This is a genomic window from Vibrio sp. 10N.222.54.A3, from assembly GCF_041474095.1.
In the GTDB taxonomy this organism is placed as follows: Bacteria; Pseudomonadota; Gammaproteobacteria; order Enterobacterales; family Vibrionaceae; genus Vibrio; species Vibrio crassostreae_C.
In genome coordinates this window covers 1-51,216 of record NZ_JBFRTN010000023.1, presented here as the reverse complement: position 1 = coordinate 51,216, position 51,216 = coordinate 1, and the positions used below count along the sequence as shown (strand labels likewise).

Genomic DNA, 51,216 nt, shown 5'->3' with positions numbered 1-51,216 from the left:
TGCTCGGCGCACCAAAAAAAAGGATTGGTATCTCTACCAATCCTCTTTAGGGGGTGTTTCAGTTTTTCTACCTTATGATAGGTAGGTAGCGCCTATTACTCGTAATCAGTCGCGTACGTATCTTCGTATGAGTGAGAGTAGAACTCGAATAGGTTGCCAAACGGGTCTTCTAGATAAACCATTTGTGCTTGTTTTAATTCGTCTTCTGGGTGGTAACGGTGAATGTCCATACGTACCTTACCGCCAAACTCTTCAACGCGCTTAATAGCTGAATGAAACTGCTCTTTTGGAAGCTGTAGACAGAAGTGGAAAATGCCTAAGCGAGAGAAATCAACATTATGACGCTCTTCACGGTCAACCATTTCGAACAGCTCAACACCGATACCATCAGATGTTACTAGGTGTGCAATGTTGAAGCCTTTGAAGCCTTCGCCAAATACTGCGATACACATACGGCCGATTGCTGATTCGCGCTCTTCCATTACTTTGGTGTTGTTCATTACGATTCTTAGACCCAGAGCCTTAGTGTAAAACTCGACTGCTTTGTCCATGTCGCCAACCATGATGCCTACGTGATTCATTTTCATAACTTGCTCCAAATTCGTTTTTAATTCTGTGCGTTTCGAAGACTGGCTTCGATGTTTCGTTTCGATGGAGAGAGTATATGGAGATGTGACGATTAACTGAAATTATCATAAATTATATTAATGATAATTTTTTGTTATTTAAAGATTGGTATAACAACTCAACTCAACTCGCGTAAAGAAACCGTACTTCCCCTTACCTACATAGATACTGAACCAAATACTGCTTACCTAAATAGAGAGCAACCTAAAAAGCATAGCTACTCAAATTGGGGTTGCTGATGTTTGATGGCTTTTGTTAATCGTTTTTGTTGATAGCTTTTACCGATAGTCCTTTCCTTTCGAAGATAGGATTCGCCTATTGAATCTATAGAAATGTCCGATTTCACTAATTTTCGGTGCGAATGCAATATAGCTCCATCGACGCGGGATAGCGTTAAACACTACAAATTAGAAAGAGAGTCGAATCATGATCAACACAGAAATCAAACCATTCAACGCAACAGCATTCAAAAACGGCGAATTCGTAGAAATCACTGAGCAAGACGTTAAAGGCAAGTGGGCTGTATTCTTCTTCTACCCAGCAGACTTCACCTATGTATGTCCAACTGAGCTAGTTGACCTACAAGACAAATACGCAGAGCTTCAATCTCGCGGCGTAGAAGTTTACTCAGTATCAACTGACACTCACTTCTCTCACAAAGCATGGCACGATACTTCTGACAAAATCGGCACTATCGAATACTTCATGGTAGGCGACCAAACAGGCAACATCACCAACAACTTCAACGTTATGCGTGAAGGTCAGGGCCTTGCAGACCGTGCAACTTTCCTAATCGACCCTGAAGGTGTTATCCAAGCAATGGAAATCACAGCTGAAGGCATCGGCCGTGACGCAGAAGATCTACTACGCAAGGTTAAAGCAGCGCAATACGTAGCCGCTCACCCAGGTGAAGTTTGCCCAGCTAAATGGAAAGAAGGCGAAGAGACTCTAGCGCCATCTCTAGACCTAGTAGGCAAGATTTAATCTAAGCCTAGTTCAAACAAGAACAGCTAAGAAAGAACAAGTAAAACAGAACAGTTAAACGGTTCTACAGGCGCGCTTCGGCCTCCCTCCTAAAGGGCAGTTGCGCGCCACCCTTTCAAAACATCAACACCACAATATTTGCCGACTTGCGCCCCCTTTTTATTTTCCTTTTTCAGCAAGAAGGTATTGGTCAATACCAAGACACAGAATTTAAGAGCAGGCACGATTATGTTAGATCAAGCAATGAAGCAGCAGCTAAAAGCATACCTAGAAAACCTAAAAACCAATGTTCAGTTAGTGCTGAGCCTTGATAGCAGCGATACCGCGAACAAACTTCAAGATCTGGCGAATGACATCGCGTCTTTGACTGACAAAATTGAAGTGAGCCGCGATGACAGCGCAAGCACTCGCAGTCCTATCATGCAGGTCGTGAACCAAGAGAAAGGCACCGCGATCGGTTTTGCCGGTTTGCCAATGGGCCACGAGTTCACATCATTGGTACTTGCACTGCTTCATAGTGGTGGTCACCCTATCAAGCTTGAAGCGGACGTAATCGAGCAAATTAAAGAACTCGATCAAGAGCTTAATGTAGAGATTTTTATCTCACTATCGTGCCAAAACTGTCCAGAAGTGGTTCAGGCGTTCAACATGATGTCGGCGATTAATCCTCTAGTTAAGACAACCATGATCGACGGCGCAGCATTCCAAGACGAAGTGAAGTCTCGCGACATCATGGCAGTTCCAAGCGTGTTTATTAACGGTGAGCTATTTGGTCAAGGACGTATGTCACTGGCTGAAATCCTTAACAAGGTTGATTCAGGCGCAGCGGAAAAGAAAGCAGCAAACCTAAACCAACAAGCACCGTTTGATGTATTGGTTGTCGGCGGCGGCCCTGCAGGTTCTTCAGCGGCAATTTATGCTGCACGTAAAGGCATTCGTACTGGTGTGGTTGCTGACCGATTCGGCGGCCAAGTGATGGACACCATGGCGATTGAGAACTTTATCTCAGTAAAAGCGACAACTGGCCCTAAATTAGTGGCAAGCCTTGAAGAGCACGTAAAAGAGTACGGTGTTGAAGTGATGACTGAGCAGCGCGCTGCAAACATCATTGCAGCAGAAGACACTGAAGACGGCTACATCCACGTTGAGCTAGAGAGCGGCGCAACACTACGAGCTCGCACGGTTATCACAAGTACCGGTGCTCGCTGGCGTGAAATGAACGTTCCGGGTGAGCAAGAGTACCGCAATAAAGGCGTCGCTTACTGCCCACACTGTGACGGTCCTTTATTCAAAGGCAAAAAAACAGCGGTTATCGGTGGCGGTAACTCAGGTATTGAAGCGGCTATCGACCTAGCAGGTATCGTGGAACACGTAACTGTGCTTGAGTTTGCGAACACACTGCGCGCTGACCAAGTACTTATCGACAAAGCGAACGCAACGCCAAACATCGAAATCATCAAGATGGCACAAACAACGCAAGTGATTGGTGATGGCAACCGTGTAACCGGTCTGGAATACAAAGACCGCAACACCGATGAACTTAAACAGATTGAACTCGCAGGTATCTTTGTTCAAATCGGCCTGATGCCAAACAGCGAATGGTTGAAGGGTTCGAAAGTTGAGCTCTCACCACGCGGTGAAATTGAAATTAACGCTCATGGCGCAACATCAATGAAAGGTGTATTTGCAGCAGGCGATGTGACAACCGTACCTTACAAACAGATCATCATTGCGATGGGTGAAGGTGCAAAAGCAAGCTTAGGTGCATTTGACCACCTAATCCGTAACTCAGCTCCAGTTAAAGAAGCTGAAACCGCTTAACCTTTACACTGAAAAGCTTAAAGCTTTTAACTCAAGTTCCTTAAATATTTGTTAACTTAATTATTTACTGTTAACGATTTAGACGCCACTCCTATGGATTTAGGAGTGGTTTTTTTCTTTGTGATTTATGCAGGTTGATAAAGCATGAAGGCAACCACCATCGCTAAGCTTCCACCCAAGCAACGGTTCACAAACATCATCTGTTTTGGTGATTGCAGCAACTTTTTAAGCATCGTACCGCAATACGCCCACACCAACATGCACGGCACACCAGTAATCACCGTGCCCGCGATAATGGTCACGACTTGAATCAAGTAATCGGCATTCGGAGTAATGAACTGTGAAAACACGGTTAATGACGCTATCCAACCTTTAGGGTTTAACACCTGCACCAGTACACCAGACATGAAACCTGAACGATTATCGGTAGTGCTTTCTTCGATTTGCATATTCGCAATCGACCATGCCATGAACAGCAAATAAGCCGCACCCGCGTATTTCAAAATGTTGTATAGCTCTGGGTAAAGGGTAAATAGGCTAACCAAACCGACACTAGAACCCGCCAGTACGATGATGATGCCAACAGCGTTCCCAGAGATAAAAGGTAAAGTCGCAGCAAATCCATAACGACTTGAAATCCCAAGTAATGCGATATTGCCTGCCCCAGGGGTAATTGCTATTGATGTTGAAAATAGCAAGAACGCCAGCATTAATTGAGAGCTCATTTCCTCTCACTCCTAATAAGTAAAGTATTTATAGGGAGAGAGTTTACAGATTCGACTAGGAATTAAATTGCTATATAGGCTAATATTAATCCAAATTTGAGCAAGAATTTTCCAAAATAGCCATGAAACAGAAAGAATCCACCAAAGAAGTATTGGATGACACAGATATCGCCATCTTAGAGCATATCCAGCAAGACGGACGCATGAGCAACAGCAAGCTCGCAGAGAAGGTCAACCTCAGCGAAACCCCATGCTGGCGTCGTTGGAAACGCATGGAGGAAACTGGCTATATCGATGGTTACGCCGCTAAGCTGAATCGTAAGAAATTAGGCTTTCATGTGGCTGGTTTTACTCTTGTGACCTTGGGTAACCATGAAGTTGAAAACACAGAACCATTCGAAGAATTTGTCGCGGTAACCGATTGGATTCCTATGTGTCACTGCATTGCAGGCGGCGCCGATTACATGGTGCAAGTGTTGGCCAAAGATTTGGAAGAGTACTTTGAGCGTATTAGCTCGATCAGAAGAGTCAAAGGCGTGAGTGCGATTCAGTCGAACATCTCAGTAAAAGAGTTGAAAAACAGCTATCGATTACCGCTTTCAGATTAGCTCCCTAAAACACATAAAACAAAAAGCCCAGCCGCGATAGATTTCTAAAGTCTAAGGCTCTGGGCTTAACGTTATTATTTACTGGGTTAACTGGCTTAGCTATTCACAAGGATGAGCTAGATGGATCAAGGCTAAACCACCGAGTGATGTTTCACGATATTTCTTGTTCATGTCTTTACCGGTTTGGTACATGGTTGCGATGACCTTATCGAGTGAGATCAAAGACTTGCTGTTTCGCTTCAATGCCATGCGAGATGCATTAATTGCCTTCATCGCACCCATCGCATTTCGCTCGATACACGGCACTTGAACCAAGCCGCCAATTGGGTCACAAGTCATACCCAATGAGTGTTCCATCGCGATTTCCGCCGCAATACAGATCTGCTCATTGCTGCCACCGCGTAGTGCCGTTAATCCCGCAGCCGCCATAGAGGATGATACGCCTACCTCACCTTGGCATCCTACTTCCGCACCAGAGATCGAAGCGTTAGTTTTGTACAGAATACCAATCGCGCCCGATACCGCTAAGAAATCTTTTAACTGCTTAGTATCCAACTCTTTAATGAAGCGATGGTAGTACATCAACACAGCAGGAATAACGCCCGCCGCACCATTGGTTGGTGATGTTACCACTTGGCCACCAGCCGCATTTTCTTCGCTAACCGCAAACGCAAACAAGTTAATCCAATCCATGATTTCCATTGGGTCGTTTTCAACCGCCGCATTCGCTTCTAACTTTTTCAGTAGGTTAGGCGCACGACGAGTTACGTTCAAACCACCATCAAGAATGCCTTCGGTTTCAAAGCCACGCTCCATACAACGACTCATCACTCGCCAGATTTGATCCGCTTTCTCTGAAATAATGTCAGCGCCTTCGAACTCCGCTTCATTTTTTAGAATCATACCACCGAGGCTCATCCCACTATTGTCAGCTTGTTGAAGCATTTCATCGGCGTTTTTGAACGGGAAAGGAACTTCTACCGCTTGGGTTTGAGTACCATTTTGCAGTTCATCAGCAGTTGCGATAAAACCGCCGCCAATCGAATAATAAGTTTCATCGACAATCACGTTGTCACTCTGGTCAAACGCAGTAATCATCATGCCATTTTCATGCAGAGGCAGATTGTCTTTGTGGAACAACATGTCGGTTTCGTAGTTGAAGGCAATGTGCTTGGTGCCCGCTAAATCCATCTCACCACTGTCTACGGCATGACGCATTGCTTGGTTTGCGCTGGTGATTTTGATGGTGTCTGGTTTATTGCCGAGTAGCCCCAATATTGTAGCTCTGTCGGTGTGGTGACCTATGCCAGTCAATGACAAAGAACCGTATAAATCCACCTGAATACGCGTCACTTCTGCGATTTTATCAGCGATTAATTGTGTGAAATGGAAACCCGCAATCATTGGGCCGTTGGTGTGAGAGCTCGATGGCCCAACACCAATTTTGTAGATATCAAAGATCGATAACATAGATATACCAGTAAAAAATCGGTCAATTAAGAAAGAGCGGCATAAAGCCAATCAGGGATAACAGTACAAGCAGCAATCGTCACAACAGCGAACACCAACAAGCCATAATGACTCGCGGTAGGCTTTGCAAACAAATGCTTTTGCTTTTCTATAAATTCATTTTGTTGCTCGGTTACCTCTCCCCAGAAGCGGCTCACAACAACACCTAACACTAAGAAAACCACAGTGCCAATCAAGGCAAACCAAGGCCAAGCTATTCCGCTGTATTTGGCGATGAATACGACGGCCACACTGCCAATACTGCCCGCAATTACGCCTTTCTCGTTTGCTTGTTTGAAGAACAAACCCAAGATAAAAGAGCCAAGGCGAATACCAACAAAAATAGAGGTTAAGCTCGCAATCGTTTTAAGCACTGATTCATTAGAAACAGCCAGTAACGCAGGCACAACAACCGACGCTGCAGCAACCAGGCTCATTTTTCTAGCCACTGATTCATAGTGCGCGTCAGAGGCTTGCTTACGGAAGAAGCGCTTATAGAAATCGAACGTTGCGACCGTCGCCATTGAGTTATAGGTGGAATCCAATGTCGACATTGCCGCAGCCGAAAGTGCTGAGATCACCAAACCAACAATGATTGGGTTGGTATGGTTAAACACAAAATCGAGAATCACTTCGTTGCTGTTTTCAAAACTGCTGTCTTGATAAAAGACACTTAACAGCACCCCCATCACAGCAAAGAACAGATAAACAAAAAATGCGCCGTAGCCACAAAGCAACATCGATTTTTGCGCTGTTTTAACACACTTAGTCGCCAATGTTCTTTGAATAATCAGTTGGTTAGTGCCATACACACTCAGGTGCAAGAAGCTCACAGCCACTACGCCGGCCCACAATGTGGTATCAACGCCTAAGTCAAAATCGAGATTGATGATATTCAAATGTTCAGGAGACAACATCTCGCCCGCATCGATTTTCATCAGCAATAAAACAAAGATCGCAATGCTGCCGATAATCAACACTGCTGACTGAAGCATGTCAGTCCAGATTACAGTCGAGATACCACCCGCATAGGTATACAACGCAGTAAATACGCTGATGTAGATGATCGCCTCAGAGATACTCACTGGCAGCACTTGCACTAAGATCAGGGCTACCGCATACAGAATAACCCCTGCCGAAATACACTGAACCACAATGAACACGATGGAATTGATCGTGCGAGCAACAACGCCAAAGCGGTGCTCTAGGTATTCGTAAATCGAGGTTAGGCCGAGCTTGTAAAACACCGGAACAAAGAAAAGCACAGTGAAAAAGATCACTATTGGATAGTTCAAATGTACGCTCATCGCTTCCATGCCTGAGCTATAAACCCAGCCCGGCATGCCAACGAACGTCATTGCGCTGATGTAGGTTGCAAGAATCGACACACCTGCCGTAAACCAACCAAACTGTTTTCCACCAGTCGAAAAGTCGCCACCGACGCTATAGCGCCTATTAACTAAGTAGCTGATAAACAAAGTAGTTAGCACATAAAGAGCAATAACCACAAAACTTGAGTACGTAACCATTTTTAGATTCCGTTTATTGTATGTCGCAATTAATTCGCTGCCAATAGTACTCAAAAATGGATGTTTTCCCTCAAAAACCCACAATAAGTGTGACTATTATCACTAAGATAGACGATTAAACACTCAAATCGCCCCACAAAGCACAAAAACCCAGTTAAATGAGATCAAGATCACTAAAATGCACAAAATGGGTACGCACTCATTTTAAAATTGACTTTGATCACGGATCTAATAACCACAAAAATTCTATTATCTCTCCCGAAATGAAGACGGTGTGATGAAGCTAAATAATCAACACACAATAATTAAAACCAAAACCACCCTATATAAAATAAAGGTTTATCGGTCATGACCATTAAAAAACACATGAGCGAAGTTCCTATGATTCAAAGGGTAGCCGCATATCTAGCAATTCTAGTAGGTTACTTTTTTTATTGTTATAACTTTGTAATTATTGACTACGTACGCCCATACATTGTGGAAGAATATGCTGGTATTAGCCTTTCTGATACCGCTCAGTTCTACACTTGGCAGTCTGTTGGTGCTCTGATTGGTGCACTGAGCTGTGCATGGTTCGCAACCAAGTTCGGCAAAAAGTCCACGCTAGTAGCAATTACGGCATTAAACGGTGGTGCAACCATCATCAACATGATGTTTACCGACTACGCCACTTGGGCCGCAATGCGTTTCATCATTGGACTGTCTTTAGGCGGTTACTTCACTGTAGCTGTATCTTTGATGATTGGCCTATTTACACCAACGGTTCGCGGTAAGTTGACTGCTTTTGCTTCTTCAATGTTCTCTGTTGCTTTAGTGGCAATGGGCGCTTACGCAGCCTTCATTACAAGTGTTGATGCACCTTGGCAGAGCCTAATGTGGGTAGGTGGTATTCCACCGCTTGTAGCAGCAGCGTTAATGATCTTTGTATTACCAAGCGACAAAACAGTGATCGCCTACGGTGAAGAAGATCAACAAACCACAACCAATGCAGCTGGTGAAGTAACCGAAGCTAAAAAAGGTTCTTGGGGTGAGATGTTAAGCAAGCCTTACCGCAAAATTACGATTACTTGTTTACTTCTTTCTGGTCTTAACTTCTACGGATTCCAATTCTTCGGTGGCTTTGTAACTACCTACCTGAAAGATGTTCGTATGTTTGATGGTGCAACCATCGGTTTGATCTTCTCTATCTCAGCATTTGGTTCACTCTTCGGTGCTTGGTTCTGGGGATGGGCAGCAGATAAGTACGGTCGTAAGATCAACGCGTTCGGCTTCATCCTCGCAGGTATTATGGTTTCTATCTTCTTTGTCGCACCTGGTGACATGATGATTGGCGGCCTAAACATGCTGGCTCTTCTAGGTCTTATCTACAACTTCGGCCTGTCTGCTTCTGCAGTATGGGGCGGTTACTTCTCTGAATTGTTCCCAGCACGCTTGCGTAGCTATGGTGCAGCTTTATTCCATGGCGGTCGTATTATCGGCATGTGGGCACCAATGGTTCTTATCTTCATCCAAGAGCGTACCGACCTACAAACAGCAATGTGGGGCTCACCAATCGTATGGATTATCGCCGGCCTACTATGGCTAACACTGCCTGAAACTCTAAAAGGTGGCGTCTTCGATAAGAGCAAAAAAGCTGAAGCAGCAAAAGCTTAATTCGACACTCATACGCTGAAGTTCAAATACGAAAAGTTTAAAGCCGGCTGATAAATCAGCCGGTAACAAAATCCAAATCGAGTCCTGTTCCGAATGTTGACTCGACAACACAAAGAGAAATTATTATGTCTAAATATCAAGAAGCGAAACGCATTGTTCGTGAATACTTCGATGCAATGGAAAACGCAACTCACGAGAACGTTGCTGAAGTTTTAAAAGCACACACTTCTGAAGATTACTTGTGGCGCGGTGTTTACCCATTCCGTGAGCAAGAAGGCGCACAAGCAGCAGCTGACGTATTCTGGGCACCAATGATGAAGTCAATGACTCGCATGCAGCGTCGTCAAGACATCTTCATCGGTGGTAACAACGAAGTTAACCCAGATGAGATTTGGGTAATGAGCATGGGTCACTTCATGGGTCTATTCGACGCTGAATACCTAGGTATGCGCCCAACTGGCAAGATCATGAACGTTCGCTACGCAGAATTTAACTGTGTTGTTGATGGCAAAATCACTAAGACAGGCCTGTTTCTAGACCTACTAGGCATGATGGATCAAGCGGGTTGCTACCCACTTCCACCATCAACTGGTAAGCACTTCGTATACCCTGGCCCACGTAACCACGACGGTCTGCTATTCGAAGACGCGGCTCCAGAAGAAGGTGTTGCGACACTGGCTCTAGTAAACAAAATGGTTGATGACCTGTCTGCTCTTAACGACAGCGGCGCAATGGGTTGCCCACCAGAAGTACTCGCGAAGAGCTGGTCAAAAGACATGATTTGGTACGGCCCATGTGGTATCGGCGCGTCTTACACTATTCCTCGTTACCAACAACAGCACCAACTTCCTTTCCGTAATAACCTGAAAGACAAGAAGTTCAACGGCCACGTTTGTCGTTTCGCTGAAGGTAACTTCTCTTGTTTCTTCGGTTGGCCAAACCTATCAAACACACCAACAGGTGGCTTCCTAGGTATGACTGGCGGCGAAGTGCGTGCAAACATGCAAGTGGTTGACGTTTACTACCGCGACGGTGACAAACTGTCTGAGAACTGGGTTCTTATCGACCTTCCTTACTGGCTACAACAGCAAGGTCTAGATGTGTTCGAACGCACTTCAAGCATCATGAACCCAACGCTGTAATCGATACGCTTTAATCCAAAAGATTGAAACGAAATAGTGGCAACCTAAATAGACATCTGATTTAGGTTGCCACGCTTACTGGGGGACCCTTCTCGCTCCTAGTAAGTGCTCCAACCAATTCATTATTGCTCCACTAATAACTGAATCTACTAGTGCCTCATGGATGGGGTACACCCTGCCAAACCATTACCAATATAACGGGCTTGAAAGCACGGTGGCTTTCTACGGCCTGAATAAAGAGAATTACAATGAAAAAGTCGATTCTTTCAGCAGTGATCCTGACAGCACTTACCTCAGGTTCTGCTTTTGCTGCACACACTTTTACCAATGACGCGGGCGATAGCCTTACTTTAGACGGTCGTTTCGACGTTCGTTACCAAGATAAGGGCGGCGACCACAACGGTGAGTGGAACAGCGGTAGCTCTCGTTTCGGCCTTAAAGGTCAAATGGGACTCGATAACGGCTGGACTGGCTTTGGCCATGCTGAATGGGGTTACAACTCAGGTGCTAACGGCGACAATATTTACGACCGACTTCTATACGCAGGCGTAGAGCACGACAAATACGGCAAGATCGCAGCAGGTACTAAGCAGTGGTCTACTTTTTATGACGTCGCATGGTACACCGACTTAGGTCGTGTCTTCGGTACTCGCGGCTCAGGTGTTTACAACCTTTCTGACTGGGGTATTGCATCTGGTACAGGTCGAGCAGAAAACTCCATTACTTACCGTAACTCAATCAACGACCAAGTAAGCTACGGCTTCACTTACCAAACGACACGTGAAGAAGTGGCACTAGCGAGTAATGCGACAGCTTCATTGAAAAACGGAATGGGTGCGTCAATCACTTACAAACCGGTTGATGGCGTAACACTAGGTGCAGCTTACCACCAAAATGAAATTGCAGACCTAGACTCAGGTGTGGTTGGCGTAGAAAATGGCGACAACATGCGCATCATGCTATTGGGTGCGAACTACAGCAACGGCGGCTTCTACGCAGGTGCCACTTTCCACGTGGGCGAAAACTGGGAAGCTGTAAGCCAAGGCGGTACGGATGTAATGTTCGATACCCTAGGTGGTGAAATCTACACGTACTACCACTTCGACAATGGCCTACGCCCTACGTTGAACTACAACTACATGGAAGATCGTGATGACCAAACAGATGGCTATGAGCGTAACCTGCTTATCCCTGGTGTTGAATACCACTTCCAGAAGAACAAATTCCTAGTTTGGACTGAATACCAATTCGACCTAGGTAAAGATCAGCTCGTTGGCAATAAATTCGAAAACAGAGATGACCAATTCGCTGCAGGTATTCGTTACTACTTCTAACGCCCAGTTAGTCGATTCATAAATTCTTTAAACAAAGCTCTGCTCTTACGCAGAGCTTTTTTGGGTCATACCCAGAATAATATTCAACACTCTCTATTAACCCTTATTTTTCATCCAATCATGGCATATTGTATTTTTGAGTACGTACCTAATTATGTTACTCTATGCACAATCAATTTGGTTCAAAAGTATGGTCTATGAGCTCTCCAAAACACTCCACGGCGTCAAAGCCAACCGTCACCTCTAAAGATGTCGCTAAACTTGCTGGCGTTTCTCAATCAACTGTATCTCGTGTATTTGTCCCGGGCAGTTCAGTGTCTGAAAAGACCAAGCAAAAAGTGTTCGATGCAGCAAAATCGTTGAACTATCGTCCCAATGCCTTTGCCCGCAGTCTGACGACAAATGAGTCCAAATTGATTGGCTTAGTTTTCCCAGATGCCGACTACCCTATCCACATGAAAACTCTGCAACTTATCTCTACTGAGCTACAAAAGCAGGGTTACTCTGCGGTATTGATTCCTTGGCAAGTGGATGGAAACGACAACCACTCGATTCCTAATATATTCCAATACCGAGTTGATGGCGTAATTGCTGCTTCGGCGACCTTTAATAAGTCGCTTTATGAAGAGTGTGAAGAGTTCAACATCCCCATTGTTCAGTATGCTCGTGTAGTTGAGGGGACTAAGAGTAGCCATGTAATAAGTGACAACTACGCCGCAGGCCAAGTCGCCGCTCAACATTTACATAGCGTAGGAACAAAGTCAGCGGTTTACCTGACAGGTAACGTGCCAACCTACACCAACGGCGAGCGTGAATCGGGCTTTTGCTCAGAATTCGAAGATCTAACAGGCAAGCAAGCTCGTGTTATTGAAGCTGACTATGACTACCTTGATGCTCTAGATACCATTCGGACTCTGTTTTCAGAACCCACACATCCTCAAGCGATTTTCTGTGCGACAGATAACCTCGCGATGGCAGTAATGGATGTGGCGCGCTTAGAATTTAACCTGCGTATTCCAGAAGATCTTCAAGTGATTGGTTTTGACGATATCCCACAGACTCAATGGTTGAACTACCAACTCACTACCTTCAAGCAAGATTTCAGACGCCTTGCACGTGAATCAGTGAAAATTGTCGTTAGCCAGATTCAAGAGCAAGACACAAGCTTGGTTAAGCTGATGGTGCCAGTGAAGTTCATTGAACGAAACACGACGCTAAAACAGAACCAACGTTAAGACGCTTTCAAACAAAAATCCCGCTCAGTGTGAGCGGGATTTTTTATGATATTTAACTAGTTACCTACACCACCGGTCTTCTCTGCCGGAGAGTCAGGCGTCACTGGAGGCCACTCTTGGAAGGTTGCTAGATGTTGTTGGACAGCCGCTTGTGCCGGGCCAAATGCCCACATTTTTTGTCCCATCCATTTTAGGTACATGCCCGACTCTTCCGCCGCTCGCTCGTATGGGTCACGACGTAAGTTAAACAGCAATGGTGCGTTTAGCTCTTCTTTAGGGCCACTCCAACCGTGGTTTTGCACGATGAAATGCGCCTTCCAATCACCAACACGAACCGCTTGCAGCTTGTCTCGTTCGTAGTAGTAGATCTCTTTACGGTTTGACTCGCCTTTCTCGGTCAGCATATCCACTTGGTTGTAACCATCAAGGTGCGCTTTAAAGCCATCGTGACCTTTCAGCAGTTTTTCTTTTAGATCCGTTGGACCACCAGCCGCAGCGACAAGAGTGGGTAACCAATCCATACCATCAAAGATGCCATTGCCTACAGTACCCGCTGGGATTTTACCCGGCCAGCTAACCAATGCAGGGGCTCTTACGCCACCTTCCCAAGTTGTGCCTTTCTCACCGTGATAAGGTGTCATACCGCCATCTGGCCAAGTCATGATCTCTGGGCCGTTATCGGCAGTGAAAATAATAATGGTATTGTCGGCAATACCGAGTTCTTCCATTTTCGCCATCATCTCACCAACATGGTCATCAAGATCTTTCATGACCACTTCTTGAAGTCCCCAACCGTTTTGGCCAAGCATGGCTTCGTATTCAGGTGACAGGTGCGTCCAAACGTGACCACGTGATGGACAGTACCAAGTAAAGAATGGCTTATCCGCTTCAACCGCCCTTTCGATGAAGTTGATCGCGTGTTTATTCACTTCATCATCGAGTGTACGCATACGCTCAATCGACAATGCACCATCATCTTCGATCGTTTGACCACCTTTGCCATCTGATCTTGCGTAAATGACATTACGAGGTGCAAAGGCATCCAAAGATCCATCTTTTGGCCAATCTGGATCTTCTGTGTATTCCATTGCATTCAAGTGATACAACCAACCCCAATACTCATCAAAACCGTGCATTGTCGGTAGGAATTCATCTCGATCACCAAGATGGTTTTTACCAAACTGACCCGTAACATAACCCATGGTTTTAAGAATCTCAGGAAGCGTTGGCGTGTCGGCACTTAAACCAACTGGGCCACCTGGCAATCCGACTGAGTGCATGCCTGTTCGAACAGGGAGTTGACCCGTTAAGAATGCAGAACGACCCGCCGTACAAGAGGGTTGAGCGTAATAATCGGTCAGTAGCATGCCCTTTTCAGCAATACTATCGATGTTCGGTGTTTCGCTGCTCATCACACCATTGTGATAAGCACTCAGGTTTGATATCCCAATATCATCCGTGAAGATAACAAAAATATTCGGTTGCTCTTGGGCTGACCATGCTGATAGCGAAAAGCTGCTCAACACACTCAGAACAACAAGGTGGAAAATCCTTTTCATAGAATGTCCTTATACTGTTTCAGATTGCTCTTTGTGAACCATTTTTATTCCTACCAAACCAAAGCCAAGCTCCAATAGTAGATAGACGACAAGTAGCCAGTGAGGCATGCCATCTATCAACAAGCTAATGACTCGGCCGGCAGCCAAACCCAACATGAAGACCACCAAACTGTAGAGTGCTGGCAGTCGGTATTTCTTTAGTAACGCCCCTGCTATCCAAAACAGAGCCAACGCTAAGTACAACCCCATCACAGCACGAAAGATATGAGTGACATTGATAGGGCTAGCATCAATTCCGAAAAGATAATCAAGGGAGACAACGGGGGCATAACCGTACGACAACGCAATCGGTGTTAAACCCAAAACAGCGACGAACAAAAAAACACTTTGTGGCTTCATATCCTTACTCTTTTAATTTGGCTCTTTTCAAAAAACATAGTCTACAATCAGCAATATACAAGTTGCATATGTGGAAAATGGATAGTTAAAACACACATTTACATTCGTGCTATTTCACATCGAAGATAAGGATATCAATATGGCTAAATGGCATTACCTACTCGCATCAGCATTGGCTGCCAGTTCAACCGTAAATGCTCAGGAAGCAAGCACACAAGCGGATACAAAAAAGTGGCAACATAGCTTCGAAATTTACGCGCTCGCACTCAACATCCGCGGAGACAGCACCATTAGTGATTTGTCTGCTGATGTCGATGTTGATCCTGCATTCATCATGGATCATCTTGATATGACCGCAATGGTGCGTTTAGAGGGTATCTATGACAATCAGTGGGGCTATTACATTGACTACAGCTTCATGAAGTTAAGCGGAAAAACAAACTCAGTGTTAGGTAGCAACCTAGAGGTATTGAGGGGCAACCTTGATATCCGACAAGGTGTTTTAGATGTGAAGGGGTTTAAGCGCTACCAGTACGATTTTGGCACGATTGATTATCTGTTTGGGCTTCGTTGGTGGGATAACGACATCGATGCCAAGCTTTACGGTTCAGGTGGCAATCTAAGTGCAGACCGATCACTCGATGAAGATTGGGTTGATTACCAAATAGGTGTGAGATGGATAACGCAGATCAATAAGGATTGGAAGTTTCACGCAACCATTGATGCAGGGCTTGGTAGTGACACCAACTTTACCTCATCTCTGTTAACTGGCGTGCGATACCAGATAAACAGTTGGTCTGACTTAAATGTTGCCTACAAATCGACCTGGGTTGATTACGAAAACAAGGGGACCTTTGAATACGATACCGCATCGCAAGGGTTCCTGATTGGTTGGGCTGCTCATTTCTAGTCAAACAATAAGAGGTAAGCCTGATATCGTTAGGCTTACCTGACAATGTCAATCTTTCAAGAGTTAATGCCGGTTTTAACTAACGAACAAGCAAAACTACCCATCAACGACCTAGTTATTCACAGTGTTTGGAACTACGCACTCTTTCTTCATGATAGTTAAGCCGGCCTCGAGAGTTTCTGTCCAAGCTTGTTCGACGCTTTCATCGTAGTGAGGGTCATATTTTTTAACTGTATTGAGTAACGAATTGAACCACTCGTTGAGCTCAATCTCGGAAATATCCAGCCCTAGGTCTTTATGCCTTTTACCCAATTTCTTTACTGAGTTACGCACGCTTGGTAGACCAGCAGAGTTATAGATAAGAATGATCGAGGCTTTAAGCATCTTGGTTTGTTGCTCTAACCCTATATTTTCAAAACGTTCTGAAAACCTTGGGTTATGCTCGCAAAAATCAGCCAAAAACGTTTCGAGAAATTCTTGGTCAATCCGGCAGCGCTCAAAACTTTCATAAAACAGTTCGTTCGGTTTCATCTAGCCAGTCCTTTGCAAAATTTTGAGTTATCGGGAAGCTAACAAGTCCAGAGCCGCAACTTAGCCAACTCCGAACCATCAATATGATCTAAGTATACGCCACTGTGGCATAAAATGAACGATGGCATAACGTAAACTACGGCATAAAGTGCGTTGCACAAATCTTGTTTCCATCAGGATCTCGCAAATAAGCCATGTACAAGCGACGCTCGTCAGAACCTCTCGCTCCGGGGCCATTTTCAATGCTGGTACCGCCATTTTCGACGCCAACTCGATGCCACTCATCTACAACTTCAGGAGAAGACGCAAGAAAACCCACCGTCATGCCGTTGCCGTGAGTCGCAGGCTGACCATCAATCGGCTTCGTTAAGCCCAACACACCTGTTTGACTAACGTAAACACAGCGCCCTTTAGAATCAACAGAGCCTTCGCTATAACCAAGCACTTTCATGATTGGGTCATAAAAAGCCTTCGCGCGTTCAATATCTTCGGTACCGAGAAAAACATGGCTGAACATAACTAACCTCTTCTTCTATTGAAAGAACAACCTAAACTAGACCTATAATTCGTGTTTGTCTAGGCACGCTATTCGGTCACAACTGTTGCTTAACCCATTGAGCAAACACCTGAAACTTAGTTCGCTGCTCCATGCCTTTCGGGAACTCAGTTAGTCTGTTCAACAATTCGTTGTGCGCCCTGCCCTTGGTCATGCAAGATATCATCAGGATTTAGCAAGTTGCACTTTTGCATACTCAAGCATCCGCAACCGATACAGCCGGTTAAGTTCTCTTGTAGCGATTTAATCTGCGCCATTTTGCTGTCGAGTTGACCCTGCCACTTCTTAGCAACCCGCTCCCAGTCTCGCTTAGTCGCGGTATGGTTCATCGGCAGTGTCGATAATTCTTCGGTGATCTCTTCCAGCGTGAAGCCTATCGACTGCGCGACTTGTATCAAAGCAATTCTTCTCAACATCGCCGACTGATAACGGCGCTGATTTCCGTTAGTACGAATTGAAGCAATCAACCCCTTGGTTTCGTAAAAGCGTAAGGCCGAAGGAGCCACGCCACTGCGCTCAGCCAACTGGCCTATGGTGAGGTATACGATGTTTCTCATGATCTTTCACTTCCTGTTTGAATAGCCGTTTCTTCCTGATAATAACCAGTATACTATAGTTCATTTTAACTTGAAGTTTGCGTTCAAACTTAGGTTTGGGCTAGATTACAAAATACGCGCAACAAAGCAACCTAACGTATTGATTTTTTTGAGCTATGATTTTGTTCGCTGATTACCATACATGTCGTCAAACCCGGGAATGCCTTGCTCCCACACAGGTTTATCTTCACCGACAATGGTTTTCAATGTATCAATGAAGAGCTTGGTTTTTATGGGTGCATCTCGATGTGGGTACACCGCATAGAAAGTGCCAAAGTCATCCAAGTTTAAGTGAGTCATAATAGGCACTAACTCTCCACTGAGCACTTCATCTTCAATCATCTGCGCCGTGACAACCGCGAGAGTACTGCCAGTTAGCGCGCTCTTGGAAATCATCTCAACGTCATTCACTTTATAAGCGGCATTAAGCTGGAAATGCTGCGCTTGCCCCTCTTGATCGACATAAGAAAACTTATCAATCAACAAACCCGGAGCGGCATAGATAGTCGCAGGTAATGACTCTAACTTTTCGATGGTGTTGATCTCGCCATGCTGAGCAATGAACTCAGGTGAAGCGACAATCAGCAATCGACTTCTGGCTATCTTACGGCTGATTAGGCTGGAGTTTTTGGGCTTACCAATACGGAAACCAATATCAAACCCTTCTTTAACCATATCGACGATTCGGTCTTCGAGTCTCAATTCAAAATCAACATCTGGATACTGCTTCTGGAAAACCGCAATCGCCTGCTGAACATATTGTCGACCGAACATGGTCGAGCTGGTGATTCTTAATAACCCTCGAGGCTCTGCATGATAATTTTGCGCCAAGCGTCGAGTATCGTTCAACAGTGCACGAAGCTGATGCGCTTGATTGACCATCTCATTGCCTGCAGCTGTCAGAGATAACGAACGAGTGGTTCGATTGAGTAACCGAACATCCAGCTCTTCTTCAAGACGGCTGATCTGTTTAGAGATAACGGAACGGTCGACGTTTCTTTGCTCCGCCACTTTGACAAACGAACCCAGCTCAACCACTTCAAGTAACAATAATAAACGACTCGATATATCCATAACGCCCTTTGTTGCATTTAAGGCACCAATCAAGTGCCAATATGACTATTTTTCTCATCTTATTACAAATCTATAGTAGCTGCACATAACGGAGACAACATTCAGTCCCGACCTAATAGAGGAACACCCCATGACACTACTATCTGTGACTAACCAAAATGGCATCGCAACAGTATCGATCAACAACCCACCAGTGAACGTGCTGACTTTCGACTTGATCAACGAGATCAATGCCTTTGTACTTTCATTGAAAGATGATCGTGATACTAAGGTTGTGGTCTTCAAATCATTACATGAGAGCTTCTTTCTGGCTCACCTAGATCTCAATGTGATCAACGGTACACAAGGTGGACAAGCTGGTTCGATTGAATTCAACCACATGATTGAGAACATTAAAGCGATGAAACAAGTCTCTGTCGCGGTAGTTGATGGCGTAGCTCGTGGGGGCGGTAATGAATTTGTGATGGCGTGTGACCTTGCTTACGGCACTGAAAACTCGGCGTTCGCACAACCAGAAATTCATGTAAACATCCCAACGGGTGGCCAAGGCGCAGTTCAATTTGCAAGACGCATGGGCAAAAACAAAGCGCTACAAGCTTTGCTGCTTGGTAACGATTTTACGGCTCAACAAGCAGAAGAGCGTAACATCATCACGCAGTTTGTACCGAAGGCAGAGCTAGAGGGTTTCTTAGCAGCGACACTCGGTGTAATCAGCCAATTAGAAGTACGTGATATCGTGATGTACAAAGAGATCATCGCTGCCTCAATCAAAGATGAGCAAGCGGGCGCTGAACTAGAACTTCGTTACTTCTTAGAGCGCGCAAAAGAGCAGAAAACCGCAGCAATTATCGGTGCGTTTCTAAAACACGGTGGTCAAACTGAGCGTGAAGCGAAAGACATTCAAGGTATCTTCGTTGACACCGAAGCAGAGTTATCACAATAGATAATGACGCAATTAAATGGCCATCGCTTGATGGCCATTTATGTATGTATCTACTTATTTATCTATTTATCTGTGCACCGATGTAGTAATTCTCTCACTCACTGAAGCAGTTAGATCTGACTCATGATCGATTTCAGGCTCTCGGCCATTTCGGTATTGATGATCTCACCCGTTTCTACATTAAAGTTGTCGTAGAAACTTGGCACCGACATCGACCCCTTCACATCAGCATCAAAGTAAGGTGCGGAATTTACCGCAGACGACAACACAGAGCTTGCGCCACCGGGGCCTGGTGATGTGGAGAGCATAACCACAGGTTTACCTTGATACACTTTCATGTCGATTCGTGATGTCCAATCAAACACATTCTTAAAAGCTGCGGTGTATGAACCGTTGTACTCTGCAAAAGAGATGACCACAGCATCAGCTTCGCCAATCTTGCTGAAAAAGCGCTGCGCGTGTTGATGAACGCCGGACTCTTTTTCTCTGTCTTCACTATAAATAGGCATCTCGAAATCATTAAGATCGAGCACCTCTACTTGCGCGCCCTCAACTAAGCTTGCGGTGTACGCTGCAAGTTGTTGATTAATTGATGTTGTACTGTTGGTCGCGCCAATCGCTAATACTTTCATTGTTGATCCTTGTTCATTTTTCTCACCTTTTTGCACTCATGACTTCAATTACGGAGCTCAAAATTCATAACTGAAGATTCGTAACGTCTGTTTGATAACATCAAAACCTGCGCTAGGCGACAAGGTGATAGATTGTGTTTTTAGATTGGGGATGATGATAAAACCTCAAGTTAACTTGAGGTAAAGCGATATTTTCAAAATATAGGAAATAGTTTAAAAACACTTATAAAGCAGTTGATTATGAAAGGTTTAACATAGGTTGGCATTACACAGGAAAAAGTCAGCACACCCAAAATACATTGAGTGTGCTTTATCGAAGTATTATTTACTTAAAGTGATTTAATGGACAGACACCAGAGTAAGCGACACCGGATAGCTCGGCCATTTCGCGATTCCATGTTGCCAAATCATGAGGGTTAAATTGATTCAAATGATCATGCCCACATGCCCTCGCCATCACTTGCATTAATTCTGTCGAGGCTTCAAAGAAGTTCTTAAGCTGGTTCGATGCTTTCTCGACATTCAAACGCTGACGTAAATCGGCTTTTTGAGTTGCAATACCAGCAGGGCAATTATTGGTGTTACACATTCTCGCCGCCACACAACCTATCGACTGCATGGCACTGTTTGAGATAGCGACACCATCAGCACCAAGCGCCATCGCTTTTACGAAATCCATCGGCACGCGCAAGCCGCCCGTGATGATCAATGTGACTCTGTCACTGACCCCTTGTTTATCGAGATACGCTCTAGCGCGAGCGAGTGCTGGAATAGTGGGAACACTGATATGGTCACGGAACATTTCTGGCGCCGCCCCTGTACCGCCACCACGCCCATCTAAGATGATGTAATCGGCACTGGCATCAAGCGCGAACTGAATGTCTTCTTCGATGTGATTGGCACTTAACTTAAAGCCAATCGGGATACCGCCTGTCACCTCTCGAACACGGTCGGCGAACTTTTTAAAATCCTCGACCGTGTTAAGGTCGACAAAGGTGGGTGGAGAAATCGCTGCCGTGCCCGCTTCAATGCCACGCACCTCCGCGATCTTGCCTATGTTCTTCGCGCCCGGTAAGTGCCCGCCCGTTCCGGTTTTAGCCCCCTGCCCGCCTTTAAAGTGGAAGGCTTGAACGTTTTTGAGCTTAGCTTCATCGTAACCAAACTGAGCACTGGCTAATTCATAAAAGTAGCGAGAGTTCGCCGCTTGCTCTTCAGGTAACATACCGCCCTCACCGGAGCAGATACCCGTCCCTGCGAGTTCGGCACCTTTCGCCAATGAGACTTTTGCTTCTTCAGATAGCGAGCCAAAACTCATATCAGACACAAACAAAGAGATGTCCAATTTGAGTGGCTTCTTCGCTTTGGGGCCAATAATCAGTTCAGTTCCAACGGGCATATTCTCCAGCAAAGGCTTGGTGGCCATTTGCGCGACCATCACTTGAATATCGTCCCAGTGAGGCAATAGATGTCTTGGAACGCCCATGGAGGTCATTGGCCCATGATGTCCAACCTTGGATAAACCATCACGCGCCAGTTGATGAATAAACTCGACGGTAGGTTCTTCTTTGGTTGCGCTCGCAGCTGGCGACAAATCTGGCGCAGCCGCTTGGATATGAACATCAGGGCCTTCTTGCCCAACTTGTTCCGCTGTGAACTGTTTATGAGTGCCATCGCAGAAAGGAAGGTTGTTGGAATACTTACAGCGACAAAGGTAGGCGTCTCCGCTCTCTTCGGCGACAAAGCTTTTCGGTTTGAACCCCGTACCAGCATGAGAACCGTCACAAAACGGTTGGCTTTTCGATTTCCCGCAGGTACAGAAGTAATACTCTTCTCCCTCTGTCAGCTCGATTTTGACGGGTTTGTTATCCGCGATTACTGGACTCTTCATAGTTCGTTCACCTTTTCTTTTTTATGATTTGATGACTGAAGCGATGACTTGCTCGCAAGAATAAAGTAAAGGTGAGATACGCGGCTAATTCAATAAATGAGACTGATAGACAAGGTGAGTAAACCGACTAAAAACAGTCATGACCGACTGAGCTCAAACAAAAATGGCTACCTAGTAGGCAGCCATTATGGGTGAGAGCTTAGTCAAAACTAATGCACTGAGGGTTAATCAAACAATTCGATAACCAATTTATTGTCTTTAATCACTAGATTGGGTTCCGATGACTTAATCAACGACTCTTGAACCTTGTTGCTGTCGAGTTTGTAAACCGGAGACTGGGACAAAGCAAAACCTATCATCGATACAGCTGGTTTGAGTAGTGTCTCTATTTCAGGCGAAAGCTGTTTGCCTTTTTCTTCAAAGCGCTCTAGTCGCAGCGACTTTAGATACACCTCGCCACTCTCCTTGTCGTATTCGGGAATCGCGCTGAACTCTAAGTCTAAATCCAACCCCATATTAGGCATATTGAACACTTGAACTTTTGCATTGGTATTCGCCAACACGGACACGCGTTGTGCATCGGCTCGACCAATTTGCACTTCTAGATCATCCACAGCCACTTGTGCGTACATCACACTTTGCACACCAACCTCTTGTTCTAGCATCACTGAGTCTTCAAGGTACTTCGTCATTTCTTGCTCGGTAATGCTGTAGCTAACACAACCACTGAGCATCAGGGCTGTCACAGCTATAATCAAACGGTTCATTAACTTTGTTGTCATTGGGGATCGACTCTTAATATGTAATTGCATGGAACGGATTTTACCTCGAGATGGCACTGTAAAATAGTCGTCACAATTACAGTGTCGGATAACTGAGCAAAATGATCCACCTAATCGGTGATTGCGTATAGTTTGTAATTGGTAAAAATAGTAAGGGAAGCAATGACTTCATTAACGATATTTTACGATGGGACATGCCCGTTGTGCGCAAAGGAGATGGCGGCACTTGCAAAGCATGATGTCAAGAATAAGATTCAAACCATCGATATCTACAGTGAAGCCTTTTCAGACTACCCTCAGATTGATGCCGACGCAGCCAACACCGTTTTGCATGCACTGGATGAGAATGGAAAACTGCTGCTAGGTTTAGACGTGACCTACCAAGCGTGGCGCTTAGTAGGAAAAGGTTGGCTATACGCCCCTTTACGTTGGGCGATATTCAAGCCAGTGGCCGACTGGTGTTATCTTCGGTTTGCCAAGAACCGATACAAAGTCTCTTTCTGGTTAACCGGAAAGTCGCGCTGCGATGGTAACAGCTGCACAAAATAGCGCTTGGTTAAGACATACCACTTGCGACTTTGTAATACACCACACCAAACAGCGCAGCAAAAACTAAAACGGTAACCGCGACTTTTAACCAAATAAACTTCATGTTTTGTCCCTTAAATTCTGTTTACTGTTTCGCGAGACAAGTTACCACAACAAAACATTCGGTTGGGTAATGATTTATAGAACTTTGTAGTGAGTCTTGATAACTAAGTGAGAACCTTTATGTCGGCAAAAGAGAGAAACCTACCCACACATCGAATTTCTAGATTCAGTAAGTTCGCTTCGTTGGCGACAAGAGTCGCGGGTAACGTGCTAACGGAAGGCACCAAACAAATTGCACAAGGCAACAGGCCCAAAGCAAAAGACTTACTGTTAACGCCACAAAACATTGCTCGCCTGACCGATCAACTCGCACACCTGCGCGGTGCGGCTATGAAGTTAGGACAGATGCTATCAATGGATGCGGGTGATGTCTTAGAACCAGAGTTAGCCGACATTCTCTCTCGCCTGCGCTCCGATGCCGATCCACTGCCAACAAAACAGCTCAATCAAGTGTTAGAAAGCTCGCTCGGGAACCATTGGAAAACCGAATTCCTGTCCTTCAATTTTAAACCGATCGCCAGTGCATCTATCGGACAAGTTCACCAAGCCTATAGTGATGCTGGGGACAAACTCGCAGTCAAAGTCCAATACCCCGGCATTAGAAAAAGTATCGACAGTGATGTAGATAACGTGGGCACGCTGCTCAATATTGTTGGCTTGATACCAAAGTCGGTCGACTACAAAGGCTTGTTAGAAGAGGCAAAGAAACAGCTCCACGATGAAGCAGACTATGCTCGCGAAGCTGATTACGCAACTCGTTACCATGATGCATTGAAAGAATACTCTCACTTCGTCGTACCTAAGATTCATCCGCAAGTCTCTTCAGAATCGGTGCTCGCCATGGACTTCATCGAAGGCGTCTCGATAGAGCAAATCGAAAGTTACGACCAAAGCACACGTGACTTTGTAATGCACAGCTTACTGGAGCTTCTGTTCAGAGAGTTGTTCGATTTTAAGATGGTGCAAACCGACCCCAATTTCGCCAACTACCTTTATGTTGAAAACACCCGACAAATTGGCTTATTAGATTTCGGAGCAACCCGTGAGTACAGTGACCGCTTCAGCGAGGGTTATCGCTTGGCCTTTTCCTCTGTCATTAACAACGATGAGCAAGTGCTCAACCGAGCTTTAGAGCAAATAGGATTCTTTAGCGAGACAATTCTTCCCGAACAACGCCAAGCGATTCTAAATCTAGTGAAGATGGCCTGTGAGCCGATGTTAGTTGACGAAGAGTACGACTTCAAAGCCAGTGGATTGGCACAAAGGCTTCGTGAAGCAGGCACCATTTTGAGCATGGAACAAGAGTATTGGCATACGCCGCCCGCCGATGCGCTGTTCCTGCACCGAAAAATTGGTGGCATGTATCTATTAGCGGCTCGCCTTGGTGCAAAAGTGAATATCAGTCGCTTGGTCGCTCCATATCTTATCTCAGAGAGCAAAAGCACAACTAAAAGCGCGAGTTAATGAGACAGTAAATAATACGCAAAGTGATCATTTCATCGTGCTCAAGAGTAATAACCATTACGCCAACTAAAATGAGCCAACCCTATGAAATGTTCACTACTTTGCTCAACCGCACTGATTACAAGCCTCACAAGTTCCATCGCCTTTGCAGCGAGCTGTCCCGAAATACTTAATGGCAAACAGCGCTTGTTAAACTCAACCGAAGAAATCGCCTTGTGCGATGAGTTTCAAGGCAAAACTCTATTGGTGGTAAATACAGCGAGCCAATGTGGCTTCACTCCGCAGTTTGAGCAACTCGAGCAACTTCATCAAACCTACAAAGACCAAGGCTTCACGGTTATCGGTTTCCCAAGTAATGATTTTCGCCAAGACAAGGGAAGCGAAGAGAAGGCGGCAAAGGTTTGTTACCTAGACTATGGCGTGACCTTCCCAATGATGGCGCGAGCTTCACTGTCTGGTAGCAACGCCAACCCCGTGTTTACAGAGATACAACAGCAAGCGGGCGTAACGCCTAAATGGAACTTTTACAAATTCTTGATCAGTAAAGAAGGTAAAGTCGTCGCCACCTTCCCTAGCTCCACATCTCCAGTGAGTGCCACGCTCAAAAACGCGATTGAGCAGCAGTTATGAAGGCGGATTACATGGCAACAACTCAAACCCGTAACACCATGGCCAAACTGGGGTACATGGGGTTAATTCCGTTTTTATTCGGTCTTCTCCTTTCGCTCACCGACAGCCAATTTATGGGGATAAGCGGTGAAACGCTGTTCATCACCTACAGCGTGGCAATTTTGAGTTTTCTTTCAGGGATCTTGTGGGCAAATGGCATCGAAAACTTTGAAAGCCAATCAAGTAACAAAGCACTGCTAATAAGCAACGCGATTGTGCTCATCGCTTGGCTGGCAGTATTGCTTGGCGAACAAAAAGAGCTAGTGACAACTCTGATTCTCATCTTTGGTTATATTGCGGTTTGGCGAGCTGAAAGGACGATGAGAGAAGAGAACCAGAGCCAAGGTCCTGATGGCTACTTTGATATGAGGACTCGGCTGACCTCTAGTGTCGTGTTAATGCACGGTATCGTGATGCTAACCTAGAGCTACGAGATTGTCTTTGAAGTGTGAGCCTTTGATTTAGTTAAGCGCCTTTGTTAAAAACCGTTAGCAACAATCTAGATGATGAGCTTCATCACTAACCTCGGCTCATCATCACCAAAGTAGTTGTCTTCTTGCTTGATGGTAACGAACCCCATCGATGCATAAAGCGCACGAGCCGATGTGTTATTTGGGTCTACAGTGAGCAAAAGCCTAGCATCTCGAGGCAACTGCTCAACCGCCTGTTGCATCAGTTTCCGGCCAACTCCCATGCCACGATAATTCTGGTCTACAGCCAATGAGAGGACCCAAAACTCATTCTGCTTGTCTGTGGTTGTCGTTAAGGCATAGCCAGCAATCTTTGAGTCTTGCTTAGCAACCAATAAACCTTTTCCCCAGCAATCAAAGGCCTGACGAAAGAAAAACAGCGGATAGGCGTGAGCGCCAAACAAAGCATGTTCAAGCTGGTAGATATCAGCCAGTTCTTGTTTTTCCGCACAAACAACATTCATAGATAGACCTCATTTAAACCGAACCTCAAGTTTAAACATGCAAACTCAAAGGTGCTATTAATAATATATCAACAGCCTAAAGGCTTACGAACTACCTTAACGAAGATGCCACTTAACTAACGCCTGAGGAGTAGATTAGGTTACTTATGTTTTACTGTCGAATAACCAACAAATTTGCGCCAGATAACGCAAGAAAAACCGAGCACGCTTTGTTGAAACGCTTAGCCATTTGCGGCTTGGAGAACCAGTTTCTGAGGTATAAACCAAAGGCAGCGTAGATAGATATCGCGAGCAGCTCTAACACTAGGAATGTGCCACCTAGAATGAAGAACTGTGTGTTTACATTGGCTGAAACATCAACGAATTGAGGCAGAAATGCGGTAAAGATGAGTATCGCTTTAGGGTTACCAGCTGCAAGGGTGAACTCTTGTTTAACTAGACCAAACCAATTCTTATTACGTTCAATGTCCGCTACTGGGCTAGCTTGTGAACGCCATACGTTGTACGCAATCCATAGCAAGTACATCGCGCCAAAAAGTTTTATAAGGAAGAACAAAGTTTCAGAAGTATAAAGAACGACAGCTAAGCCAGAAGCCGCCAACACGATCATGCCAGAAAATGCTGTGATTCGACCTAACCCCGCAACCAAAGCCGCTTGAAATCCATAACAACGGGCGTTGTTCATTGATAACAAATTGTTTGGGCCCGGAGTCATGTTGAGCGCAAAACAAGCGGGGATGAATAGCATTAACTTCCAGATTTCCATTTTTCGTCCTTGTTAAAAACTTCGTAAATATTTAATCAATGAACGAATGCAGAAAGCTCTGTATTTACCGCTTCACATGCCGCCATTTTAATTAACCATTACTCGACAATATAATGCTCTTCGTCTGGTTCAATCAAATTCTCTGCAATACCAATTTCGCCCGCGATGAAAATCGCACTCGCTATCGTTTCTAATGTTTTATTCGGCTCTCTATCCGGTACTTCGCCCAATTCAGGAACTGGCTGCGATCGCGAGATTGAATTACAAACGACACTTTCACAAACGATATTGTGTTGCTCCTGTTGGGAAACTTCAGGCGGCTTGAAATCCGGTGAATTGAAGTCGGGAGCAGTAATACCCTCACTTGAAAACTCAGAGGCGCTGTATGAGGCAGCTGAAAACAGAGAAAGGAGCAGCATCCACTTATTCATATATCTTTCCATCGTTAATATTCACTGAATTTATAAATACTATCTAATCAGAAGTATTATGAACAGTGTTTTATTGTCGGGAATTATGATATCTAAGAATGCCGATTAGAAAGCCCAGAGCTTGGATGACATGAATTCAACTCACATGTGAATGCTTGCCTAACGTAAACTTATCAAGCAGCGCCTGTGGAACTGGGATAACAGAGTATCGAATGAAGGCCACTAACGTCACTATCGCCACAAAACTGCCTAAAACAAAATCATGAACATCAACCAGCACCAAGCCAAGAACTCGATCACTAATGATGGCAAGTATGGCGATACTCAGCGCTGTCATCCATTTACGATGCTCGTAAGGCAAGTACTCCATTTTTTGGCTCACGATATAGAGCAGTGACAGTCTCACGGCATAAGTGCCACAAAGCACCACCACAACGCCCCACACTCCATAAATCGGTGTCACAACAAAATAACCAATCGCAGCTAGAATCGCACACCCGCCTTGTATCCACATTTGCGATTGGCTTGAGTGACCGCTGAAACAGCCAAGGTTAAGGTAATCCCCAGCGTTCTTAATCACACCAATCGCCAAGAGTGCCACGACAATCGTGCCTGCATATTGATAACTGCTTGGCAAAATCAAAGTAATAAAACCAGGTACAGTAAGGATCATCAAACAACCGAATACAATGGCCAGATTAACACCGACTAACGCCCTATCGGCACACATCTTACTGCCACCCGGCTGTTGAAGCATCGCCACACGGTTTGGAAACCACCAAAGCGCGTAAGGCTGCAACAACAGACCAAGAATCAACGCGAACTTTCCGCTAACCGCATAAATCGCGAGTTCTTCGACACCGACGAAGCTTGCCATTACCCAGCGGTCGAGCCCCATGATCATATACATTGATGCACCGCCAACCAGAACGGGCAGTCCGAATTTTAAGATCTTCGCCGAGTATTTGAAGCAACCAAAAGATCCCATCTCTTGCCATTGATAACGCACTAAACAAACCATTAGCAACACACTGGATACCGCAGCTGAAATCAACACGCCATCTATACCGTATCCAGCCTCAAGCAAAACAAAAGTCATGATGGCTTGAACACCGGCTTTCAACACATTGAGCATGCAAAAACGTTTCGCCATCGCGTTCATACGCATCAGCGTTAGCGGGATAGAAATCGCCCCATCGAGCATGGTAGGAATAAGCAGAAGCAGTATCTGGTAAGGCTGGAATTCAACTGGCAACATTAAGATTAACAACGGCATACTGAGGGCAATCAAGGCGCCCCCAAGCACGCACACCAGCACGCTCAATGTGAAGCAGTTCGAGACGAGCTTTTGCTTTTCATCACCTTCGGCGACACCCACATAACGATACATGGCATCGACAATACCGAAGCTGAACAATATCGTCCCAATGTCTGCCAGCAAGACAATGGCTTCTAAGGAACCATACTCTGCCAACGTCATATTGTGCGTAATGTACGGGATCATCACCAATGAAATCCCTTTCATCATTAATATACCGATGGCGTAGTAAGCCGACTGCTTTAAAGAACCCATAGTCGTCACCTTTTCCTTACCAAGCTGGCTTTAGGAAACTTTTACAGTCTCCAATTAGGTGTCGCAATGTGCGTTTTTGAGGTGACATGACCAAAGAACGGAAACTGTAGGCAATAGCCTGTCTATTCTGTTGTAAACCTCGATAATAGTCAGCATAACCTTCCAGTATTCTCGCCTTTGCGATTTTGAAGCTAGAAGTGGGTAGATTCCATCGTTGACTGTCATTTTGGTAATGTTGAAGAATAGTCTCTATAGACTGCAAATTTCTCAATTTAAGACTTTCAGTTTGGGTAACAGAGCTCGCTCTCATCAAGTAGCCAACCTGCACCGAGTTCAACACACCGATCTGATGGTTTTCACTCATTCGAAGCCACAGTTCCCAATCTTCCCCATACTTGATGTCAGCATTGAAACTGTCTGTTTGAGAAAACACATCCGCTTTCACCATGACCGTTGATGTTCCAATCACGTTATTTTCTATGATGAACTCCAACGGGTTCTCGATATTGATGAACAGCTCATCTTGATCTTGAAACTGCGACCAGTAACTAAAGCAGTCGACTATTACTTGGTAATCTTCAGTAAGATGCTCGTAGTTAGTAAAGCTCATCGCGAGATCAGGGTAACGTTGATGAAATTCGAGTTGGCGCTCAATTTTTTCAGGAAACCAGAAATCGTCTGCGTCTAAAAAAGCGATGTATTCACCGGTCGCCTTTTCAATCCCTAGGTTTCTCGCTTGAGGCGCACCAACACCCAATGTGGACAACGTAATAATGCGTTCATCGTCTATAGAAGCAAGATACGTCGACGTTCCATCGTTACTGTTATCGTCAATGACAATCAGCTCAACATCTTGATGAGTCTGCTTTAGTACACTACCAATCGCTTTCGGCAGGTAATCCAAACAATTGTAGGTAGGAATAACAACACTTACTTTAGCCATAATGACGCCCTCAGATTTATACGTTATATGGCTGACGTTGCATGTTCTATGCCGAGAGTGTCTTACTACAAAATCACCTCTATATCAGTCACCTACGCGTCCATTCTCAAAATGACGACCAAACACAGATGTTCAAAAAAACTGCAACTCCAATTTGATTATCAATTTGAGAAAACGAGCCACCTCTTAAGGGGTAACCTTCGAAAAGCAATCAGAAAGCCCTCCAAAGCTACGATTCGATCTTGGTTCGTATCTTGCTTTATTGGTTATTACCTTGGCTTGATAGCTTTAGTCATATGGATTTGAGGAGTAAGGAATGAAGAAAGTAGCATTTGTGGCGCCAACCTACCCAGTACTCAGTGAGACCTTCATTCAAACAGAAGTCGACTCTGTGAAAGCGTGTGGGCACGATGTGTGTGTAATGACGTTCAAAATTGAAAACAGTGAAAAACAGTTCGACTACGACATTGTCGAAATAGGTAAAAATGTTCGGAAGGGTAAAGTCGCCAGCATTAACTGGATAGGTTTCATCAAGGCTGTCTCATTTATTTCTAAGCAAACCAGCATGCCGAAAAAGTCACTGTTCGCTTATGGGTTTAAATTAGCGCTGCAACTCGCGGAAAACGACGTCGAACACGTACATGCGCATTTCTGTCAGCACACCACAGCTCACGCCATCGTCGCGGCAAAGCTGCTGAATATCACCTGTTCGTTCGTTGCTCATGGTCATGATGTTTACGAGTTCGCTTATGACATTGAACATAAAATCTCATCGAGTGATTTTGTGGTTGCAGTGTGTAAAGACATGCTTGCTGACTTCAATACCATGGCGAAAGGAAACATTAAGCTCCTGCATTGCGGAGTTAATACCAAACAGTTCCAACTCAACCCAAAAACCGAAACGAAGCAACTTCGCTTTATTTTCCTTGGCCGATTAGTGGAGCAAAAAGGTATCCACCATCTTATTGATGCATTGGCGCCGATTGCCGAACCTCTCGACATTCATCTCGATATCATCGGTACTGGCGATTTAGAGCAACAATTAAAGTTACAGGTCAAAGAAAATGGGCTCACTCGAAACGTGACCTTTCTTGGCGCTAAGCCTCATGAATGGGTGAAAGAGAAACTATCGAATTATGACAGCCTAATCGCGCCCTTCTGTTTTTCCGAAACCGGATGTGTGGATACAGGGCCTCTGGTTTTAAAAGAAGCGATGGCTGTGGGAACGCCAGTCATTACCACCAACATCATGGGATGCAAAGAGATCGTCTCACCAGAGACAGGTTTTGTGGTTAGCGAAAAAAACGTGGAAGAATTAAGAGAAGCGATTGAGCGTTTCGCGCAGCTGAGCAGTAACGATAAAACATCGATGAGTTTAAAGGCACGTGAGAGAGTGAAAGACAGTTTTAATTCGATCAAACAAGCTCAGCAATTATCTCGTTGGATAGAGAACCCTGCTCAATAAGGATGAACTCAGGCAGTAAGCATCGCAAGGGCTGCTGCGTCTCACAAGAACGACTATGCACCATAAGAAAACGGAGCACCACAAAAACAAAAGAGCGCTACATCAATTTGAAATGTAACGCTCAACTTAGCACTGCCCAATGATCGCGACTTATGCTTTCAGTAGCTTTTCATTAAGAAGTCTAACTAGCCTGCTCGCAGTGCCAAAATAGACTCAATATCGTCGATGTCACGATATTGAGCGAGTTGTTGCTCTTTCGATGAAATAGCCACAATCGACATTCTATCGGCCAATTCGTTACCTTCAATACCAACGTGTCCGTTCACATGGTAGATGGTAATTTTTGAAGCCAGCTCTTGGTAGAGCGCATACGCCGGCTTAATAATATCGAGGTTTTTGATCTCGCCGCCCGACTTAGTCCAGCCCTTTTTCTCCCAACCCGTTGCCCACTTAGTAATACAATCTATCGAGTACTTAGAGTCACAATAGATCGCTACAGACAGACCCGCGTTTAGCTTCTCTTTTGCGAGCAAAAACGCCTGTTTAAGGCCATGCAACTCAGCGGTATTATTGGTACCAACAGGTTGATACAAGCCATACCACAATTCGGTTAATTGGTTGTTTTGGTATACCGCTAACCCCGTCCCTGCTTCACCAGGGTTTGGTTCACACGCACCATCGGTAAAGATCTTGATATCAAAAGGCATATCTGTGATTTGCTGCTCCGAAAGAGGCGGCACCTTAGCTTTCGTCGACTTACCCGCAGAGCTTGGCTTTTTCGCAGTAGAACCTGACGCAGACGACGTTTTACCACCGAAAGCAGACTCAGCCTCGTCTAGTGTTGGAAACGATTTATATCTCGCACCAGCGAAACCATCGACTTGGGATTTACACTCGTTCCAAGTGGTAAAAATACCCGGTGTGCGACCTTTCCAAACCACATAATATTTCTTAGCCAAACTAACTCCTTACCAAAACCTAAACACACAAACAGTGAATCAGTACATTAGATGCCACCACGCTATACGTTGCAAGGTCTATCACTCTAAAACAGGTCTAAAAAAGCTGCGTTCATAACTCACGATGCAATCAACTTCGTCTGCAAATTCAAACGCTTTAATACACTCAGCATCGTTCAACGATTTAATCCGATACTCTTCATAGGCAGCCAAACTTTCAAAGGTAAACAGCGCCAAGGCAATATTGTTCGCCCCTTCCGACGGTAAGAAATAACCATTGTGTTGGCCCCCGAATTTAGCGACCAGAGGAATCCACATTTTTGCGTATGCCTCAAACTCATTTACCTTTTTAGGATCAATCACATATCGAACATAACAAGTAATCATATTTATACAGCCCTTAAATAATAGGAGAAACACAAAGCCTAAGTTGACATTGAAGTTGAAGCTCACGAGAAAAGGTAATCAACCGCGACAAGGTTATAGAACAAAAACACCGCCATGCTAACTCCGATCGTTAGTAGCACATTGCCTGTTTTCCAAATCAATAAGCCAGTCACCACCGCGCCTATCAAGTATGGGTTTTCAAGGCTTGGCCAAAATGTTTGTTCAGGAGCAAATACAATTGGCCCCCAAATCGCAGTCAGCACCGCTGGGCTTGAATAGCGCAATAGGCGCCTTGCGGTTTGATTGAGTCGAAGCGGGATTGCAGGCTCAAGAAACAGATACCGACTAAAGAAAACAATCGCAGTCATGAGGAATATCGTTAACCAAATCATCTCTATTTCCCCTCCACGATTGTCTTGTTACCGTTGTTTCGCTCTTGGAACGATTCACTCAAAAAGCCCGCTAACATACCTGCAATCGCTGCAATCATTAGCCCGCCCTCAATATTGTTAACCGACATGGCAACCGAAGTGACCAATGAAACCACAACACACACAACGACGGGTAGAGTTCGGATTAATGGGAACACCAAAGCGATAAAGGTTGCTGCGACCGCGAAGTCGAGCCCAATCTCATTAAGCGAAGGAATTTGGCTTCCCGCGACAATGCCGACAAAGCTCGCAATATTCCAAACGAGATAAAAACCGCCGCCTACACCCGCAGCATACCAGCGATTAAATTCTTTCTGAGACTGCCCACTACAAATCGCGAACAGCTCATCGGTGAGCCAAAATCCGAGTAATAGACGCCAACGCGCAGGAAGATGGCTAATTTTGTCACGCATCGATACGCTATACAGAAAGTGTCTTGAGGTGATGAACAGTGTGGTCAACAACATAGTGCCTAAACCAATACCCGCTTTGAACATACCCGCAGCGACAAGTTGCGCTGAGCCAGCAAACAAAATAGCCGACATCGCTTGCGCTTGAAGTTGATTCAATCCGGCATCTATCGCATATGAACCGGCTAGAATTCCCCAAGGGATTACCGCAATACTCAAAGGCATTCCCGCTAAAACGCCTTTCCATAACTGTGTTCGTCTATCCATTGTTTCACTATCCATATCATTCTTTTCTCTCTTTACATTCGCTATTCAATGTAAGAAGAGTGGAGTCGGTTCGATTGTACAAACTTGCTCGATTTCGCGAACCAATTAAGGTGTCCGATTTAGAGCATTTTAATGTATTGCCCCGGCGTGTAGCCATTGGCCTTTTTGAAGTGTCGATGAAAATGGCTTTGGTCGTGAAAGCCAGACTCTTGCGCGGTGTCTGAAATGGTATGTCCTTGTTTCAATAACTTACGCGAAAGCCTTAACCGAGATTGGATTTGATACGCATGTGGCGGAAGACCAAACTCTTTTTGAAAAGAACGCACTAAGTGAAACGGGCTCAATGCCGCTAACTTAGACAGCTCCTCTAGGGACACATCGGCTTGTGGAAAGTCATCTAAGAACTCTTTCACTAAGACAAGTTGGCGTTGAGTTTTCCCATCGAGTTGAGGGTTAAGCGGCGATTTTCCGTGTCGGCTAATCAGTTTAACCAACATCCCGTACATCAAGGTTTCTCTTAACAAGCGATTGTCAGATTCATCAATCGTGTTAAAGACTAATCTCAATTGATTAGCGAGTTCAGGGTCTTCAACAACCGCTCTTGGGAAGTAAGGCGCGCCGTAGTTCGGTAGGTTAAGCTCCTGAGTGATCTTGGCAAGTTGCTCTGGGAGAGGATACATGGCTCGATATGCCCAACCACCTTCAGTGGCAGAGTGACCGCTATGAACTTCGTCGGCATTGACCAGAATAATCGCATCTTGTGGTGCTATATGATGCCCGCCCGTTCGATAGAAACGCTGAGCGCCCTGCTCGATGACTCCCAGCGTGTAGCCCTCGTGGCTGTGGCGCGAGAAGTTCTGCTTTTCGTATTCAGCATTAAGAATTTCAAGGCCGCCGAGCTCTTCGGTTATCTTATACTCGGCCTTTTCTTTAGAGCGTTTATTGTTCTCCATAACAATTCCTAAGCCTGTTAATTATCGAGCGACTTATCAGTCTACTCTATAGTCTCTTTCAGCTTTTGTACAAAATTGCGCTTTTGTTTGTTAATACTGTTTTTGTCGTTGGCTTAATAACGCTTTCTAACTGGGAGGAAAGTCTTGGTCTATAACTAGTTGGCAAAAAATTGACAATAATTTAATCATACACGCCAATACTGTCTGCAAATCATCGGCAACAGACCTGATACACCATGAAAAATACACTGATCCTTTTCTTTTTCCTGAGCCTAGCAGGGTGCACTCATAACCAATCCAAAGCACTGAGCATGAACTCCTCGTCAGTCAATACATATCCTCAATCGATGTCGGACCTGCAACTGTGCGACACCTTGTATTACGGGCGCTCAAGCAACCAGACACTCGCAGCAATTGGCAGTGAATTCAATCGAAGAGGGTTATCAAAAAGTTGGTGTGACACCGAAACTAATAAGCTTTATTTAACCAAGACAATCGATTGGGTTGCTGACCAAGTAGAAGGCAAAGAAGATTCAGAGGAAGAAGCGTCGGCAGTGGTGTTGCCAGCGAATTAGAACGGGTTAGCAATGTTGTTTGCTTATTAGCCGAGCTACCTAGTCAGGACTAGCCGAACTTACTTTATTGTTCAGGCACATCATTGATATGTTGTGACACACGAACTAGCTTACTGGTTTTAAAACCCATGCTCTGTGCCCGTTCAATCAGCGAGTCTAAGTCTTGTTTGGTGAACTCTGCAGTGCGATACAAGATCTGTAAGGTATTTTTGGTAGGACCCACCAACAAAGCCTGAGTGTAATCTTCATTCAAGAAAATTACCTTTCTCTGCTTCTCATAAGGGCTATTCGCTTCGACTGAAAACCACGCTTCGGTTTGAGAGCCCTTAAATGTTGCGGCTTGTTCTTTGGTCTTCCACTCATTCTTTTTCGCGTTGTAGCCTCGAGTTGTCAGCTTAAGATTACCGTCAGATTCAAATAAAAAGCTAAACGACAAAGAACCGAGCTTTGATTGCAATGGATGCGGGATAAAACAAGCGGAATACCATGTACCAGCGAAGCGTTCGGCATCAAAGTCAGAGGCGGGGATTTTAGACGTAGGTTTACTGCCACGAAACGTAAACAACAGCTTAATCATTAGCATCGCTAATATTTTGTATGTCATGTCACTTACTCTTTATTCGATTGTTATTAGACCCACACCTTCGATCGCATAATCAGTCGACGAATTGGTCTGTTTTTACAAGCTTAGCCAACAAGGTCTGTAACTGCTTGGATTCGTCTTCACTCAACGCACTCTGAAACTGCTCGCTGATACTATCGACCATAGGCTCACAATATTCGGCAAGCTTCTTGCCCTCTTCCGTTAAAGAAAGAAGTTTTACCTTTTTGTTCGTTTCACTCTTGCTGGCCTCAATAAGGTTCAGCTTAATCGCGTTATCAACCAAACGCTTGGTCACAGAGCGATTTCGAAGCAAGTAATTGGTTAACTCTTGCTGAGTGATTTTGCCATGCTTATCTAACACTCGAAGCGCACCAAACATCTCTAGAGAAATGCCCGAAGTGGTGCCCATCTCAGCGGTGACTTGAGCTCGAAACTGTTTGTAAGCAAAGCCCATTAAGAACATAGGATTGCTGTCGAGTGCATCAATTCCGGTGATGGATAATGCTGGTTGATTTTCCATATATAATTCCTTGGCAGACCACTAATAATACCAACACGATGGACATTAACTCTGCACGAAAGTAGGTATCTTGCAAACCAAGATCGGTTGCTGAAACATAGAGTTGCAATGGTAGCATAGTTCCTAACATCGCTTCAGTATGCATACCTCGCACGCCACCACGACTGCCGCTGATCCAAATTGCTATCATGGTCACCAAGCTTGTTAGTCCAATGATATACACCCAATTATAGGAGTGTTGCCCCGCTAACAAGGTTACGAAGACCAACGCCAATGCACAACCACCAACGTGGGCTTGTAAACAGTTTTTCACCACCATTTGATAGTTCATGCGTTCACTTTGCGCAGCCGCAATAATCACAGGCATCATACAGAACGTCGCGGCAATCAAATCGACCATCATCAAAAATGCTAAACCAACTCCAAGCATGACCACATATATCACTCGCTGCTGGTACGTCACAGGAACACTTTGCATTGGCAGCGGCGACATCGCTTTGGGCGGCTTTAAGAACAGCATCACAAATCTCACCACAACCATGGTCGTCACCATGCTCACTGCTATATCGCGAACCCAGTCCGTCATCGGCATTGGGCCATGTTGTGCAAACACAATCACCAAAAACCAATTGAGCAATGGGATGTAGATTTTCCCAAGTTTGGCAGGCGTGTCGGCCCACCTTCTTGCTAAATCAAATACCCATAAACTGATCCCCCAAACCACTGCCGGGTGTGAGGCAAATAACTGATCGACAAGCAGAGCCACACAAGCGACACCCAAGATAGGGAGAAACGCTTTGAGCATACCTCTCACTGAGTAGTCGTTAATCTTGGTCGCCGCCATTACCGGATAAAGAGCGAGGTACGCCGCAACACCTAGCTGTAGCCAAAGTTGAGCCAACATACCCAAAGACACGATAGCGCTGATCCAAGCTACTTCAGACCAGTTAATCGGGCCTCGAACTTCGTTATTCATAATCTGCCTCTTAGGTCGTAAATCGTTATTTCGTCAGTGGGTAGTCAGTTAGTCGATGATTGAAGAGCACAGTTAAACTAGGTAACGAATGCGAGCTAGCACTTCCATCCATGCACTTCCGATCACATCCCAAAACGTCGCTTCAGGCACCACCATCACGCTCACTTTAGAGCCTGAGAACAATGAGTGATCAAGTGACGGCAACGTTACTTGTGTACGCACTTTTTGTTGGTCTCGAATCCAGCGATCATCATTCACGACTTTCGCGAGGCCGCTGTTGTCGCTGCTCGCATCATAGATAGCCAGTTCACGACCTTGAATATTTCCCTCAAACACCTCACCAGGCATTGCATCAAACACCAAACGAACGGTTGTTCCCGCAGTCAGATTTGCACTGCCCTTTTCGTTGAAGTCTGCGTTAATCCAAGCATGCTGGCGATCAACCAAAAACAAAACGGGGCTGCCAGCGCCAACATAGGTTCCTGAGTTAAGGTTGAGATTGCTGATTACGCCATCAACAGGCGCGACGATTGTCGTTTTGCCCAAATCCAATTGCGCCAGTTCAACGCGAGTTCGAGCAACAGCCAAAGCACCGTTGTCGCTGCTTTTCTCAAGCTCAGCTTTTATCTGCTCAATATCGGCTTGCGCAGCTTCGACGGCTTGCTGTCTTACAATCGTGTCCGATCGGCTATCGTCTAGCGTTTCTTGGCTAACAAGTTTTCTCGAAATCAATTGCTGGTTACGCTTCAATTTTCTCTCGGCATTCAGAGCTTCGTGTTGGCGCTGACGTAACGTCGCTTCCGCGCCATGCAAGTGCTGCTTGTTTGCTTCATAGCTTTGCTCTGCTTCAACCAAAGCCGCTTCAGCCTGAGTTAACGCCAATTCAAAACGAGTTGGATCTAAGCGAACTAGCAGTTCCCCTTTTTTTACATCCTGACCATTCTTAACAGCCAACTCCACCACTGGCGCCGACACTTCTGCAGCAATACGGCTGGTTGGAATGTGCAATTGAGCTTGAGTTGTGAACGGCGCAAGGTTGTCACTTGCCACCAAGAAAAGAGCAAACAAGGCACTGGTGCCAAGTGTTAGATAGAGCATCCATTGATACGCTTTATTAGCCATAATGTTTCACCTACAACAAAATAATGCGCTCATTGTATTGATTTTTGTTTCAGATGCAACATAAATCAAAGGTGAGTATCTTAAAGATCTTGCGAGAAGTACAGCAAGCTACTGTTTATGAAAGATATAAATAGAAATTTAGATAAGAAAAAGTCGTGTAGTTAGTTTGGGAAGCAAGAGTTCCAGAAGTTATCTAATGCCTTTGCTCACAATGATATGCATTAACATTGATACTCTTTAACATTTGATTAACCAACTTATCCATTAAAACTATAAGGAAATAAAAATGAAGTGGATATTTGTTGTATTCGTCAGTGTTTTCTCAGTATTTACTTACGCAAAAGATTGGAAGCAAATCCGATTTACGGTGGAAGGAGCATACCCACCATTCAGCTGGACAACGCAAGATGGTGAATTAGAGGGGTTTGAAGTCGATTTAGCCAACGCCTTGTGTGTCGAATTAGAAGTAAAATGTATCATCTCAAAAACTGACTGGGACGGGATTATCCCTTCGCTTTTAAGCCGTAAAAACGATGCAATTATAGCGGCTATGACAATTACCGAAGAACGTGAAAAGAAAGTTAACTTCACGATGCCTTACGCTAAAGTTCCCACTCGTTTTGTCATGGAAAAAGGGCGTGAAATCAATATGGATGACGGCAGCTTAAATGAACTAACAATTGGAGTTCAGCGCGCTACCATTGGTGACAAATACCTTTCCGAGATCTACCCAAATGTAGATATCAAGCGTTATGGATCATTCGACGAAGCCTTTACCGATTTACTCAACGGGCGCCTAGATAGCGTGTTTGGTGGTTCTATGGGACTCAATACGGGCTTTCTTGAAACGGAGCAAGGTAAGGACTACCACTTTACGGGTCCTAAATTTACAGAAGAAAAATGGTTCGGGCGTGGTATTGGTGTCGCGGTACGAAAACAAGATAATGAACTCAAAGATCTTATTGATGACGGTATCCAGCGCTTGATCGACAATGGTCAGCATCAAAAAATCGCAAGTAAGTATTTTTCATACAGCATTTACGAATAGTTTGGTATGCAGTGTGGACTAAACTAATTGCGAACTGTGTTCACTTTAGAAAGCATCAGATAGCAAAAAGCCGCTCATAAAGAGCGGCTTTTTTAAGGGGTGGGAACCCAGCCACATCCCGGCACACAAGTCACTCGCTGCGGCTGCTCCCTTCCAGGCCTGACCGAGTTCACGAGCTATTGTTGCGGGAGGACCAGGCCCCCATAGATTCGTTTTCTAAGAGGCTTGCCTCAAAGAGTGATTGGATTATTAAGCATCACAGCAACCATTGCAAGCCCTTCCACCCTATTTTTGAACAATTGCGGTCTAAGTGCTTATCCTTTATTCAAACCATTAGAAAATCGCAGGTAAATTCACCATTTACCTGCATTTGGAAGGTTTGGATTGCTGGAGTACTAGATATCGATGTCTTCGTTATCTTCTGTGCGAATGATGTAGTCTGTCATCCACGCGGTACCTAATAGACACAACCACACCACAAAGACTGGGCTCGGTACTTCGATGCTTGGAGTAATCACCAAAGCCGCAAAACCAACCGTTGGCAGTGTCCAACACAGTAGTTTATTCCAGCGGAAGGTTTTCAAGCGCGTCAGCGTTTCCATCGATGCCATGATGCCCGTTACACACAAGGCAACCAAAGCGGCATAAGGTAAATCGGCTATCCATAATGGAAGTATTAAGCCTAATGACCACCAGCTGTGTCGGCTAGCAGGCTTAAGATGATTTGCCGCCCACCAAATCACGATGATTGATAAGGTTTGAAGTGTGGTAACCCACGGGACGCCTTCAAGCTTACCTGCAGATTGCGTGACCATAATCCCGACTTGTAGCGTTGCGACGATCAAGCCAGAAATAATCACGACCGACAAACTGCTGCGTTTTGAAAAGACCACCATCAATAGTGGGAATAATACCCATACGCTGACTGATAGCGTGATGGGTTGTAGCGGTAGCGTTAATCCATAAGTGGTCATGGAGACAAGCAAAGCTAATCCTGCGATGCCTCCTTGCGGCAAAATCCATAAAGCAGGAATGACCATTGCAAGTACTGGGATATCTCCCTCACTTAAACTGATTGCTCTCGCGCAGACAACCGCTAATAATGTGGTTATCAAGAACTGAAACGTTGTAAATACCATAGCCCTCTCCTTCTACCGATCCGTGGTATTTATGAACTAGGAACATTTAGTATGGACCAATTTTTGAGCCAAATCTTTGCTGTGATTCACCAAATTCCATATGGAAAAGTAACAACTTATGGAGACATAGCACGTTTTTCAGGATTTCCGGGCTATGCGCGCCATGTTGGTAAAGCGCTGGGTAACCTGCCAGAAGGTAGCAAACTGCCTTGGTATCGAGTGATAAACAGCAAGGGTGAAATATCTTTAAAGGCTGATTCGTTCGACAGACAAAAGCAGCATTTGGTTAAAGAAGGGGTTGAGGTGAGTGATGCAGGAAAAGTTAAACTCAGAATATACAAATGGCAGCCCTAGAGCTGCCACTAATCGTCAATTCAACTGGCTAAGTTAAGCCAATCAAGATGCCTTAACAGTGGCATCGATTTCTGATTAACGAACACCAACCAAACGTAGGTCTGCTTGCTGTGTATTTTCTACATCAGTAATTACTGACTTAATCGTGTCCGTTATGAAACGCAGTTTACCGTCAACATGAATCGATGCGCGCATGTTGTAACGGTGGTTAGCTTTAATTTTGTCGTTGTCGTAGCTCAGCTCGAATGCGAACGGTACTTGCTTACCGTCTGTGGTGAACTCTTGAGTTGCGATAACCGTCGATGGTGCATCAGCCAGTGAGATATCTTCTAGCGTAACGGTAACCACTGCATTCTCTGGCAATGCAATTCTTTCACGGTAGCTTACTGTTCCTGAAATCACTTGAGTGTTCTCTGCAACCACTTCTTGAGAAGCGCTCGTTTCTGATGTTGCTTGGCAACCAACAAGTAGACCAAACGATACTAAAGACGTAATAAGAATTAGAGCCTTTTTCATATTCAATTTCTCTCAACATATTTGCCGGACTCGGCAAATCTACTCACCAATTATAAGAGAGCTTTCATATTCTGTCTTGAAACCCTATGATTTATTGACAGATATCTGACTAAGCTAAATGATTAACACCATAATCTGACACCCATTTTACGAAGAGGAATGCTGGCGATGAGTCAACCTTTACAAGAATTACTAAGTTTACTTCAGCTAGAAAAACTGGAAGAAGGTTTATTCCGTGGGCAAAGTGAGAACCTAGGCCTACCACAGGTATACGGCGGTCAGGTATTGGGACAAGCGCTTTCTGCTGCTCGTTATACCGTTCAAGACGACCGTAGTGTTCACTCGTTCCACAGTTATTTTCTGTTTCCCGGCGATCCTGAAAAGCCAATCATTTACGATGTTGAGAACCTACGAGATGGACGCAGCTTTAGCACACGCCGTGTAAAAGCGATTCAAAATGGCCGCCCTATTTTCTATCTCACTGCTTCTTATCATGGCGATGCGCCAGGGTTTGAGCACCAGATTTCAATGCCTGATATTCCGGGACCAGAGAACTTTGCCTCAGAAACTGAATTAGCGAGCCACATTGCGGAATTCTTACCAGAGAAACTGCGCAAAACCTTCTGTGGCGAAAAGCCGATTGAGATGCGTCCGGTGACGGTGGTAAACCCACTGAAACCTAAGAAGACGGAAGCGAAACAATACCTTTGGGTAAGAGCGAATGGCGCGATGCCAGACAACCACTTGATCCACCAATACCTGCTTGCCTACGCATCGGATTGGGGATTCTTAGTGACGGCGCTTCACCCACATGAAGTCTCTATCATGACGCCAAATTTTCAAGTGGCGACGATTGACCACTCAATCTGGTTCCACCGCCCATTCAAAATGGACGAATGGCTGCTTTATGCGATTGAAAGCCCAACGGCAGCGAACACTCGCGGCCTAGTGCGCGGCGAAATTTTTAATCAGAAAGGTGAGCTCGTAGCGACAGCAGTACAAGAAGGTGTGATGCGCTTTACTAAATAACGCTCAAATAAATAGCGAATAAACGCTTTTTATAAGCCCAAAATATGTACGAGAAAACAAAAAGAGAGGCTAGGTTTAATACCTAGCCTCTCTTTTTTATAACACTAACGAAAATCCGTCACTTAAGAGTGACTAAAATCTATTCTGCTTCTAGCGTAGGCTCAAACTCGCTCTGTACTCGTGTTTTGATGCCATCTCCGGCATCTCGCAGAAGGTTAAATGGTGATAGCACCACACCTTTCACAGCGCCTTCTGCAGCGTCCTGAGCCAAAGCTTGACTCTTATCTGCCAACAAATTAGCTTGTGCCAAAATACCTGGGACTTCCGCTCGTAGCATTTCAGATTCCGTGACGATGACAGGAATAGTCTGTTCGCGGTAAGACTTACTTTCAGCGAGCATTGGTGGCATTACGTCTACGCGGTATCTCTTTAATTCAGTTAATGTTGGTGGAATAACATCGGTTCTTACCTGCTCGACTTCCGTTCGAACATTTTTCACTTCATCTAATATCGCAGGGATTTTGTTGTCGACCGAGGCTACGGTTTGATTCACATCATCGATCGTCTTTCTGACCTCTTCGACTGTGTTCAAAACTTGAGGAGCAAGATCGCTGACATGTTCTGCAAGCGCTAATAGCTCTTCTACTTTGAGCCCTTTGGTGAGGCCCGATATGTCTTCGATAACTTGCGGGTAAGTATCAACGATTTCACCGACTTTATTAGTCAATGAGTAGATGGTGTAACCCAAGTAAAAAATGGCGACCGCCAGTACCAGCTGGATAGCGGTAGATACTTTTGCAAACATGAATAATCCTTTTCTTTATCGCAGAGGCGATATCTAAACTGAGACGATAGTTAAGCTCAGACGATTGTTAATGCGTAACTAGGCGTAGCTTAAAGCGGCAATGCTGTCGTGTACTTCAATGGTTCCATCGCAAATGTCGAGGTCACATTAGAGATACCATCAATGCTATTCACCAAGCGCTTGTAGAAATCATCAAAGCACTTCATGTCTTTCACCTGAACCTTCATCATATAGTCATATTCGCCAGCCATGCGATAGAACTCCATCACTTCTGGAAACTCCGACACAGTATTCACAAAACGACCATACCACTCGTGAGAATGATCACTGGTTTTAATCAATACGAACGCGGTAAAAGAAAGATCGAGCTTTTCGGGATTCAGTAACGCCACTCTTTTCTCAATAATGCCGTTCTCTTCGAGGCGCTTAAGTCTTTTCCAGCAAGGCGTTGTGGTGAGATTGACTGCTTCAGAAATGTCATTCAATGACAGAGTGCTGTCTTCTTGCAGTAATCCTAATATTTTTTTATCTACGGCATCTATCACACTTTCACCAAATCGCATTTAAAGAGAATTATTTTCTACAATTTAAGCAAAACAAAGCAAATATGGCAAAGTTTTTCTCTCCAATTGTAGCTAAATTAGAACCATACCAATTACAAAGAATTCCTACACTCGATCAGGAGAACGCTTATGTGCACTGACCATCAATGGATTAATAACGCGATTCGTAAAATTGAAGCCGATTACCAACGCTCAGCGGATACGCACCTTATCAAGCTCGAACTACCAAGTATCGAAGGCATTGATGTTTACCTTAAAGATGAAAGCACACACCCAACAGGCTCTTTGAAGCACCGCTTAGCGCGTTCTCTGTTCTTATACGCTATCTGTAACGGTTGGGTTGGCCCAGAAACAACGATCATTGAATCTTCATCGGGTAGCACTGCGGTATCTGAAGCGTACTTTGCTCGCCTACTAGGTCTTCCGTTTATCGCAGTGATGCCAAAGTGCACAGCGAAGAAGAAAATTGAGCAGATTGAATTCTACGGAGGCCAAGCGCATCTTGTTGACCGCTCAGATGAAATTTATGATGAGTCTCGCCGTTTAGCAGAAGAGCTGAATGGTCATTACATGGACCAATTTACTTACGCTGAGCGCGCAACCGACTGGCGTGGTAACAACAACATCGCGAACTCGATTTTCAATCAAATGCAGATGGAAGATCACCCAGTTCCAGCTTGGGTAGTAATGAGCCCAGGTACTGGCGGTACTTCAGCGACGATTGGCCGTTTCATTCGCTACCAACAGCATGAAACTAAGCTTTGTGTTGTCGACCCTGAGAACTCTGTATTCCACGAATACTTCCAAACAGGCAATGCGAACGTGAAAGGCAATACATTCAGCAAGATTGAAGGTATTGGTCGCCCACGAGCAGAGCCAAGCTTCATTCCTGGTGTGGTTGACGAAATGCGAAAAATCCCAGACGCAGCAAGTATCGCAACGACACATTGGTTATCTGACATTCTTGGTCGCAAGGTTGGCGCATCAACCGGTACTAACATGTACGGTGTGCTTCAGTTAGCCAGTGAAATGAAAGCGCGTGGCGAAAAAGGTTCTATCGTGACTTTGCTATGTGACAGCGGTGAGCGTTACCTAGATACTTACTTCAATGACGAGTGGGTAAATCTGAATATCGGTGACCTACAACCTTATGCAGCGAAGTTAGAAGCTTTCTCGCAAACGGGTGAGTTGGCTTAAGTTCAAAACCGATAGTTCGAAATAGAAAAGAGCCCTTGATGGGCCCTTTTTGTTTATTCATTCTATTAATCAGCCACTAACGAGAACAAATTACTCTGGCTTCTGCTTCGCTTCAAATGCCGCAAGTTGTTCAGGCGTCGCTTTTGGTTGATGGTTTTGTTTCCACTCATCGTAAGTCATGCCGTATACACGCTCACGAGCGTCATCGATATCCAAGTCTAAGCCTTGTTGCTCTGCTTCCGCTTTGTACCATTTACTGAAACAGTTTCGGCAGAAGCCAGCCAAGATCATCAGATCGATGTTCTGCACATCTTTATTGTTATCTAGGTGTGCTAGCAGGCGACGAAAGGTTGCTGCATCCAGCTTATCTTGTTCTTCTTGAGAAAGATCTTTGTATTTAAATTCAGCCACTTTACTTTCCTTTATTCGATCTATTGTATTAATTCGTTGAGCTCTGTTTGTTATACAAAAAAAGCCTGCAATTCGCTAGGAGCAAACGCAGGCTTTTCAATATTGTTACACTATTCCGTGTTCATTAATCGTGCGTGTTCATTAACCGTGAGAGGTTCTTCCCACGTTGTCATGGCTAAGCTCTTTATTAAGTTCTGCTTCCACGTGACCCGGAGAGCGTGTTGATCCTGAAATCAGTCGGTACATCGCAGGGATAACGAACAGAGTTACCAATGTCGCGAAGCCCATACCGAAGAAGATAACCGTACCCACAGCCACTCGGCTTTCATAGCCTGCGCCCGTTGAAGTAATCAATGGAATTGCACCAGCCAGCGTCGTGAATGCCGTCATCATGATTGGACGTAAGCGTCGAGCAGAAGCATCAATGATCGCCTTTTCAAACTCAATACCACGGTCACGAAGTTGGTTAGCAAACTCTACGATCAAGATACCGTTTTTGGTTACCATACCGATCAACATGATCATACCAATCTGGCTGTAGACGTTGAGCCCTTGACTCATCAGCACCAAGCCTAAGAAGCCACCGAAGATACCCATAGGTACGGTGAACATCACCACCAGCGGGTTAATGAAGCTTTCAAACTGCGCGGCCAGTACCAAGTATGCGACCAGCATCGCTAGCGCAAACACCACTAGGATACTTGATTGGTTCTCTTTAAAGTCTTTTGACTCGCCAGAGTAGCTCACTGAAATATCACCCGGTAGCTGTTCAATCGCTTGTTCATCAAGGAAATCGAGCGCGTCACCCAGCGTGTAACCTTCCATTAGGTTCGCTTTAATGGTCACCGATTTCTGCTTGTTGTAGTGCGACAAACGAATCGATGAAGCCACTTCTTCAATGTGCGTCAGCGTATCAAGTGTAACCAGCTCACCAGACTGAGTTCGCATGTAGATTTGGCTTAGATCGTTCGCGTTGTTGAAGCTGTTTTCATCACCACGCAGATACACGTCGTACTCTTCACCACGGTCAACGAAGGTCGTTTCACTGCGGCCGCCAAGCATGATTTCTAACGTATCTGAAATGTCTGAAACGCTAACACCTAGCTCTGCTGCACGCTGCTTATCTACGGTTACCAATAGCTCTGGTGTTTTCTCAGAGTAATCGATGTCCGCACCTTCCATCATTGGAGAATCTTCAGCCGCTTGCTTTAAGAGCTCTGCCCACTTCTGAAGTTCAGAGTAATCAGAACCGCCAAGTACGAATTGAACAGGCTCACTTGAACCACCTTTGAAGCCCGGCATGAACGGGAATACACGCACATCTGGAATGCCGTTCAACGATTTACGAACTTCGTTCAACGCTTCTTGTGCGGTAACGTCACGCTCATCCCAGTCTTCTAGGATCATGATTACGAAGCCCGTTTGGTCACCCGCATTACCACCAAACGCTGGTGATTGAATACTGAATGACTTCAAGAAGCCCTGACCAAGCAATGGCATTAAGCGTTCTTCAACGATGTCCATGTTGGCAGACATACGGTTGTAACTGGTTGCATCGGCACCACGAACAAACGCAAATATAACACCACGGTCTTCTTGTGGCGTCAGTTGCGACGGCACTTGTTGCATCAAGCCATAACTACCGCCCATACACGCGATAATGATGATTGGAGCGGCCCAACGCCAGTTAAGAGCACGGCGCAATACCGCGCGGTATCCAGACTCAAGCTTGCCAAATACGCGCTCGACAAACAAATTGAAACGGTTTGGTTTAACGTTCGCTTTAAGGATCTTACTGCCTAGCACTGGCGTTAGCGTTAATGCGACTAGCGACGAGAAGATCACCGACATCGCAAGCAATACAGAAAACTCGGTAAACAATAGGCCAACCATGCCGTCCATGAACGAGATTGGTAGGAATACCATTACCAATACAAGCGTTGTTGCGATTACCGCGAAGCCTACTTCACGAGTACCTTTATAGGCCGCAAGCAGCGGTGACTCACCACGTTCAATATGGTGGAAAATGTTCTCAACCACCACGATCGCATCATCTACCACCAAACCAATCGACAGGATAAGTGCCATCAAGGTAATCAGGTTGATAGAGAAACCGAAGTAGTACGCGGCAATAAACGACGAGATCAGAGATACAGGTACGGTTACCGCTGGAATAAGTGTTGCACGTGCTTGACCAATAAAGATATAAAGCACAAGGATAACCAAGCCGCCCGTGATAAAGAGCGTGCTGTAAACCTCAGAGATTGAGCGGTCGATAAAGACAGTTGAGTCATAGTCGACAGCCAAACGAGTACCGTCTGGCAAGAACTTTTGAATTGCTTCGACTTCTTTATGGACTAAGTCAGCCACCTCAAGTGGGTTCGCATCTGACTGAGGCACGATACCCATACTTACGTTAACAACGCCGTCACTCTTAAAGGTCGAGTTCTCGTTTTCTGCGCCAATGTAAACATCCGCTACGTCTTTCAAGTAGATAGGTGTGTTATCAGAGGCACGTTTAACGACTAGATATTCGAAATCTTCCGCTTCAGTGTAAGAACGAGCAGTACGAACCGACATCACAATCGCATCGTTACGTACTTCACCACCTGGGCTTTCAATGTTCTCACTGTTCAGAGCAGAAGTGATGTCCGAGGTAGTAACGCCACGACCCGCCATCTGCGCAGGTTTCAGCTTCACGTACATTACTTTGTACAAGCCACCTGAGATATCCACCGAGCTCACGCCAGAAATCAAACTAAAGCGGTCAATCAACACACGTTCGGTGTAGTCGGTTAACTGCGTTCGGTCCATCTCCGTCGAACTTAAGTTGATGTAGACCGAAGCTTCACCACTACCATTGTTCTTATAAACAATTGGGTCGTCGGCTTCATCTGGCAATGAACGCTGCGCACGAGCTACAGCATCACGAACATCACTCACACCGGTATTGAGGTCGTAACCAAGCTCAAAAGTAATCGTGATACGCGACATACCGTTACGCGTTGTGGATTCGATCTCATCGATACCACTGATGCCGGATAACTGGTCTTCAAGGTTGGAGGTTATTTGGCTTTCAATGATGGTGGCAGACGCACCCTCATAACGAGTACTGATCGATACTACCGGGCTTTCAATATCTGGCATCTCACGAACCGCGAGCTTATTGAAAGAGACAATACCAAACACAACCAATAGTAGGCTCAATACGACGGCCGCTACTGGTCTCTTTACAGAAACATCAGATAACAACATTAGTTAGCGCCTTCTTGTGCTTTTTTATCACTTGCTGCATCAGCTGGGCGATTAACGGCAAGCTCTTGAACCAAGACGCCGTCACGCATGTTCACGATACCTTGCACCACGATCTTCTGGCCAATTTCGATGCCTTTGTCGATCACGACTTCGTTATCGATACGTGCCCCAAGGAAAACTTCTGTACGAGTTGCTTTATTATCTTCGTCGATAACATAAACGAAACGCTTCGTACCTGAATACTCAAGCGCTTGAACTGGAATGATTGGCGCTTCCACTGGTGGGAAGTCCATATCCGCCGCCACTAACATACCTGGCTTTAGATAATCATTATTGTTGTCGAAGTGGATTCGAACTCGAAGGTTCAAGGTTTCAGCGTTAATACGAGAATCAATGCCTACCACAGTACCAGTGAACTGAGTGTCGCCCCATGCGCTAGTGCGAGCCGTTACTTTCATACCTTTAGACAGTTTAGAAAGGTAGCGCTCCGGGATCTGCAGATCTAATTGCATTACCGATAGGTCATCTAAGGTCACGAGTTCAGTACCTGCTGTCACCATTTTACCGCGGCTAAAGTCGATAAAACCAACAGTGCCCGAGAATGGCGCGCTGATGTGAAGATCTTTCAGATTGGCATTTGCAGCAGCTAAACGAGCGTTGGCAATCTCTACGTTCGTTTTCTGAGCGTCAATTTCAGTTTGCGTGATCGCGTTACGTTTCACTAGGCGTTGAAATTCCGCTAGCTTACGTTGCTCGTCTTTTAGATAAGCTTGCGCTTCTGCAACTGCCGCTTTTGCTTTGTCATCGTCGAGTTGAACCAACATCTGCCCTTTAGTGACATCTTGATTGGCTTTAATGTTGATAGAGTCCACTCTGCCAGCCACTTCAGAAGTGATCATTACCGATTGCTCGGCTTCTAGCTTACCGACCAACGAAAGAGATTGGCTAACTTGGTGAATATCAACCTGCTCAGTAACAACAGTGACAGTGCTTGGGCCCATACGTTTAGCGAGTACGGCTGGAGACGCCATAAGAATAGACAAGCTAAGCAGGGTTAAAACAGATTTACGCTTCATAATAATGGTCTGCAAGTAAGTTTATACCAATCACAGTGAGTAAGTGGTCAGAAATAGCGTAGGGAAAAGGCTTGAGAACAAGGCAGCTCTTTTCAACAGATAGTTTCGATAAGTAGTTATTCTACAATCAAAATATCTGACGCTGTTCTCGAGCATTTTAGCAAGCTAGAATGACAAGTTACTTACTACGATAGGTATTATTATCTATAAATGAAATTAACCGTATTCTATCAACTGATGAATGCTGTAACGTCAAGAAGTGTAAATCTAGATTAAATTCCATTTACGTTTCTTGGCGAATTGCACAAACCAAACACAATGTAGAAAGCGAGTTACCTCAAGGTGTTACCTATCACTACGTAAACCTTAGTACAGATGTTCACTTCCCGAGCAATATGCGTACTTTTCGCCATCTTTGCCCAAAAAGGCAGCATTCAACACAAAACCATAAGAAAAACTCTTTACAGGTTTAACGTGTTTGCTATGATGCGCTCCGCACTTGAGAGATGCGTTGGGAAAAACATCTCTTTAGCCTATCCATTATGAGTTAGGAAAAACACCCTGGAGGGGTTCCCGAGTGGCCAAAGGGAGCAGACTGTAAATCTGCCGGCACTGCCTTCGATGGTTCGAATCCGTCTCCCTCCACCATATTCTTCTTACCTCTTTTAAGAGTTAAGAGAACAACC

General features: G+C 45.1%; 53 protein-coding genes, 1 tRNA gene and 1 other RNA gene. 20 read left to right on the top strand and 35 right to left on the bottom strand.

What is annotated here, in order from left to right; genetic code table 11:
* Positions 1 to 95 precede the first annotated feature (95 nt).
* On the bottom strand, positions 96 to 587 hold the full coding sequence (locus AB4507_RS07130; protein ID WP_372182445.1) for a VOC family protein: 492 nt from the start codon (positions 585 to 587) through the stop codon (positions 96 to 98).
* 466 nt (positions 588 to 1,053) lie between these two features.
* Here AB4507_RS07130 and ahpC point away from each other — a divergent pair, with 466 nt between their 5' ends.
* The gene (gene ahpC, locus AB4507_RS07125; RefSeq protein ID WP_372182444.1) at positions 1,054 to 1,611 is read left to right on the top strand and encodes an alkyl hydroperoxide reductase subunit C; all 558 of its coding nucleotides are present in this window, start codon (positions 1,054 to 1,056) and stop codon (positions 1,609 to 1,611) included.
* 228 nt (positions 1,612 to 1,839) lie between these two features.
* The gene (gene ahpF, locus AB4507_RS07120) at positions 1,840 to 3,432 is read left to right on the top strand and encodes an alkyl hydroperoxide reductase subunit F (RefSeq protein ID WP_372182443.1); all 1,593 of its coding nucleotides are present in this window, start codon (positions 1,840 to 1,842) and stop codon (positions 3,430 to 3,432) included.
* A 125-nt stretch (positions 3,433 to 3,557) separates the two neighbouring features.
* Here the strand turns inward: ahpF and AB4507_RS07115 are convergent, their stop codons facing one another.
* Positions 3,558 to 4,157 carry a LysE family translocator gene (locus AB4507_RS07115; RefSeq protein WP_372182442.1) on the bottom strand — a complete coding sequence of 200 codons (600 nt, stop codon included), beginning with the start codon at positions 4,155 to 4,157 and terminating at the stop codon, positions 3,558 to 3,560.
* Between the two features lie 122 nt (positions 4,158 to 4,279).
* Here AB4507_RS07115 and AB4507_RS07110 point away from each other — a divergent pair, with 122 nt between their 5' ends.
* Positions 4,280 to 4,765, top strand: a complete 486-nt coding sequence (locus AB4507_RS07110) for an Lrp/AsnC family transcriptional regulator (RefSeq protein WP_017065258.1) — start codon at positions 4,280 to 4,282, stop codon at positions 4,763 to 4,765.
* 99 nt (positions 4,766 to 4,864) lie between these two features.
* On the opposite strand, the gene AB4507_RS07105 is transcribed toward AB4507_RS07110, so the two are convergent.
* Entirely contained in the window at positions 4,865 to 6,235 is a 1,371-nt protein-coding gene (locus AB4507_RS07105; protein WP_372090386.1) for an L-serine ammonia-lyase, read from the bottom strand.
* 26 nt (positions 6,236 to 6,261) lie between these two features.
* Positions 6,262 to 7,803: a sodium:solute symporter family transporter gene (locus AB4507_RS07100; protein WP_017065256.1), complete on the bottom strand. Its 1,542-nt coding sequence runs from the start codon at positions 7,801 to 7,803 to the stop codon at positions 6,262 to 6,264.
* 348 nt (positions 7,804 to 8,151) lie between these two features.
* On the opposite strand from AB4507_RS07100, the gene AB4507_RS07095 reads away from it, so the two are divergent.
* The 4 genes from AB4507_RS07095 to AB4507_RS07080 all read left to right on the top strand — a co-directional run bounded on the left by AB4507_RS07095 (position 8,152) and on the right by AB4507_RS07080 (position 13,167).
* Positions 8,152 to 9,456, top strand: a complete 1,305-nt coding sequence (locus AB4507_RS07095) for an MFS transporter (protein WP_017104144.1) — start codon at positions 8,152 to 8,154, stop codon at positions 9,454 to 9,456.
* A gap of 125 nt (positions 9,457 to 9,581) precedes the next feature.
* On the top strand, positions 9,582 to 10,598 hold the full coding sequence (locus AB4507_RS07090) for a nuclear transport factor 2 family protein (protein WP_017065254.1): 1,017 nt from the start codon (positions 9,582 to 9,584) through the stop codon (positions 10,596 to 10,598).
* Between the two features lie 248 nt (positions 10,599 to 10,846).
* On the top strand, positions 10,847 to 11,932 hold the full coding sequence (locus AB4507_RS07085) for a porin (protein ID WP_017065839.1): 1,086 nt from the start codon (positions 10,847 to 10,849) through the stop codon (positions 11,930 to 11,932).
* A 197-nt stretch (positions 11,933 to 12,129) separates the two neighbouring features.
* Positions 12,130 to 13,167, top strand: coding sequence for a LacI family DNA-binding transcriptional regulator (locus AB4507_RS07080; protein WP_017065252.1), 1,038 nt, complete (start codon positions 12,130 to 12,132; stop codon positions 13,165 to 13,167).
* A 56-nt stretch (positions 13,168 to 13,223) separates the two neighbouring features.
* Here AB4507_RS07080 and AB4507_RS07075 read toward each other — a convergent pair whose 3' ends face one another.
* Both AB4507_RS07075 and AB4507_RS07070 read right to left on the bottom strand, forming a co-directional pair.
* Positions 13,224 to 14,726, bottom strand: coding sequence for an arylsulfatase (locus AB4507_RS07075; RefSeq protein ID WP_102393688.1), 1,503 nt, complete (start codon positions 14,724 to 14,726; stop codon positions 13,224 to 13,226).
* A 9-nt stretch (positions 14,727 to 14,735) separates the two neighbouring features.
* Complete coding sequence (locus AB4507_RS07070) at positions 14,736 to 15,125, bottom strand: DUF4345 domain-containing protein (RefSeq protein ID WP_017062182.1); 390 nt, start codon at positions 15,123 to 15,125, stop codon at positions 14,736 to 14,738.
* Between the two features lie 139 nt (positions 15,126 to 15,264).
* Here AB4507_RS07070 and AB4507_RS07065 point away from each other — a divergent pair, with 139 nt between their 5' ends.
* Entirely contained in the window at positions 15,265 to 16,035 is a 771-nt protein-coding gene (locus tag AB4507_RS07065) for a DUF481 domain-containing protein (protein WP_017062183.1), read from the top strand.
* A 111-nt stretch (positions 16,036 to 16,146) separates the two neighbouring features.
* Here AB4507_RS07065 and AB4507_RS07060 read toward each other — a convergent pair whose 3' ends face one another.
* From AB4507_RS07060 to AB4507_RS07045, 4 genes are all read right to left on the bottom strand, one after another.
* On the bottom strand, positions 16,147 to 16,566 hold the full coding sequence (locus AB4507_RS07060) for a globin (protein WP_017071826.1): 420 nt from the start codon (positions 16,564 to 16,566) through the stop codon (positions 16,147 to 16,149).
* 136 nt (positions 16,567 to 16,702) lie between these two features.
* A complete protein-coding gene (locus tag AB4507_RS07055; RefSeq protein ID WP_102393686.1) occupies positions 16,703 to 17,083 on the bottom strand; it encodes a VOC family protein in 381 nt (126 codons plus the stop codon).
* Positions 17,084 to 17,229: 146 nt separating this feature from the next.
* Positions 17,230 to 17,679 (bottom strand): redox-sensitive transcriptional activator SoxR, encoded by a 450-nt coding sequence (soxR, locus tag AB4507_RS07050; RefSeq protein WP_017062186.1) that lies wholly within the window; start codon positions 17,677 to 17,679, stop codon positions 17,230 to 17,232.
* Between the two features lie 153 nt (positions 17,680 to 17,832).
* Positions 17,833 to 18,792 carry a LysR family transcriptional regulator gene (locus tag AB4507_RS07045; RefSeq protein ID WP_012604456.1) on the bottom strand — a complete coding sequence of 320 codons (960 nt, stop codon included), beginning with the start codon at positions 18,790 to 18,792 and terminating at the stop codon, positions 17,833 to 17,835.
* A 130-nt stretch (positions 18,793 to 18,922) separates the two neighbouring features.
* On the opposite strand from AB4507_RS07045, the gene AB4507_RS07040 reads away from it, so the two are divergent.
* Complete coding sequence (locus AB4507_RS07040) at positions 18,923 to 19,735, top strand: enoyl-CoA hydratase/isomerase family protein (RefSeq protein WP_102393685.1); 813 nt, start codon at positions 18,923 to 18,925, stop codon at positions 19,733 to 19,735.
* A gap of 110 nt (positions 19,736 to 19,845) precedes the next feature.
* On the opposite strand, the gene AB4507_RS07035 is transcribed toward AB4507_RS07040, so the two are convergent.
* The 3 genes from AB4507_RS07035 to AB4507_RS07025 form a co-directional block, all read right to left on the bottom strand.
* Positions 19,846 to 20,367 carry an NADPH-dependent FMN reductase gene (locus AB4507_RS07035; RefSeq protein WP_102393684.1) on the bottom strand — a complete coding sequence of 174 codons (522 nt, stop codon included), beginning with the start codon at positions 20,365 to 20,367 and terminating at the stop codon, positions 19,846 to 19,848.
* Positions 20,368 to 20,692: 325 nt separating this feature from the next.
* Positions 20,693 to 22,255, bottom strand: coding sequence for a glutamate synthase-related protein (locus AB4507_RS07030; protein WP_102393683.1), 1,563 nt, complete (start codon positions 22,253 to 22,255; stop codon positions 20,693 to 20,695).
* 224 nt (positions 22,256 to 22,479) lie between these two features.
* Positions 22,480 to 23,037, bottom strand: a complete 558-nt coding sequence (locus AB4507_RS07025) for a DUF1439 domain-containing protein (RefSeq protein WP_017065247.1) — start codon at positions 23,035 to 23,037, stop codon at positions 22,480 to 22,482.
* 162 nt (positions 23,038 to 23,199) lie between these two features.
* Here AB4507_RS07025 and AB4507_RS07020 point away from each other — a divergent pair, with 162 nt between their 5' ends.
* The 4 genes from AB4507_RS07020 to AB4507_RS07005 all read left to right on the top strand — a co-directional run bounded on the left by AB4507_RS07020 (position 23,200) and on the right by AB4507_RS07005 (position 26,246).
* Entirely contained in the window at positions 23,200 to 23,586 is a 387-nt protein-coding gene (locus tag AB4507_RS07020) for a thiol-disulfide oxidoreductase DCC family protein (protein WP_102393682.1), read from the top strand.
* A 222-nt stretch (positions 23,587 to 23,808) separates the two neighbouring features.
* Complete coding sequence (locus tag AB4507_RS07015) at positions 23,809 to 25,152, top strand: AarF/ABC1/UbiB kinase family protein (protein WP_065584895.1); 1,344 nt, start codon at positions 23,809 to 23,811, stop codon at positions 25,150 to 25,152.
* 84 nt (positions 25,153 to 25,236) lie between these two features.
* Positions 25,237 to 25,782: a glutathione peroxidase gene (locus AB4507_RS07010; protein ID WP_102393681.1), complete on the top strand. Its 546-nt coding sequence runs from the start codon at positions 25,237 to 25,239 to the stop codon at positions 25,780 to 25,782.
* Positions 25,779 to 26,246: a DUF3429 domain-containing protein gene (locus tag AB4507_RS07005; RefSeq protein ID WP_017062213.1), complete on the top strand. Its 468-nt coding sequence runs from the start codon at positions 25,779 to 25,781 to the stop codon at positions 26,244 to 26,246. The genes AB4507_RS07010 and AB4507_RS07005 overlap by 4 nt, the downstream gene beginning before the upstream one ends.
* Before the next feature lie 74 nt (positions 26,247 to 26,320).
* On the opposite strand, the gene AB4507_RS07000 is transcribed toward AB4507_RS07005, so the two are convergent.
* From AB4507_RS07000 to AB4507_RS06980, 5 genes are all read right to left on the bottom strand, one after another.
* Complete coding sequence (locus tag AB4507_RS07000) at positions 26,321 to 26,755, bottom strand: N-acetyltransferase (protein ID WP_017062214.1); 435 nt, start codon at positions 26,753 to 26,755, stop codon at positions 26,321 to 26,323.
* Positions 26,756 to 26,906: 151 nt separating this feature from the next.
* Positions 26,907 to 27,521, bottom strand: a complete 615-nt coding sequence (locus AB4507_RS06995) for a LysE family translocator (RefSeq protein WP_017062215.1) — start codon at positions 27,519 to 27,521, stop codon at positions 26,907 to 26,909.
* Positions 27,522 to 27,619: 98 nt separating this feature from the next.
* On the bottom strand, positions 27,620 to 27,952 hold the full coding sequence (locus AB4507_RS06990) for a hypothetical protein (RefSeq protein ID WP_017062216.1): 333 nt from the start codon (positions 27,950 to 27,952) through the stop codon (positions 27,620 to 27,622).
* Between the two features lie 136 nt (positions 27,953 to 28,088).
* Entirely contained in the window at positions 28,089 to 29,525 is a 1,437-nt protein-coding gene (locus tag AB4507_RS06985) for a lipopolysaccharide biosynthesis protein (RefSeq protein ID WP_017062217.1), read from the bottom strand.
* A gap of 16 nt (positions 29,526 to 29,541) precedes the next feature.
* Positions 29,542 to 30,468, bottom strand: coding sequence for a glycosyltransferase (locus AB4507_RS06980; protein ID WP_017062218.1), 927 nt, complete (start codon positions 30,466 to 30,468; stop codon positions 29,542 to 29,544).
* A 316-nt stretch (positions 30,469 to 30,784) separates the two neighbouring features.
* On the opposite strand from AB4507_RS06980, the gene AB4507_RS06975 reads away from it, so the two are divergent.
* Complete coding sequence (locus AB4507_RS06975; protein ID WP_102393678.1) at positions 30,785 to 31,933, top strand: glycosyltransferase family 4 protein; 1,149 nt, start codon at positions 30,785 to 30,787, stop codon at positions 31,931 to 31,933.
* A gap of 185 nt (positions 31,934 to 32,118) precedes the next feature.
* Here AB4507_RS06975 and AB4507_RS06970 read toward each other — a convergent pair whose 3' ends face one another.
* The 5 genes from AB4507_RS06970 to AB4507_RS06950 all read right to left on the bottom strand — a co-directional run bounded on the left by AB4507_RS06970 (position 32,119) and on the right by AB4507_RS06950 (position 35,340).
* Entirely contained in the window at positions 32,119 to 32,892 is a 774-nt protein-coding gene (locus AB4507_RS06970) for a viroplasmin family protein (RefSeq protein ID WP_102393677.1), read from the bottom strand.
* An 81-nt stretch (positions 32,893 to 32,973) separates the two neighbouring features.
* Positions 32,974 to 33,279 (bottom strand): NIPSNAP family protein, encoded by a 306-nt coding sequence (locus tag AB4507_RS06965; RefSeq protein ID WP_017070270.1) that lies wholly within the window; start codon positions 33,277 to 33,279, stop codon positions 32,974 to 32,976.
* 62 nt (positions 33,280 to 33,341) lie between these two features.
* The gene (locus AB4507_RS06960) at positions 33,342 to 33,671 is read right to left on the bottom strand and encodes an AzlD domain-containing protein (protein WP_029235401.1); all 330 of its coding nucleotides are present in this window, start codon (positions 33,669 to 33,671) and stop codon (positions 33,342 to 33,344) included.
* Between the two features lie 2 nt (positions 33,672 to 33,673).
* Complete coding sequence (locus tag AB4507_RS06955; RefSeq protein ID WP_029235402.1) at positions 33,674 to 34,402, bottom strand: AzlC family ABC transporter permease; 729 nt, start codon at positions 34,400 to 34,402, stop codon at positions 33,674 to 33,676.
* A 104-nt stretch (positions 34,403 to 34,506) separates the two neighbouring features.
* The gene (locus AB4507_RS06950; RefSeq protein ID WP_372163971.1) at positions 34,507 to 35,340 is read right to left on the bottom strand and encodes an AraC family transcriptional regulator; all 834 of its coding nucleotides are present in this window, start codon (positions 35,338 to 35,340) and stop codon (positions 34,507 to 34,509) included.
* A 236-nt stretch (positions 35,341 to 35,576) separates the two neighbouring features.
* Here AB4507_RS06950 and AB4507_RS06945 point away from each other — a divergent pair, with 236 nt between their 5' ends.
* Positions 35,577 to 35,915 (top strand): hypothetical protein, encoded by a 339-nt coding sequence (locus AB4507_RS06945; protein WP_081324485.1) that lies wholly within the window; start codon positions 35,577 to 35,579, stop codon positions 35,913 to 35,915.
* A 64-nt stretch (positions 35,916 to 35,979) separates the two neighbouring features.
* On the opposite strand, the gene AB4507_RS06940 is transcribed toward AB4507_RS06945, so the two are convergent.
* The 4 genes from AB4507_RS06940 to AB4507_RS06925 all read right to left on the bottom strand — a co-directional run bounded on the left by AB4507_RS06940 (position 35,980) and on the right by AB4507_RS06925 (position 39,137).
* A complete protein-coding gene (locus AB4507_RS06940; RefSeq protein WP_017062226.1) occupies positions 35,980 to 36,519 on the bottom strand; it encodes a lipocalin family protein in 540 nt (179 codons plus the stop codon).
* A gap of 52 nt (positions 36,520 to 36,571) precedes the next feature.
* The gene (locus AB4507_RS06935; RefSeq protein ID WP_017062227.1) at positions 36,572 to 37,039 is read right to left on the bottom strand and encodes a MarR family winged helix-turn-helix transcriptional regulator; all 468 of its coding nucleotides are present in this window, start codon (positions 37,037 to 37,039) and stop codon (positions 36,572 to 36,574) included.
* Entirely contained in the window at positions 37,002 to 38,015 is a 1,014-nt protein-coding gene (locus tag AB4507_RS06930; protein WP_017070267.1) for a DUF2955 domain-containing protein, read from the bottom strand. Before AB4507_RS06930 ends, AB4507_RS06935 begins: the two co-directional genes overlap by 38 nt.
* Positions 38,016 to 38,087: 72 nt before the next feature.
* On the bottom strand, positions 38,088 to 39,137 hold the full coding sequence (locus AB4507_RS06925) for an HlyD family secretion protein (protein WP_372104581.1): 1,050 nt from the start codon (positions 39,135 to 39,137) through the stop codon (positions 38,088 to 38,090).
* 286 nt (positions 39,138 to 39,423) lie between these two features.
* Between AB4507_RS06925 and AB4507_RS06920 the strand changes: the two genes are divergently transcribed.
* Entirely contained in the window at positions 39,424 to 40,185 is a 762-nt protein-coding gene (locus AB4507_RS06920) for a transporter substrate-binding domain-containing protein (protein ID WP_017070266.1), read from the top strand.
* A gap of 102 nt (positions 40,186 to 40,287) precedes the next feature.
* Here AB4507_RS06920 and ffs read toward each other — a convergent pair.
* Both ffs and AB4507_RS06910 read right to left on the bottom strand, forming a co-directional pair.
* Positions 40,288 to 40,384, bottom strand: an RNA gene (gene ffs / locus AB4507_RS06915) — signal recognition particle sRNA small type.
* 196 nt (positions 40,385 to 40,580) lie between these two features.
* Positions 40,581 to 41,324: a hypothetical protein gene (locus AB4507_RS06910; protein ID WP_102393843.1), complete on the bottom strand. Its 744-nt coding sequence runs from the start codon at positions 41,322 to 41,324 to the stop codon at positions 40,581 to 40,583.
* A gap of 51 nt (positions 41,325 to 41,375) precedes the next feature.
* Here AB4507_RS06910 and AB4507_RS06905 point away from each other — a divergent pair, with 51 nt between their 5' ends.
* The gene (locus tag AB4507_RS06905; RefSeq protein WP_017058952.1) at positions 41,376 to 41,678 is read left to right on the top strand and encodes an MGMT family protein; all 303 of its coding nucleotides are present in this window, start codon (positions 41,376 to 41,378) and stop codon (positions 41,676 to 41,678) included.
* A 75-nt stretch (positions 41,679 to 41,753) separates the two neighbouring features.
* Here AB4507_RS06905 and AB4507_RS06900 read toward each other — a convergent pair whose 3' ends face one another.
* Positions 41,754 to 42,194 carry a YbaY family lipoprotein gene (locus tag AB4507_RS06900; protein WP_017058951.1) on the bottom strand — a complete coding sequence of 147 codons (441 nt, stop codon included), beginning with the start codon at positions 42,192 to 42,194 and terminating at the stop codon, positions 41,754 to 41,756.
* Between the two features lie 168 nt (positions 42,195 to 42,362).
* On the opposite strand from AB4507_RS06900, the gene tesB reads away from it, so the two are divergent.
* A complete protein-coding gene (tesB, locus tag AB4507_RS06895) occupies positions 42,363 to 43,223 on the top strand; it encodes an acyl-CoA thioesterase II (protein ID WP_029235187.1) in 861 nt (286 codons plus the stop codon).
* A gap of 139 nt (positions 43,224 to 43,362) precedes the next feature.
* On the opposite strand, the gene AB4507_RS06890 is transcribed toward tesB, so the two are convergent.
* Positions 43,363 to 44,028: a hypothetical protein gene (locus tag AB4507_RS06890; RefSeq protein WP_372182441.1), complete on the bottom strand. Its 666-nt coding sequence runs from the start codon at positions 44,026 to 44,028 to the stop codon at positions 43,363 to 43,365.
* 89 nt (positions 44,029 to 44,117) lie between these two features.
* The gene (locus tag AB4507_RS06885; RefSeq protein WP_017078855.1) at positions 44,118 to 44,591 is read right to left on the bottom strand and encodes an Lrp/AsnC family transcriptional regulator; all 474 of its coding nucleotides are present in this window, start codon (positions 44,589 to 44,591) and stop codon (positions 44,118 to 44,120) included.
* Between the two features lie 129 nt (positions 44,592 to 44,720).
* Here AB4507_RS06885 and AB4507_RS06880 point away from each other — a divergent pair, with 129 nt between their 5' ends.
* Positions 44,721 to 45,788: a PLP-dependent cysteine synthase family protein gene (locus AB4507_RS06880; RefSeq protein WP_017080370.1), complete on the top strand. Its 1,068-nt coding sequence runs from the start codon at positions 44,721 to 44,723 to the stop codon at positions 45,786 to 45,788.
* Positions 45,789 to 45,878: 90 nt separating this feature from the next.
* Here the strand turns inward: AB4507_RS06880 and AB4507_RS06875 are convergent, their stop codons facing one another.
* The 3 genes from AB4507_RS06875 to AB4507_RS06865 all read right to left on the bottom strand — a co-directional run bounded on the left by AB4507_RS06875 (position 45,879) and on the right by AB4507_RS06865 (position 50,530).
* Positions 45,879 to 46,199: a DUF1244 domain-containing protein gene (locus AB4507_RS06875; protein ID WP_004736423.1), complete on the bottom strand. Its 321-nt coding sequence runs from the start codon at positions 46,197 to 46,199 to the stop codon at positions 45,879 to 45,881.
* 141 nt (positions 46,200 to 46,340) lie between these two features.
* Positions 46,341 to 49,454, bottom strand: coding sequence for a vibriobactin export RND transporter permease subunit VexH (gene vexH, locus AB4507_RS06870; RefSeq protein ID WP_017062023.1), 3,114 nt, complete (start codon positions 49,452 to 49,454; stop codon positions 46,341 to 46,343).
* Complete coding sequence (locus AB4507_RS06865; RefSeq protein ID WP_102393841.1) at positions 49,454 to 50,530, bottom strand: efflux RND transporter periplasmic adaptor subunit; 1,077 nt, start codon at positions 50,528 to 50,530, stop codon at positions 49,454 to 49,456. The genes vexH and AB4507_RS06865 overlap by 1 nt, the downstream gene beginning before the upstream one ends.
* 563 nt (positions 50,531 to 51,093) lie before the next feature.
* Between AB4507_RS06865 and AB4507_RS06860 the strand changes: the two genes are divergently transcribed.
* Positions 51,094 to 51,178: transfer RNA gene (locus tag AB4507_RS06860), tRNA-Tyr, on the top strand.
* Positions 51,179 to 51,216: the final 38 nt, after the last annotated feature.

What these genes read in the sequence shown, in the direction of transcription:
- AB4507_RS07130 (WP_372182445.1), bottom strand. Translation starts at nt 587, where the DNA reads ATGAAAATGAATCACGTAGGCATCATGGTTGGCGACATGGACAAAGCA.
- ahpC (WP_372182444.1), top strand. Translation starts at nt 1,054, where the DNA reads ATGATCAACACAGAAATCAAACCATTCAACGCAACAGCATTCAAAAAC.
- ahpF (WP_372182443.1), top strand. Translation starts at nt 1,840, where the DNA reads ATGTTAGATCAAGCAATGAAGCAGCAGCTAAAAGCATACCTAGAAAAC.
- AB4507_RS07115 (WP_372182442.1), bottom strand. Translation starts at nt 4,157, where the DNA reads ATGAGCTCTCAATTAATGCTGGCGTTCTTGCTATTTTCAACATCAATA.
- AB4507_RS07110 (WP_017065258.1), top strand. Translation starts at nt 4,280, where the DNA reads ATGAAACAGAAAGAATCCACCAAAGAAGTATTGGATGACACAGATATC.
- AB4507_RS07105 (WP_372090386.1), bottom strand. Translation starts at nt 6,235, where the DNA reads ATGTTATCGATCTTTGATATCTACAAAATTGGTGTTGGGCCATCGAGC.
- AB4507_RS07100 (WP_017065256.1), bottom strand. Translation starts at nt 7,803, where the DNA reads ATGGTTACGTACTCAAGTTTTGTGGTTATTGCTCTTTATGTGCTAACT.
- AB4507_RS07095 (WP_017104144.1), top strand. Translation starts at nt 8,152, where the DNA reads ATGACCATTAAAAAACACATGAGCGAAGTTCCTATGATTCAAAGGGTA.
- AB4507_RS07090 (WP_017065254.1), top strand. Translation starts at nt 9,582, where the DNA reads ATGTCTAAATATCAAGAAGCGAAACGCATTGTTCGTGAATACTTCGAT.
- AB4507_RS07085 (WP_017065839.1), top strand. Translation starts at nt 10,847, where the DNA reads ATGAAAAAGTCGATTCTTTCAGCAGTGATCCTGACAGCACTTACCTCA.
- AB4507_RS07080 (WP_017065252.1), top strand. Translation starts at nt 12,130, where the DNA reads ATGAGCTCTCCAAAACACTCCACGGCGTCAAAGCCAACCGTCACCTCT.
- AB4507_RS07075 (WP_102393688.1), bottom strand. Translation starts at nt 14,726, where the DNA reads ATGAAAAGGATTTTCCACCTTGTTGTTCTGAGTGTGTTGAGCAGCTTT.
- AB4507_RS07070 (WP_017062182.1), bottom strand. Translation starts at nt 15,125, where the DNA reads ATGAAGCCACAAAGTGTTTTTTTGTTCGTCGCTGTTTTGGGTTTAACA.
- AB4507_RS07065 (WP_017062183.1), top strand. Translation starts at nt 15,265, where the DNA reads ATGGCTAAATGGCATTACCTACTCGCATCAGCATTGGCTGCCAGTTCA.
- AB4507_RS07060 (WP_017071826.1), bottom strand. Translation starts at nt 16,566, where the DNA reads ATGAAACCGAACGAACTGTTTTATGAAAGTTTTGAGCGCTGCCGGATT.
- AB4507_RS07055 (WP_102393686.1), bottom strand. Translation starts at nt 17,083, where the DNA reads ATGTTCAGCCATGTTTTTCTCGGTACCGAAGATATTGAACGCGCGAAG.
- soxR (WP_017062186.1), bottom strand. Translation starts at nt 17,679, where the DNA reads ATGAGAAACATCGTATACCTCACCATAGGCCAGTTGGCTGAGCGCAGT.
- AB4507_RS07045 (WP_012604456.1), bottom strand. Translation starts at nt 18,792, where the DNA reads ATGGATATATCGAGTCGTTTATTATTGTTACTTGAAGTGGTTGAGCTG.
- AB4507_RS07040 (WP_102393685.1), top strand. Translation starts at nt 18,923, where the DNA reads ATGACACTACTATCTGTGACTAACCAAAATGGCATCGCAACAGTATCG.
- AB4507_RS07035 (WP_102393684.1), bottom strand. Translation starts at nt 20,367, where the DNA reads ATGAAAGTATTAGCGATTGGCGCGACCAACAGTACAACATCAATTAAT.
- AB4507_RS07030 (WP_102393683.1), bottom strand. Translation starts at nt 22,255, where the DNA reads ATGAAGAGTCCAGTAATCGCGGATAACAAACCCGTCAAAATCGAGCTG.
- AB4507_RS07025 (WP_017065247.1), bottom strand. Translation starts at nt 23,037, where the DNA reads ATGACAACAAAGTTAATGAACCGTTTGATTATAGCTGTGACAGCCCTG.
- AB4507_RS07020 (WP_102393682.1), top strand. Translation starts at nt 23,200, where the DNA reads ATGACTTCATTAACGATATTTTACGATGGGACATGCCCGTTGTGCGCA.
- AB4507_RS07015 (WP_065584895.1), top strand. Translation starts at nt 23,809, where the DNA reads ATGTCGGCAAAAGAGAGAAACCTACCCACACATCGAATTTCTAGATTC.
- AB4507_RS07010 (WP_102393681.1), top strand. Translation starts at nt 25,237, where the DNA reads ATGAAATGTTCACTACTTTGCTCAACCGCACTGATTACAAGCCTCACA.
- AB4507_RS07005 (WP_017062213.1), top strand. Translation starts at nt 25,779, where the DNA reads ATGAAGGCGGATTACATGGCAACAACTCAAACCCGTAACACCATGGCC.
- AB4507_RS07000 (WP_017062214.1), bottom strand. Translation starts at nt 26,755, where the DNA reads ATGAATGTTGTTTGTGCGGAAAAACAAGAACTGGCTGATATCTACCAG.
- AB4507_RS06995 (WP_017062215.1), bottom strand. Translation starts at nt 27,521, where the DNA reads ATGGAAATCTGGAAGTTAATGCTATTCATCCCCGCTTGTTTTGCGCTC.
- AB4507_RS06990 (WP_017062216.1), bottom strand. Translation starts at nt 27,952, where the DNA reads ATGAATAAGTGGATGCTGCTCCTTTCTCTGTTTTCAGCTGCCTCATAC.
- AB4507_RS06985 (WP_017062217.1), bottom strand. Translation starts at nt 29,525, where the DNA reads ATGGGTTCTTTAAAGCAGTCGGCTTACTACGCCATCGGTATATTAATG.
- AB4507_RS06980 (WP_017062218.1), bottom strand. Translation starts at nt 30,468, where the DNA reads ATGGCTAAAGTAAGTGTTGTTATTCCTACCTACAATTGTTTGGATTAC.
- AB4507_RS06975 (WP_102393678.1), top strand. Translation starts at nt 30,785, where the DNA reads ATGAAGAAAGTAGCATTTGTGGCGCCAACCTACCCAGTACTCAGTGAG.
- AB4507_RS06965 (WP_017070270.1), bottom strand. Translation starts at nt 33,279, where the DNA reads ATGATTACTTGTTATGTTCGATATGTGATTGATCCTAAAAAGGTAAAT.
- AB4507_RS06960 (WP_029235401.1), bottom strand. Translation starts at nt 33,671, where the DNA reads ATGATTTGGTTAACGATATTCCTCATGACTGCGATTGTTTTCTTTAGT.
- AB4507_RS06955 (WP_029235402.1), bottom strand. Translation starts at nt 34,402, where the DNA reads ATGGATAGTGAAACAATGGATAGACGAACACAGTTATGGAAAGGCGTT.
- AB4507_RS06950 (WP_372163971.1), bottom strand. Translation starts at nt 35,340, where the DNA reads ATGGAGAACAATAAACGCTCTAAAGAAAAGGCCGAGTATAAGATAACC.
- AB4507_RS06945 (WP_081324485.1), top strand. Translation starts at nt 35,577, where the DNA reads ATGAAAAATACACTGATCCTTTTCTTTTTCCTGAGCCTAGCAGGGTGC.
- AB4507_RS06940 (WP_017062226.1), bottom strand. Translation starts at nt 36,519, where the DNA reads ATGACATACAAAATATTAGCGATGCTAATGATTAAGCTGTTGTTTACG.
- AB4507_RS06935 (WP_017062227.1), bottom strand. Translation starts at nt 37,039, where the DNA reads ATGGAAAATCAACCAGCATTATCCATCACCGGAATTGATGCACTCGAC.
- AB4507_RS06930 (WP_017070267.1), bottom strand. Translation starts at nt 38,015, where the DNA reads ATGAATAACGAAGTTCGAGGCCCGATTAACTGGTCTGAAGTAGCTTGG.
- AB4507_RS06925 (WP_372104581.1), bottom strand. Translation starts at nt 39,137, where the DNA reads ATGGCTAATAAAGCGTATCAATGGATGCTCTATCTAACACTTGGCACC.
- AB4507_RS06920 (WP_017070266.1), top strand. Translation starts at nt 39,424, where the DNA reads ATGAAGTGGATATTTGTTGTATTCGTCAGTGTTTTCTCAGTATTTACT.
- AB4507_RS06910 (WP_102393843.1), bottom strand. Translation starts at nt 41,324, where the DNA reads ATGGTATTTACAACGTTTCAGTTCTTGATAACCACATTATTAGCGGTT.
- AB4507_RS06905 (WP_017058952.1), top strand. Translation starts at nt 41,376, where the DNA reads ATGGACCAATTTTTGAGCCAAATCTTTGCTGTGATTCACCAAATTCCA.
- AB4507_RS06900 (WP_017058951.1), bottom strand. Translation starts at nt 42,194, where the DNA reads ATGAAAAAGGCTCTAATTCTTATTACGTCTTTAGTATCGTTTGGTCTA.
- tesB (WP_029235187.1), top strand. Translation starts at nt 42,363, where the DNA reads ATGAGTCAACCTTTACAAGAATTACTAAGTTTACTTCAGCTAGAAAAA.
- AB4507_RS06890 (WP_372182441.1), bottom strand. Translation starts at nt 44,028, where the DNA reads ATGTTTGCAAAAGTATCTACCGCTATCCAGCTGGTACTGGCGGTCGCC.
- AB4507_RS06885 (WP_017078855.1), bottom strand. Translation starts at nt 44,591, where the DNA reads ATGCGATTTGGTGAAAGTGTGATAGATGCCGTAGATAAAAAAATATTA.
- AB4507_RS06880 (WP_017080370.1), top strand. Translation starts at nt 44,721, where the DNA reads ATGTGCACTGACCATCAATGGATTAATAACGCGATTCGTAAAATTGAA.
- vexH (WP_017062023.1), bottom strand. Translation starts at nt 49,454, where the DNA reads ATGTTGTTATCTGATGTTTCTGTAAAGAGACCAGTAGCGGCCGTCGTA.
- AB4507_RS06865 (WP_102393841.1), bottom strand. Translation starts at nt 50,530, where the DNA reads ATGAAGCGTAAATCTGTTTTAACCCTGCTTAGCTTGTCTATTCTTATG.